This is a genomic window from Streptomyces sp. WAC03905 (assembly GCF_057371075.1).
Genome location: NZ_JBXYDZ010000003.1, coordinates 1705901 through 1763571, shown reverse-complemented (window position 1 = coordinate 1763571; position 57671 = coordinate 1705901). Strand labels below are relative to the sequence as shown.

41 protein-coding genes and 2 pseudogenes (2 of these 43 running past the window's edge) are annotated in these 57671 nt (G+C 75.4%); 27 read left to right on the top strand and 16 right to left on the bottom strand.

Features of this window, described 5'->3' with window-relative positions:
• On the top strand, positions 1-1125 hold the 3' portion of the coding sequence (locus AC2RP6_RS10570; RefSeq protein ID WP_486445997.1) for a precorrin-2 C(20)-methyltransferase. 378 nt of this gene lie to the left of the window's left edge; the window shows 1125 of its 1503 coding nt (coding positions 379-1503); its start codon lies off the left edge, out of view; it ends in the stop codon at positions 1123-1125.
• Positions 1126-1193: 68 nt separating this feature from the next.
• On the opposite strand, the gene AC2RP6_RS10565 is transcribed toward AC2RP6_RS10570, so the two are convergent.
• From AC2RP6_RS10565 to cbiE, 3 genes are read right to left on the bottom strand one after another with little or no spacing between them, the layout of a single operon-like run.
• Entirely contained in the window at positions 1194-1988 is a 795-nt protein-coding gene (locus AC2RP6_RS10565) for a cobalt-precorrin-6A reductase (RefSeq protein ID WP_486445996.1), read from the bottom strand.
• Positions 1978-2727, bottom strand: coding sequence for a precorrin-4 C(11)-methyltransferase (cobM, locus tag AC2RP6_RS10560; protein WP_486445995.1), 750 nt, complete (start codon positions 2725-2727; stop codon positions 1978-1980). Before cobM ends, AC2RP6_RS10565 begins: the two co-directional genes overlap by 11 nt.
• A complete protein-coding gene (cbiE, locus tag AC2RP6_RS10555) occupies positions 2724-4010 on the bottom strand; it encodes a precorrin-6y C5,15-methyltransferase (decarboxylating) subunit CbiE (RefSeq protein ID WP_486445994.1) in 1287 nt (428 codons plus the stop codon). The genes cobM and cbiE overlap by 4 nt, the downstream gene beginning before the upstream one ends.
• Positions 4011-4219: 209 nt before the next feature.
• Here cbiE and AC2RP6_RS10550 point away from each other — a divergent pair, with 209 nt between their 5' ends.
• On the top strand, positions 4220-5185 hold the full coding sequence (locus tag AC2RP6_RS10550) for an oxidoreductase (protein WP_486445993.1): 966 nt from the start codon (positions 4220-4222) through the stop codon (positions 5183-5185).
• A 23-nt stretch (positions 5186-5208) separates the two neighbouring features.
• Here the strand turns inward: AC2RP6_RS10550 and AC2RP6_RS10545 are convergent, their stop codons facing one another.
• From AC2RP6_RS10545 to AC2RP6_RS10535, 3 genes are all read right to left on the bottom strand, one after another.
• The gene (locus tag AC2RP6_RS10545; RefSeq protein ID WP_486445992.1) at positions 5209-5979 is read right to left on the bottom strand and encodes a hypothetical protein; all 771 of its coding nucleotides are present in this window, start codon (positions 5977-5979) and stop codon (positions 5209-5211) included.
• Positions 5951-7174 carry a hypothetical protein gene (locus AC2RP6_RS10540; RefSeq protein WP_486450282.1) on the bottom strand — a complete coding sequence of 408 codons (1224 nt, stop codon included), beginning with the start codon at positions 7172-7174 and terminating at the stop codon, positions 5951-5953. The genes AC2RP6_RS10545 and AC2RP6_RS10540 overlap by 29 nt, the downstream gene beginning before the upstream one ends.
• A gap of 180 nt (positions 7175-7354) precedes the next feature.
• Positions 7355-8314 carry a trypsin-like serine peptidase gene (locus AC2RP6_RS10535; RefSeq protein WP_486445991.1) on the bottom strand — a complete coding sequence of 320 codons (960 nt, stop codon included), beginning with the start codon at positions 8312-8314 and terminating at the stop codon, positions 7355-7357.
• Between the two features lie 260 nt (positions 8315-8574).
• Between AC2RP6_RS10535 and AC2RP6_RS10530 the strand changes: the two are divergent.
• The 5 genes and pseudogenes from AC2RP6_RS10530 to AC2RP6_RS10510 all read left to right on the top strand — a co-directional run bounded on the left by AC2RP6_RS10530 (position 8575) and on the right by AC2RP6_RS10510 (position 18021).
• Positions 8575-9758: pseudogene (locus AC2RP6_RS10530) on the top strand (GDSL-type esterase/lipase family protein).
• Between the two features lie 150 nt (positions 9759-9908).
• On the top strand, positions 9909-11222 hold the full coding sequence (locus tag AC2RP6_RS10525; RefSeq protein ID WP_486445990.1) for a hypothetical protein: 1314 nt from the start codon (positions 9909-9911) through the stop codon (positions 11220-11222).
• Positions 11219-13291 carry a VMAP-C domain-containing protein gene (locus AC2RP6_RS10520; RefSeq protein WP_486445989.1) on the top strand — a complete coding sequence of 691 codons (2073 nt, stop codon included), beginning with the start codon at positions 11219-11221 and terminating at the stop codon, positions 13289-13291. The genes AC2RP6_RS10525 and AC2RP6_RS10520 overlap by 4 nt, the downstream gene beginning before the upstream one ends.
• A 30-nt stretch (positions 13292-13321) precedes the next feature.
• Positions 13322-14431, top strand: coding sequence for an AAA family ATPase (locus AC2RP6_RS10515; protein ID WP_486445988.1), 1110 nt, complete (start codon positions 13322-13324; stop codon positions 14429-14431).
• Complete coding sequence (locus tag AC2RP6_RS10510; protein ID WP_486445987.1) at positions 14428-18021, top strand: SAV_2336 N-terminal domain-related protein; 3594 nt, start codon at positions 14428-14430, stop codon at positions 18019-18021. The genes AC2RP6_RS10515 and AC2RP6_RS10510 overlap by 4 nt, the downstream gene beginning before the upstream one ends.
• Before the next feature lie 22 nt (positions 18022-18043).
• Here the strand turns inward: AC2RP6_RS10510 and AC2RP6_RS10505 are convergent, their stop codons facing one another.
• From AC2RP6_RS10505 to AC2RP6_RS10490, 4 genes are all read right to left on the bottom strand, one after another.
• Positions 18044-18955 carry an ion transporter gene (locus AC2RP6_RS10505; protein ID WP_486445986.1) on the bottom strand — a complete coding sequence of 304 codons (912 nt, stop codon included), beginning with the start codon at positions 18953-18955 and terminating at the stop codon, positions 18044-18046.
• Between the two features lie 167 nt (positions 18956-19122).
• Positions 19123-19893 (bottom strand): thioesterase II family protein, encoded by a 771-nt coding sequence (locus AC2RP6_RS10500; RefSeq protein ID WP_486445985.1) that lies wholly within the window; start codon positions 19891-19893, stop codon positions 19123-19125.
• 36 nt (positions 19894-19929) lie between these two features.
• Positions 19930-20121, bottom strand: coding sequence for an acyl-CoA carboxylase epsilon subunit (locus AC2RP6_RS10495; RefSeq protein WP_486445984.1), 192 nt, complete (start codon positions 20119-20121; stop codon positions 19930-19932).
• A 2-nt stretch (positions 20122-20123) separates the two neighbouring features.
• Positions 20124-21683 (bottom strand): acyl-CoA carboxylase subunit beta, encoded by a 1560-nt coding sequence (locus AC2RP6_RS10490; RefSeq protein WP_486445983.1) that lies wholly within the window; start codon positions 21681-21683, stop codon positions 20124-20126.
• A gap of 314 nt (positions 21684-21997) precedes the next feature.
• Between AC2RP6_RS10490 and AC2RP6_RS10485 the strand changes: the two genes are divergently transcribed.
• The 8 genes from AC2RP6_RS10485 to AC2RP6_RS10450 are packed head-to-tail and all read left to right on the top strand — an operon-like array spanning position 21998 to position 32914.
• Entirely contained in the window at positions 21998-23809 is a 1812-nt protein-coding gene (locus AC2RP6_RS10485) for a fatty acyl-AMP ligase (RefSeq protein WP_486445982.1), read from the top strand.
• Complete coding sequence (locus AC2RP6_RS10480) at positions 23803-25563, top strand: acyl-CoA dehydrogenase family protein (protein WP_486445981.1); 1761 nt, start codon at positions 23803-23805, stop codon at positions 25561-25563. Before AC2RP6_RS10485 ends, AC2RP6_RS10480 begins: the two co-directional genes overlap by 7 nt.
• Before the next feature lie 52 nt (positions 25564-25615).
• Positions 25616-25915 (top strand): acyl carrier protein, encoded by a 300-nt coding sequence (locus AC2RP6_RS10475; protein ID WP_486445980.1) that lies wholly within the window; start codon positions 25616-25618, stop codon positions 25913-25915.
• A complete protein-coding gene (locus tag AC2RP6_RS10470; RefSeq protein ID WP_486445979.1) occupies positions 25915-28863 on the top strand; it encodes a type I polyketide synthase in 2949 nt (982 codons plus the stop codon). Before AC2RP6_RS10475 ends, AC2RP6_RS10470 begins: the two co-directional genes overlap by 1 nt.
• Positions 28860-29915, top strand: a complete 1056-nt coding sequence (locus AC2RP6_RS10465; protein ID WP_486445978.1) for a 3-oxoacyl-ACP synthase III family protein — start codon at positions 28860-28862, stop codon at positions 29913-29915. Before AC2RP6_RS10470 ends, AC2RP6_RS10465 begins: the two co-directional genes overlap by 4 nt.
• 8 nt (positions 29916-29923) lie before the next feature.
• Entirely contained in the window at positions 29924-31837 is a 1914-nt protein-coding gene (locus AC2RP6_RS10460; protein ID WP_486445977.1) for an HAD-IIIC family phosphatase, read from the top strand.
• Entirely contained in the window at positions 31794-32030 is a 237-nt protein-coding gene (locus AC2RP6_RS10455) for a phosphopantetheine-binding protein (protein ID WP_486445976.1), read from the top strand. Before AC2RP6_RS10460 ends, AC2RP6_RS10455 begins: the two co-directional genes overlap by 44 nt.
• Positions 32027-32914: a 4'-phosphopantetheinyl transferase family protein gene (locus AC2RP6_RS10450; protein ID WP_486445975.1), complete on the top strand. Its 888-nt coding sequence runs from the start codon at positions 32027-32029 to the stop codon at positions 32912-32914. The genes AC2RP6_RS10455 and AC2RP6_RS10450 overlap by 4 nt, the downstream gene beginning before the upstream one ends.
• 9 nt (positions 32915-32923) lie before the next feature.
• Here the strand turns inward: AC2RP6_RS10450 and AC2RP6_RS10445 are convergent, their stop codons facing one another.
• On the bottom strand, positions 32924-33955 hold the full coding sequence (locus tag AC2RP6_RS10445) for a LuxR C-terminal-related transcriptional regulator (RefSeq protein ID WP_486445974.1): 1032 nt from the start codon (positions 33953-33955) through the stop codon (positions 32924-32926).
• A 394-nt stretch (positions 33956-34349) separates the two neighbouring features.
• On the bottom strand, positions 34350-35078 hold the full coding sequence (locus tag AC2RP6_RS10440) for a 4'-phosphopantetheinyl transferase family protein (protein WP_486445973.1): 729 nt from the start codon (positions 35076-35078) through the stop codon (positions 34350-34352).
• A gap of 310 nt (positions 35079-35388) precedes the next feature.
• Here AC2RP6_RS10440 and AC2RP6_RS10435 point away from each other — a divergent pair, with 310 nt between their 5' ends.
• From AC2RP6_RS10435 to AC2RP6_RS10425, 3 genes are all read left to right on the top strand, one after another.
• Positions 35389-36216, top strand: a complete 828-nt coding sequence (locus AC2RP6_RS10435; RefSeq protein WP_486445972.1) for a metallophosphoesterase family protein — start codon at positions 35389-35391, stop codon at positions 36214-36216.
• Between the two features lie 226 nt (positions 36217-36442).
• Positions 36443-39262, top strand: a complete 2820-nt coding sequence (locus AC2RP6_RS10430) for a helix-turn-helix transcriptional regulator (protein ID WP_486445971.1) — start codon at positions 36443-36445, stop codon at positions 39260-39262.
• Between the two features lie 216 nt (positions 39263-39478).
• Positions 39479-40426, top strand: coding sequence for a polyprenyl synthetase family protein (locus tag AC2RP6_RS10425; RefSeq protein ID WP_486445970.1), 948 nt, complete (start codon positions 39479-39481; stop codon positions 40424-40426).
• A 428-nt stretch (positions 40427-40854) separates the two neighbouring features.
• Here AC2RP6_RS10425 and AC2RP6_RS10420 read toward each other — a convergent pair.
• The 4 genes and pseudogenes from AC2RP6_RS10420 to AC2RP6_RS10405 form a co-directional block, all read right to left on the bottom strand.
• Positions 40855-42297 (bottom strand): annotated as a pseudogene (locus AC2RP6_RS10420) (AMP-binding protein); the annotation flags it as partial.
• On the bottom strand, positions 42288-44564 hold the full coding sequence (locus AC2RP6_RS10415; protein WP_486445969.1) for an ATP-binding protein: 2277 nt from the start codon (positions 44562-44564) through the stop codon (positions 42288-42290). The gene AC2RP6_RS10415 and the pseudogene AC2RP6_RS10420, both read right to left, overlap by 10 nt.
• 41 nt (positions 44565-44605) lie before the next feature.
• A complete protein-coding gene (locus AC2RP6_RS10410) occupies positions 44606-47287 on the bottom strand; it encodes an AfsR/SARP family transcriptional regulator (protein WP_486445968.1) in 2682 nt (893 codons plus the stop codon).
• Between the two features lie 5 nt (positions 47288-47292).
• Complete coding sequence (locus AC2RP6_RS10405; protein WP_486445967.1) at positions 47293-48297, bottom strand: AfsA-related hotdog domain-containing protein; 1005 nt, start codon at positions 48295-48297, stop codon at positions 47293-47295.
• A 337-nt stretch (positions 48298-48634) separates the two neighbouring features.
• Here AC2RP6_RS10405 and AC2RP6_RS10400 point away from each other — a divergent pair, with 337 nt between their 5' ends.
• The 9 genes from AC2RP6_RS10400 to AC2RP6_RS10360 form a co-directional block, all read left to right on the top strand.
• On the top strand, positions 48635-50104 hold the full coding sequence (locus AC2RP6_RS10400; RefSeq protein ID WP_486445966.1) for an MFS transporter: 1470 nt from the start codon (positions 48635-48637) through the stop codon (positions 50102-50104).
• 89 nt (positions 50105-50193) lie between these two features.
• Positions 50194-51141 (top strand): AIR synthase-related protein, encoded by a 948-nt coding sequence (locus tag AC2RP6_RS10395; RefSeq protein WP_486445965.1) that lies wholly within the window; start codon positions 50194-50196, stop codon positions 51139-51141.
• A 241-nt stretch (positions 51142-51382) separates the two neighbouring features.
• Positions 51383-51982, top strand: a complete 600-nt coding sequence (locus tag AC2RP6_RS10390; RefSeq protein ID WP_486445964.1) for an acyltransferase — start codon at positions 51383-51385, stop codon at positions 51980-51982.
• 431 nt (positions 51983-52413) lie between these two features.
• The gene (locus AC2RP6_RS10385) at positions 52414-53583 is read left to right on the top strand and encodes a hypothetical protein (RefSeq protein ID WP_486445963.1); all 1170 of its coding nucleotides are present in this window, start codon (positions 52414-52416) and stop codon (positions 53581-53583) included.
• Positions 53580-54350, top strand: a complete 771-nt coding sequence (locus AC2RP6_RS10380; RefSeq protein ID WP_486445962.1) for a WecB/TagA/CpsF family glycosyltransferase — start codon at positions 53580-53582, stop codon at positions 54348-54350. Before AC2RP6_RS10385 ends, AC2RP6_RS10380 begins: the two co-directional genes overlap by 4 nt.
• Positions 54350-55606, top strand: a complete 1257-nt coding sequence (locus AC2RP6_RS10375; protein ID WP_486445961.1) for a nucleotide sugar dehydrogenase — start codon at positions 54350-54352, stop codon at positions 55604-55606. Before AC2RP6_RS10380 ends, AC2RP6_RS10375 begins: the two co-directional genes overlap by 1 nt.
• Before the next feature lie 4 nt (positions 55607-55610).
• Positions 55611-56741, top strand: coding sequence for a non-hydrolyzing UDP-N-acetylglucosamine 2-epimerase (gene wecB, locus AC2RP6_RS10370; protein WP_486445960.1), 1131 nt, complete (start codon positions 55611-55613; stop codon positions 56739-56741).
• Positions 56742-56771: 30 nt separating this feature from the next.
• On the top strand, positions 56772-57539 hold the full coding sequence (locus AC2RP6_RS10365) for a YveK family protein (RefSeq protein WP_486445959.1): 768 nt from the start codon (positions 56772-56774) through the stop codon (positions 57537-57539).
• Positions 57536-57671 carry the 5' end (the start) of an oligosaccharide flippase family protein gene (locus AC2RP6_RS10360; protein ID WP_486445958.1) on the top strand. The gene runs 1313 nt beyond the window's last position, so only the first 136 of its 1449 coding nucleotides appear in the window; its start codon is at positions 57536-57538; its stop codon lies beyond the right edge, outside the window. Before AC2RP6_RS10365 ends, AC2RP6_RS10360 begins: the two co-directional genes overlap by 4 nt.

The window sequence follows — 57671 nt, the reverse complement described above, 5'->3', positions numbered from 1 at the left end:
CGGCTCGCGGACCGCTACGACACCGAGGTCGTCCCCGGAGTCACCTCGGTCAGCGCCGCCGCCGCCCGGCTCGGCACCCCGCTCGTGGAGGGCGAGGAGGTCCTGACCATCCTGCCCGGCACGCTGCCGGAGGAGGAGCTGACCGCGCGCCTCGCCGCCACCGACTCGGCGGTCGTGATGAAGCTCGGCCGGACCTTCCCCGCCGTGCGCGCCGCGATGGAGAACAGCGGCCGGCTCGCCGAGGCCCGCTACGTCGAGCGCGCCACGATGGAGGGCGAGCGCACGGGCGTCCTCGCCGACACCGACGCCGACAGCGTGCCGTACTTCGCCGTCGCCGTGGTGCCGAGCCGGATCGGCAACCCGGGCAGCGTGCCCTCCGGACCCGGCGAGGTCGTCGTCGTCGGCACCGGCCCGGCCGGCCCGCTGTGGCTCACCCCGCAGACCCGGCGCGCCCTCGCCGACGCCGAGGTCCTGGTCGGGTACACGACGTACCTGGACCGGGTGCCCGTCAGGCCCGGGCAGGTCCGGCACGGGTCCGACAACAAGGTCGAGTCGGAGCGCGCCGAGTTCGCCCTGGACCTGGCCCGCCGCGGCAAGCGGGTGGCCGTCGTCTCCGGCGGCGACCCGGGCGTCTTCGCCATGGCCACGGCCGTGCTGGAGGTCGCCGGGCAGGCGGAGTACAAGGACGTGCCCGTACGGGTGCTGCCGGGGGTGACCGCGGCCAACGCGGCGGCCGCCGCGGCCGGAGCCCCGCTCGGCCACGACTACGCGACGATCTCGCTGTCCGACCGGCTCAAGCCCTGGGAGGTCATCGCGGAGCGGCTGCGCGCGGCCGCCACCGCCGACCTGGTGCTCGCCCTCTACAACCCCGGCTCCCGCAGCCGGACGTGGCAGGTGGCCCGGGCCCGCGAGCTGCTGCTGGAGCTGCGCCCGCCGCAGACCCCGGTGGTCGTCGCCCGGGACGTGGGCGGCCCGGAGCAGTCGGTGCGGATCGTCACGCTCGCCGAACTGGAGCCGTCCGAGGTCGACATGCGCACGATCCTGCTGGTCGGCTCCTCGCAGACGCAGATCACCGAGCGCGCCGACGGCTCACGGATCACGTGGACGCCGCGCCGCTACCCGTGACCGGCTGAGGGGGCGGAACCCCGTGGCGAAGGCCCGGTGCGCGACGCGTCGCGCACCGGGCCTTCGGCCTACTCCGGGGCCGGGATCCGGTCCGGGCCGGGGGTCGTGACCAGCCAGTCCAGGACGGCTTCGACCGAGTCGGCCTGCGCCACGCCCTCCGGGGCCGCCGGGCGGCGTACGACGAGGACCGGGATGCCCGCCTCCCGGGCCGCCGCGAGCTTGGGGGCGGTGGCCGCGCCGCCGCTGTCCTTCGTCACCAGGACGTCGATGCGGTGCCGGGCGATCAGCTCCCGCTCGTCGTCCAGGGTGAACGGGCCCCGGGCGAGCAGGACTTCGAGGCGGGGCGGCACCGGCGCCCGAGGGGGGTCCACCGAACGCACCAGGAACCAGGTGTCGGTGAGGCCCGCGAAGGCGTGCAGGCCCATCCGGCCCGTGGTCAGGAACGCGCGCGTGCCGAGCGCGGGCAGTCGGCCGGCCGCCTCGTCGAGGGAGTCCACGAAGGACCAGTCGTCGCCCGGCCGCGGCGTCCAGCCGGGCCGTCGCAGCGCCACCAGAGGGACCCCGGTGAGCGCCTGCGCCGCGGCCGCGTTGAAGCTCATCCGCTCCGCGAAGGGATGGGTGGCGTCGACGACCCGGGTGACGTCTTGGGCGGTGATCCACGCCGCGAGCCCCTCCACCCCGCCGAAGCCGCCGATCCGGGTGTCGCCCGGCGGGAGCACGGGCGAGGTGACCCGGCCCGCGAGCGAGGTGGTGACGCGGCAGGTGGGGTCGTCGGCCAGCGCCTCCGCGAGACGCCGGGCCTCCGTGGTGCCGCCCAGGACCAGGACGTGGTGGGCCGGAAGGGAGGCCGGTTCAGCAGACATGCCGGTCGCGTTCGGGCGAGTACAGGTGGCTGTCGCGGAACTGCTCCGCGCCGAGCGTGCGGCCCACCACGATGACCGCGGTGCGCACCAGGCCGTGGGCCTTCACCTGCTCGGCGATGTCGGTGAGGGTGCCGCGCAGGATCAGCTCGTCGGGGCGGCTGGCCATCGCCACCACCGCCACCGGGCACTCGGCCCCGTAGTGCGGCAGCAGCTCGTCGACGACCCGGTCGACGTAGCGGGTGGCCAGGTGCAGGACGAGCAGCGCGCCGCTGCGCCCGAGCGTGGCCAGGTCCTCGCCGGGCGGCATCGGGGTGGCCTGCTGGGCGATCCGGGTGAGGATCACGGTCTGGCCGACGGTGGGGACGGTCAGCTCCCGCTTGAGGGCGGCCGCCGCGGCGGCGAAGGCCGGCACGCCCGGTACGACCTCGTAGGGGATGCCGGCCGCGTCCAGCCGCCGCATCTGCTCCGCGACGGCGCTGAAGATCGACGGGTCGCCGGAGTGCAGCCGCGCGACGTCCTGGCCCGCCGCGTGGGCCCGTACGCACTCGGCGACGATCTCGTCGAGGTTCAGCTGCGAGGTGTCGACGAGGCGGGCGTCCGCCGGGCACTCGGCGAGCAGCTCGCGCGGCACGAGGCTGCCCGCGTACAGGCAGACCGGGGCGGCGGCGAGGGTCCGGGCACCGCGCACCGTGATCAGGTCGGCGGCGCCGGGGCCCGCACCGATGAAGTACACGGTCATGTCTGATCCTTCTCCTTGGGGTGCGTGTCCGCGTCCGTGTCCCGGTCCGCCGGCTTCGTCACCGACCACTGGGTGACCGGCATGGCCTGCCGCCAGCCGGTGAAACCGCCGACCGGCACGGCGTGCGCGACGGCCAGTTTCACCAGGTCGCCGCCGTGCCGCCGGTAGCGGTCGGTGAGGACCGCCTCCGACTCCAGCGTGACCGTGTTGACCACCAGCCGGCCGCCGGGGGCCAGTGCGGCCCACGCGGCGTCCAGCAGGCCCGGCGCGGTCAGCCCGCCGCCGATGAACACCGCGTCCGGGGCCGGGAGCCCGGCCAGCGCCCCGGGTGCGGCGCCGACGACCACACGCAGGCCGGGCACGCCGAGGGCCGCCGCGTTGCGGGTGATCCGCTCGGCCCGCTCCGGGACGCGTTCCACGGCCACCGCCCGGCAGGAGGGGTGCGTGCGCATCCACTCGATCCCGATGGAGCCGGAGCCGCCGCCGATGTCCCACAGCAGCTCGCCGGGGGCCGGGGCGAGCGCGCACAGGGTCGCGGCGCGGACGTGGCGCTTGGTGAGCTGGCCGTCGTGCTCGAAGGCGGCGTCCGGCAGGCCGGGGGTCGCGCCCAGCCGCGGCGCGCCGTGGGCCGGGTCCCGGCGGCAGTCCACGGCCACCACGTTCAGCGGGTCGCCCGGCGGGTGGTCCCAGGTGCCGGCCGTGCCCTCGTACGCGTCCTCGCGCTCGGAGCCGAGCTGTTCCAGGACCCGCATCCGGCTCGGGCCGAAGCCCCGCTCCCGGAGCAGAGCGGCGATCTCGGCCGGTGACGCGGCGCCCGCGCTGAGCACGAGCACCCGGCGCCCGTCGTACAGCGCGGCGGCGAGCCGGGCCACGGGGCGGCCCACGACGGTGACCACCTCGGTGTCCTCCACCGGCCAGCCCAGGCGGGCGCAGGCGTAGGAGACGGACGAGGGGTGCGGGTGGACCAGCAGGGACCCGGGCCCGAGCTCTTCGGCGAGGGCGCGGCCGATCCCGTAGAACATCGGATCGCCGCTGGCCAGCACCGCGATCCGGCGCCCGGCGTGCTCGGCCGTCAGCTTCGGTACGGCCGGACGGAGCGGGCTCGGCCACGCCACCCGCTGCCCGGGGCACTCGGCGGCGGGCAGCAGGGCCAGCTGGCGCGGCCCGCCGATCAGGACCTCCGCCGAGGCCAGCGACGACCGCGCGGCGGCGGTGAGCCCGGCCCACCCGTCGGCGCCGAGGCCGACGACCGTCACGGGTATGGGGGGCGGTGCGGGACTCACTGCGCTGTACCTCGGGGGCGGGAAGGGAAAGAGGGCGGACCCGCAGCCTACTGGCCTGCGGCGCGGGCGCCCCGCCCGGCCTCGCGGACCCGCCGGACCGCCGGACCACCGGACTGCCGGGCTGCCGGGCTGCCGGGCTGCCGGACCACCGGGCGGCCGGGCCGCCCCAGGGTCTACGCTCGGGGACCACCGCGACCGAGGGAGCTGCCATGCCCGGCTGGAACGCCACGCACATTCCCGACCAGAGCGGCCGGACCGCCGTCGTGACCGGAGCCAACAGCGGCATCGGTTACGTCACGGCCCGCGAGCTCGCGCGGCGCGGTGCCTCCGTCGTGCTGGCCTGCCGCAGCGCGGCCCGCGGGCGGGCCGCCGTGGTCCGGCTGCGGGCGGAAGTCCCGGGCGCGCAGGTGGAGTTCATGGCGCTGGACCTCGCCGACCTGGCCTCCGTACGGGAGTTCGCCGGCGTCTGCGCACAGCGGCACCCCTCGCTGGACCTGCTGGTCAACAACGCCGGTGTGATGGCGCTGCCGTACGGAAGGACCGCCGACGGGTTCGAGACCCAGTTCGGGGTCAACCACCTCGGGCACTTCGCCCTGACCGGGCTGCTCCTGCCGCGGCTGCGGGCCGCCGCGGCCGGGGCCCGGATCGTCAACGTCTCCAGTGGGTTCCACGTCCTGGGGAAGATCACCTCCGGCGCGGACGGCCCCGCGGAGACGGGCGGCTTCGGCGGCCCCGGCAGTGAGCACGGTTACCGCCGCTGGGCCGCCTACGGCCGCTCCAAGACCGCCAACCTGCTCTTCACCCACGAGCTGGGCCGCCGCTTCACCGCCGCCGGCTCCACGATCACCGCGGCCGCGGCCCATCCGGGCTACGCCTCCAGCAACCTCCACGCCGGGGCGGCCACCCTGGAGGGCCCCACCCTGCTCTCGCGTGCTGCGGCCCTCGGCGATGCGGTCCTCGCGCAGCCGACCGCTTCGGGCGCACTGCCCACCCTGTACGCGGCCACCGCGCCCGGGATCGGGCAGGACGCGTTCATCGGCCCGCGGTTCGGCTGGCGCGGCGCGCCGGCGCCGTCCTGGCGGGCGCGGTGGACCCTCGACGACACCGCGGGGGAACGGCTCTGGGACGCCTCCGAGAAGCTGACGGGCGTCAGTTACGCGTCCCTGCCGCGCTGAGCGGGCCCCCGCCGCCGGGCGGGTCAGACCGGTGGGACCAGATCGCTCTCGCTGACGGTGTACGTCAACGGGGGGTAGTCGAAGTCCGTCTCCTGGTTCTCCCGGCGCCGCAGCCCGTAGAACGCGCGGCTCTGCTCCTCGTCCGCCGCCGTGAGGCGCGCACCCCGGGGGAGGCGCGGCTGTCCGTCGTGGAACCGGACGAAGGTCTTCGACGTACGGAACGTCACCCCCAGCCAGTCGTTGCCGGCAGGCTTGCCGGACGTGTCCAGGACGATCTTGTGCCTGAGCCGCCGGTTCGTGGCGAGGGAGAACGCGACGACGCCGTGGTGGACGAGGGGGATCTCGGCCCTCTCGCCGCCCGGCTCCTTCGTTTCGAAGACCAGCTTCCTCGGCTGGCCCGCTTCCGGGTTCCGGTAGCAGGAGAAGACGGCGATGAACGACTCGTCGGCCAGATCGAGGGCCTGGTCGCTGTGGCTGCCCATGGTGGTGCAGGCGTTCGTGTAGGTCTCGACGAGGGCGTTGTTGAAGCCGACGGGGAGGCCGGCACCTTCCCGTACCCGGCGTGCCAGCCGTTCGTGGACGGAGCGGAAACGCTGCGCCGGGCCGCCGAAGCGGGTGGTGGTGCGCACGAGGGGCACCCCGCCCGCGTCGTCGGTCCGTACGAGCGTGGCGCCGCGCCGGCCCCTGCCCACGTCCTCCCAGCGCACCGACGCCGACAGCTCGGCGAAGAGGTCCTCGTCGGCGGGCAGGCGGTACGTGAGGACCTCATCCAGGATCGTGGGCCGTGGGGGCAAGGTAGTCTCCCGTGTTCATGCTGAAGCGGAATGCGTCGCCGTAGTCGATGCGGGACGAGGTCCTGTTCTCCTCGGCGTACAGCCGGCGCAGCTCGTCCATCCCCGCCGGTGTGGGCTGTTCCAGCTCCGCCGGACCTCCGGCCGTCTTGAGGAACGTACGGCCGTCCCGGTGCACGGCTTCGGCGTTCGAGCAGCGCACCACGTATCCCAGGCGGGTCGGGAGCAGCTCGGCGTCCAGTGACGACGGCCGGATCTCGTGCGTGTAGAGGCGGTTGGTCGACAACGGCACGAGGAGGACGGAACCGGGGTGCAGGGTCAGGGTGAACTGCGCGGGCAGCGCGGGCCCGTCGTGGTGCGCGGTCGGCTCCTTGAGGCGGAAGTGAAGCCTGGTCAGCCCGCTGGCTCCCTTCATTCCGAAGTCGAAGGCGTCTTCGGCCAGGGGCCGCAGCCTGTCGAGCCCGTCGTAGAAGGTGCAGAAGGCCATGATGCCGTTGGCGGGCATGTCCTTGGTCTTGTCGGCGTGGGCCGAGATCCTGGCCTTGGACTGCTTGTGCCCTTCCGTGGCACGGCTGTTGTGGTAGATCTGGGCGAGCACGTGGTTGAGCGGTGCGTGGTCGCGGAAGAGGGTGGCGGCCTCGCGGTTCAGGGCCTCGACGACGGCCGTGTCGGTCGGGCGGAAGTCCTCGGTCGGCCCCGAGAGGTTCGTGGAGCAGCGGAGCAGCCGGAAGTGCAGCGCGTCACCGTGCCGCGTGACGGGCGTCAGGTAGATCCCGCTGCGCCGGGCCTTTCCGGGCTTGTCGGACTCCGTCAGGGACTGGAACACGTGCTCGGTGGCGATCCGTTGGAAGTGACCGGCCTCGGGCTCGAAGAAGCGGCGGTAGTACACGCCGACGCCGTGCACGCGCTGCGGAACGCGGCCGAGGCCGACGACGGTCCACCGCTCGCCGCGGGCGTCCCCGCCGTGGCCGTCCCCGCCGCGGCCGTCCTCGTCGTGGCCGTGCGACAGCTCCCGGACCACGTGCACCCGGGCCGCGGCAGCCAGCACGTCGCGGCGGATCCCGGAGAGGTCGCCGCAGAGGTGGACGGTCCTGCCCGTGAGGTCGTACGCGCCGGAGGCGAGCTCGTCGGGCGTGATCACGGACCCGAAGAAGTCCCGGACCGCTTCGTGGTCCCGCAGGGCGGCCGGAGCCACCATGACGTGGCCCGCGTCCTCGACGCGGGCCTCCGCCCCCTCGTCCGGTTCTGCCGTGCGCACCAAGAAGCACCTGTCGTTCGCGTGTCGGTCGGGCCGCTCCGAACAGTAACCGCTCGCCTTCCGGCACGGCACGGCACGGCACGGCACGGCACGGCCCGGCCCGGCACGGCACGGCCCGGTTCAGGAGCGGGTGGAGCGCTCGTAGAGGGCGCGGACGCCGTCGCCGAAGCGGATGCTGTACGAGGTCTCGTCGTCACCGCCCCCGTCGCGGCCGCCGATCACCCCGATCAGCGTGCGCCCGTCGGTGAGCACCGGGCCGCCGCTGGTGCCGTTGGGTACGTCCGCGCAGTCCAGCCGCAGCTGCGTCGGCCCGGCCGGGTGGGCGGTGGTCCGGCAGTCCAGCGGCTGCTCCGAGAGGTTCGGATAGCCCACGAGCCGTGCGGGCAGAGGCAGTTCACGCCCGAACGCGATGGTCTCCGCGCCGGTGACGTCCTCCAGCCGCTGGCCGGGGTACCCGGGCCGGCGCAGCCGCAGGAACGCGATGTCGTGGTCCGGGTCCTGGGCCGCGGTCCAGCGCGGGTCCACGTCGATCCGGGTGGGCACCCACACGCCGTACGGTGCGATGCCGTCCCGATAGCCGGGCGCGAAGGCGAGGTTGGTGCGGAAGCCGCCCCCGTACACGCAGTGGGCGGCCGTGGCGATGAGGTCGCCGGCAGGGGAGTGGACCACGACGCCCGAGCAGTGGTGATCGGGGTCGCCGTCGTTGCCGGGGGAGAACAGTGCGCCGATCGCCGGTTCGGCCGGGGCGGGTCTCGCCTCCAGCGGGTCGGAGGGCTCCCAGCCGCCGGAGCGCCAGTTCACCGTGGCGTCGGCGGCGAAGGCCTTGCCGTCGGTCGGGGGGTCCGGCTCCTCGCGGACGACGCCGTCGAGCACGGCCGCCGCCGTCCGGTCGGCCCGCTCGGGATCCTGCTGGTAGACGCCCTGGGCCGGGTCGCCGTCCGCACGGGTGGCGGCGATGCCGCGCAGCTCCCAGGCGACGTACCCGGCTCCCGCGAGCACGAGGGTGCACAGCAGGCCGACCGTGACGGTGCCGCGCACGGCGGTCCGTCCCCGCTCCCGCCCCTGAACCCTGCTGGACATGTGGCCCCTCCCGCCCCGCGTACGCGTCCGACGCCCGGTTCGATGGGGTGGGCGCGGCCCGGGTTCCGGGGTCGGCACGTGTCCGTTCTCACAACCGGGCCTACCGGCGTGTGCATGTCATGCATGGGGGCCCTCGGGTCGTCCATCGACGACCCTGCGTGCCGGCCGACGTGCGCCGCCTGCGGGGCGGGCCGCCCGTCACGGGCCGGCGGGGCACGAAACCGGATGCGGGAACCGCGTCCGGTTGAAAGGGTGACGCAATGGACGACCTCGAACACCCCACGGCCCACGGCACCGCGCACGGCTGGACCACCACCCCCGTCGGCCCGGAACTCCTGCGCGGCGCGCTGGAGGCGGAGCGCACCGAGCGCGGCATCCTGCCGCACCGGCTGCCCGCCCGGGCCCGCCGCCAGGCACCCGGCGATCTCGCGGACGTCGAGGCCCAGCCCGCCGGAGTGCGACTGGCCTTCCGCACCCGCGCCACCGCCGTCGAACTCGACGTCCACGCGACCACGACCGTCTACCGGGGAGCGCCGACGCCCCCGGACGCCGTCTACGACCTCCTGGTCGACGGCCGCCCGGCCGGCCGGGCCACCGCCGACGGCGGCGACGTCCGTACCGTCGACACCGCCACCTGGGCCGCGGTCCTCACCCCCGGCCCGCCCGGCACCGTCCGGTTCGCCGGGCTGGCCGAGGGCACCAAGGACATCGAGATCTGGCTGCCGTACCGGGGCGTCCACGAACTCATCGCCCTGCGCACCGACGCCCCCGTGGAGCGGCCCCCGCGACCGGCCGGCGCGTCTGGCTGCACCACGGCAGTTCGATCAGCCACGGCTCGACCGCCGACGGCCCGACCGGGACCTGGCCGGCGCTGGCCGCCGCCCGCGCCGGCGTGGACCTGGTCAATCTCGGCTTCAGCGGCAACGCCCTGCTCGACCCCTTCACCGCACGGACCATGCGCGACACCCCCGCCGACCTGATCAGCCTCAAGATCGGCATCAACCTCGTCAACCACGACGTGATGCGCCTGCGTGCCTTCACCGCCGCCGTCCACGGCTTCCTGGACACCCTCCGCGACGGCCACCCCACCACCCCCGTCCTGGTCGTCTCGCCGCTCCACTGCCCGATCCACGAGGACACCCCGGGCCCCGCCGCGGCCGACCTCACCGACGGCCGGCTGCGCTTCCGCGCCCTCGGCGATCCGGCGGAGGCCGCCCTCGGCCGGCTGACCCTGCGCGTCGTCCGCGACGAACTCGCCCGCATCACCGCGGCGCGCGCCGCCGACGACCCCCACCTGCACCACCTCGACGGCCGCGCCCTCTACGGAGAGGCCGACTTCGCGGAGTTCCCCCTGCCCGACGACCTCCACCCGGACGCCGCCGGCCACGCCCGCATCGGCGAGCGCTTCGCCGAGCACGCCTTCGGCTCCGCCTGGGCCCGGTGACCCACGGGGCAACCCCGAACCGGGCGTTCCCTACCCCCCGCCGAACGCCCGGCGCTATCGTGCCGGGGCCGGGTCCTGTCGGCGAGGGGACGAGGCGCTCCCCACGGCGACGGGACCCGGGGACGACGGCGCGAGGGGGGCGGGGCGGCGATGCGGTTTCTCTTTGTCCACGGCACGGGCGTACGGCGCGAGCGGCACGACCGGCTCTTCGCCCTGGTCCGTGACCGGCTGACGGCGCGGTTCCCCGAATCCGCCGTCGACTCCTGCTACTGGGGCGACCGGTTCGGCGCGACCCTCGGCGCCGGCGGCCGGTCCGTGCCCGGGCTGCGCCCCGCGGCCGGCGCCGCACCCGACCCGGCCGACGCCGAGGCGGCGGAATGGACCCTGCTGCTCGCCGACCCGCTGTGCGAACTCCGGGTCCTGGCCGAGGCCGGCTGGGCCGACGGCGGCCAGGCCACGTACGGACCCCGCGGCCGGGAAGACGACCCCTGCGCGGCACCTTCCGACGACCCCTGCGCGGCCTCCTCCGACGACCCCTTCGCGATGCCCGGCGTACAGCCCGCCGGAGCCCGCGTGCTCGCGCTCCTGGCCGGCTTACCGCCCGCGCCGCCCCACCCCGGGGACGAACTCGGCGCCCTCCTGCACGGCACCGGGCTCGCCGCGGGCTTCCCCGCCGCCCTGGCCGCCACCGCCGACTCCGCCGAGGCGGCCCGCGCCGCGGACCGGGCCGCCGGCGAACCGCAGGCACGGGAGCTGGCCACCGCCCTCGCCCGGGCCGTGACCGCCGGCGCCCTCGCCGCCGCCGGTACCGACGCCGACTGCACCGGCGCCGAACGGGACCGGCTCGTCGAACTGCTCACCACCCGCCTCGGCGGCGACGCCCGCGTCCCCGGCGCCCGCGCGGCCGCCGTCCTCGGCCGGCTCGCGCTGCGCCTCACCACCCAGCCCCTGCTCAACGCCTGGCGCGGCTCCCTCACCACCGGCGCCACCCCCGCACTCGGCGACATCCTGCGCTACCAGGCCCGCGGCCACGACCTGCGCGCCTTCCTGCAGGCCCGGATCACCGCCGTCCCGGGGCCGACCGTCCTCGTCGGCCACAGCCTCGGCGGGGTCGCGCTCGTGGACCTCCTCGCCCTGGCGGCCGCGCGCGGCGAGGCCCTCCCGGGCGCGGAACTGCTCGTCACCGTCGGCTCCCAGGCCCCCTTCTTCCACGAGCTGGGCGCCCTGACCGCCCTCGAACCGGGCGCCAGGCTCCCGTACGGCTTCCCGCGCTGGCTCAACGTCTACGACCGCCAGGACGTGCTGTCCTACCTCGCGGGCCCCGTCTTCCCCGGCGACCCCCGCATCACCGACCACGAGATCGGCAGCCGCCAGCCCTTCCCGGCCTGCCACAGCGCCTACTGGAAACAGGACGCCCTCTACGAACGGATCGAACAGGCGGTGACCGAAGCGGAGATCGGGTGATCCCCACCGACTTCCTGCCCCCGGCCCTCGGCCCGCAGCGCACCTTCGCGCTCGTCGCCGGCGTCGAGCGCTACGACATCAGCCACCGCTGGAACCTGCGCGGCCCGGCCCGCGACGCCCTGCGCTTCGCCCACTGGCTGACCGGCCCCGCCCAGGTGCCGCCCGGCAACCTCAGGCTCCTGCTGTCCCCGCTCGACGAACCCGCCGCCCTGGACTGGCCGGACTCCCCGGCCATGGCCGCCCTGCGCACGGCCCACCGGCCGGCGACCGAGGCGAACGTGAAGGCGGCGCTGCTGGACGAACTCCCGCAGTGCGACGGCGACCTGCTGTGGATCTTCTGGGCCGGACACGGCTACCTCGGCCCCCGCCAGGAACTCATGCTGCCCTGCGCCGACGCCCGCCCCAGCCAGATCCGCCACCTCAACCTCGACTCGGCGCTCCGCTGGTGGCGCACCGACCTGGTCAAACACCGCAGTTTTCCGCTTCAGGCCGCACTCGTCGACGCCTGCCGCGTCGACGCGCCCCGCGACGCCCGCTGGAACTTCGGCAGCACCGACTACGGCGGCGGCAGCACGGTGCCGGGCCGCCGCCAGTTCCGGCTCTACGCCTCCCGGGAGGGCGAGGCCGCGCAGAACGACGCCGAGCGCGGCGCCGGACGCTTCACCGAAGCCCTCCTCACCGAACTCGGCGGACGCTCCGTGCGCGAGAGCGTCGGCGAACTCCCCGGCGCGGCCCGCAGCATCCACCGCACCTTCCGGGAGCTGCGCGAACGCGGAGACGGCTGGCAGCTCCCGCAGTTCCTCGTGGACCGGGACTGGGACGCCTGCTCCTTCCTCGACGACGACCCGGCCGCCATGGCGCTGCCCCGGGCGGCCCGGCTCGACCAGCAGGCCTGGGACGGACTCGGCGCGCTCTTCGAGGGCCGCGAACTGCCCCGCTGCGCCTACGAGGCCTACGCCTGGGCGTTCAGGACGGCCGGCTGCACCACCCCCGTCGGCGGCGGCCTGCCCGGCGACGGCCTCCTGGACGTGGTCCAGGACCTCGACGAACGCCAGGGCGGCCGCGACGGGATGCCCCTGGCCGTGCCCTTCGTACGGTTTCTCGCCGACCGGGCCCGCGCCGCGGGTGACGCGGTGTGGGCGGGGCGGCTGACGGACTGGGTGGACACCACCCGCGAGCGGCTCGCCCTGCCGGTGCTGCCCCCGCCGCCGCCCCCCGCGCGCACGACCGTCGTCCACGTGGCACTGGAGCCGCCGCCGGACGGCGGGCCCGGCTTCCGGGCCCGGATGTGGCTGCGCGGCGAACGCACCGAACACGTCTGGGAGTCGCAGGGCGCGCCCGTCGGGCTGGGCGCCGTACGGGAGGAACTCCTGCGGCAACTGGCCCTCATCGGCGCGGCGCCGGCGGACGGCGGGGCCGGACCGCAGGCCCCGGACGGCGTCGACCGCATCGAGTTCCACGTGCCGTACGAGCTGCTCGACACCGACTTCGACCAGTGGCCCGTGCCGCGCGGCCCGGCCGGCCTGCAGCGCGCTCTCGGCCTGCTCCACCAGGTCGTGGTGCGCTGCCCGCAGGAGCGCGCGGACACCCGCCCCGAGTGGCGGGCCAGCTGGCGCTGGCTGCGCACCCGGGGCGGCCGGCACCCCGAGGCCGTCCGGGTGGTCGAGGAGGCCGACCTCACGGACGCGCTGGGGATGGAACTGGCCGAACGCCCGTCGCCCGCCTGCGTCCTGGCGGCCACCGCCTCCGCCCCGCACGCCGGGCTGCTGGAAGCCGTGCTCGAAGGCGGTGTCCCGGTCGCGGTGTGGCGGCGCGGCGGCGGAGCACCGGCGCCCCCGCTCCTCGACCTGCTCGCACCGGCCGGCCCCGACGGCCGCCCGGACCCCGGCGCACTGGACGTACTCGCCCTGCCCGCACGCGTCCGGCACATGCGCCGGGCGGCCGCCGGCGCGGCCGCGGCAGCCGCGCGCGCCGCCGCGGACGGCAGCCAACAACCTCCAGGGGCAGACCAGTTGGTGCTGCTGTGGGACGATCCGGACGACGTACCGGGCTCCCGGTCCCTGGCCTGACCCCGACCACTGACAGACGGCGGCACGACGATGGAGGCAGAGGCAGTGGTGAAGGACTGGTGGCTGTACCACGGGACCGGTGAGGGCGCCGACCGGCGCGCCCGCCTGGAGACCGGATCCCCGCCGCCCTGGCGGGACTTCACCGGCAGCCCCGACCCGGGGTACGCACCCCCCGGGTGCGAGGGGTCCGCCTGGGAGCGCACCCGCCGGCGCGGTGAGGGCTACGTCCCCGACGAGCAGGAGACGGACGTCGTGAACACGGCCCTGCACCTGCGCAGGCCGCTGCTGATCACCGGGAAGCCCGGCGTCGGGAAGTCCACCCTGGCCTACAGCATCGCCTCGGACCTGGGCCTGGGACCCGTCCTGCACTGGCCCATCACCAGCCGGACCGTGTTGCGCGACGGGCTGTACCTGTACGACGCCATCGGCCGTCTCCAGGAGGCCGGCCTGGAGCAACTGCGCAGGCCCGCACGGCCGGCGGCGCCGGCGACCCCGGCCGCCGACGCGACCACCCCGGCGCCCGAACCCGAACCCGAACCCGCGCCCGCGCCGTCGATCTCCCGCTACCTGCGCCTCGGGCCGCTCGGCACCGCCCTGCTGCCGCAGGACCGGCCCCGCGTCCTGCTCGTCGACGAGATCGACAAGAGCGACATCGACCTCCCCGGCGACCTCCTGACCGTCTTCGAGGACGGCGGCTTCGTCATCCCCGAGCTGGCCCGCCTCGCCCAGGAGGACCCCACCGTCGCCATCGGCACCGACGACGACCCCGGCGCCCGCGTGCACCTCACCCAAGGCCGCGTGCAGTGCCGGTACTTCCCCGTCGTCGTCCTCACCAGCAACGGCGAACGCGACTTCCCGCCCGCCTTCCTGCGCCGCTGCGTCCGCCTGCACCTGGAGCCGCCCGGCGAGGAGAAGCTGGCCCTCATCGTGCGCCGCCGGCTCGGCATCGACGTCGAGGCCGGCGGGGAGTACCAGGAGCTCGTCCGGGACTTCATCGACCGCTCCGGGGACGGAGACCTCGCCACCGACCAGCTCCTCAACGCCATCCAGCTGCGTCTGGCCGGAGCCTGGTCCGCCCCGGGCGACCGCGACCGCTTCCTCAAGACCGTCATGCAGCACCTGACCGGGCCCACGGCGTGATCGAGGAGCTGCTCGCCGCCCTGGCCGGCGGCGCCGACGACACGGGCCCGCGCCCCGGCATCGGGGCGGAGGAGATCGCCGACATCCTGTGGCTGGCCGCCCGCGTGGATCCCGCCGGGCCCCGCGCGCCCGCGGTGACGCCCGGCGACTTCGCCGGCCTGCCGCCACCGGCCGCCGACCCGCCGGCCCCGGAGACCGCACCGGTCCCCGACGGCCCGGCCGACGGGCAGCCGGCCGTCACGATGTTCCCCGCCTCCGTACCCGACCCGGCCGGAAAGCCGGCCGACGACGGCGCGGGCCGCCGGGGTTCCCCCGTACGGCTGCCCCGAGCCGCCTCCCTCGACGACCCCCTCGCCCTGATGCGGGCCCTGCGCCCCGTCGGCCGGCGCTCCATCGGCGGCCCCGGGGAGGAACTGGACGAGCAGCTCACCGTCGAGCGCAGCATCGAGCGGAGGGTGCCGACCCCCGTCCTGCGGCCCGCCGAAAGCCGCTGGCTGGACCTGGCGCTGGTCGTCGACACGCACCATTCGATGCTGCTGTGGGCGGACCTCGTGGACGAACTGCGCCGCGTGCTGACCCGCAGCGGCGTGTTCCGCGACGTACGCACCTGGCAGCTGACGGGCACCGGATCCGGCGCCACCCCGATGCTCGCCCGCGGCCGGTCCGGCGCCCCGCGCAACCCGCTCGAACTGGCCGACCCCGCAGGCCGCAGGCTGATCCTGGTGCTCTCCGACACCGTGGCGGACGGCTGGCGCGAAGCCTCCGTGCAGGGCGTGCTGCGGCACTGGTGCACGCACAACGCCGTGGCCGTGCTCAACGTCCTGCCCGAGCGGCTGTGGACGCGCGGCGCCGTCCGGCCCGTCCCCTTCGCCGTCCGCGCCGACCGTCCGGCCGCCGCCACCCGCTCCTGGCAGCGGGCCGCGACCGCCCGCCGTTCCCGCCCCCGCGCCGGACTCCTGCGCGACGCCGAGATCGTCCCCGTCGTCGGCATCGCCCCGGGCAGCCTGGCCCGGCTGGTGCGGGTCGTCTCCGGGGACGGCCGGTGGCGACGCCTGGCTTGTCTGCGGCTGGACGCGGAGCCGGGCGGCACCCGCGCCCGCGAAGCCGCCGCCGACGGCGTCCGCAGCGCGCTGGACGTGGTGGAACGCTTCCGCGCCGGGGCCTCCCCGACGGCCCAGCAGCTCGCCGCCCACCTCGCCGCGGTCCCGCTGACCCTCCCCGTCATGAACCTGGTCCGGCGCTCCCTGCTGCGGGACTCCGAGCACGGACACCTCGCGGAGGTCGCCCTCGGCGGGCTGTTCGCACCCTGGGACCACGAACGGGACCCCGAGGAGGTGGAGTTCGCCTTTCTGCCCGGCGTACGGGAGGCCCTGCTCGGCTCCCAGCTGCGCGGGGAGGTGGCCGCGGTACGGGAGCTGGTCCGGCGGCGCGTGTGGGAGTACATGTCCCGCCATCGAGGCACCGGGCCGGACTTCTCCGCGACCCGGGTCACCGACGGCCGGGAGGGCCGCCGCCGGGTGGCCGAGGGATCCCTGCCCTTCGCGACCCGGCCGCCCCGGGACCCGGGCCTGGCGGACCGTGTCGTACGCGTCCGCCACCACGGGACGCCGGAGCCGCTGGAGGTCGGCACCCTGCTGACGCCCCGGCTGGTCCTCACGGTCGGGGACGTCGCCCCGGGGGCGTTCGGCTGGGTGCGGGCCGGCGAGCGGGAGGTCTCCTGCCGTGCGGTGTGGTGGGACGACGCGCTGCCCCGGGTGTTCCTGCTCCTGGCCGACGAGGACCTGACCGGCCCGCGGCCGCCGCTCGGAACGCTGGCGTGGCTGACGGCGGACCAGCCGCACGGCCGCGTCCGGGTCGACGGCCGCACCGACCAGGGCGACGCCGTCGCTCTGACGGGGGAGGTGGTCCCGTACGAGGGCGTCCGCAACGGTGAGCTGGTACGGCTCTCCGCGGAACCGGAGGCCTGGACCCACTACCGCGGCGGCCCGGTCTCCCGCGAGGGTGCGCTGCTCGGTGTCGTCCACGGCGTCTGGCCGGACCGCATGGTGTTCCTGTCGGGCGACGCCCTGCTGGAACAGCCGGACTTCCGGGCGGCGATGGCCGACCACGTCCGCACCGGGACGCCGCCGGGGGAGCCCGCGGTGTGCCTGGCGGTACGGCCCGGTGACGACGTGGTGCACCCGACCGGCAGCTCGCCCGAAGCGGAGGTGGTGGACCTCCTGACCCGGCTCATGGCGGACACGGACGTCACGGGAAGGCTGTCCGGGGGCGCGCCCGGCGAGCCGGTGCTCGTACTGCTGGAGGACCCGGGCGCCCTCGGCAGGGCGGGCCGCCTGCTGTCCGAACTCGCGCGTACGGCAGAGCTGTTCGAGGATCGCAGGACGGACGGCGGGCCCTTCTCGCCGGACGTCGCCGTGGCCGGGGCACCGGGCGGGCCCGCCGGGCAGGCCACGTCCGAGGCCGTCCGGCTCCTGCGGCACCACGGCACGGTGAACCGCGGCCGCTCGTCGCCCGCCGGGCCCGCCGTGGCCCTGGCGCACCCCGTGTACGAGGAACTCGGCGCGCTGGTCGGCCCCACGGCGCTGCGCACGCTCGTACCGCTCGGCGGCGGGACGGACGGCTGGTTGTGCACCGGGGACTGCGCCGAGCTGGGCCTGGCTCTCGCGGAGGCCGACGAACTCCGGGGCACGGCCGTCGACTGGCCGGCCTGCGGCCACCGTTCCCCGCAGACCCCGCCCGCCTCGCAGGCCCCGCCGGCCCCGCCCGCCCCGTGCACGGGGATCCGGCTGCCCGGGTACGACGTGTGCCTCGCCCATCTCCGGCCCGACGAGGAGCACGCGTACCTGCGCACCCTCAGGCCCGGCTCCCCGGTCGACTTCCGGGGCACCACCTTCGGGGAGGGGCTGCTCCAGCGGTTGCTGGCCGCGCTGCGGGCTTCGCGTTCGCAGCCCGTCACGCTGGGCGCGGCCGCCTTCGACCACGCCCACTTCGTCGACGACTGGAACGAGGGCGGCATCGAGTTCCTGGCCCGTGCCTCGTTCGCCCGGGCCGTGTTCACCGGGCGGGCCAGGCTCGCGTCGTCGGCCTTCGCCGGGCCGGTCTCCTTCGCCGGGGCGGTGTTCCTCGGCGTCGGCGACTTCGACCGCAGCAGGTTCCACGGAACGGCGGACTTCCGCCGCGCGCAGTTCCGTGGGCTGGCGGGCTTCTCGGACAGCAGCTTCCTCGACGAGGTCTCCTTCGCCCGGGCGGTGCTGGAACTCTCGGCGGACCTGAACGGGATGCGGGCGACCGGGAGGGCGGACTTCTCCCGCACCCTGTTCTGCGGCCTGGCCGGGCTGAGCGGGGCCCGCTTCGAGTCCGGGGCGTCCTTCGCGAACACGACGTGGGAGCAGGGGCTGGTCTCGACCGGGGCCGTGTTCGGCGGACCGGTGGACTTCCGCGGCGCCGCCTTCGGGGGCCGGGTCCGCTTCGAGGGCCTCAGCCTCCGGGGGGCACCCTCCTCCGTCTTCGCGGCGCCCGGTTCCTGGGACGTCCGCCGGCGCCCCGACGACACCTGGGACGTCCGGCTGCGCGTCGCCGGGGCGCCCTGACCGGGCCGGGCCGCCCGGCCGGTCAGGAACCGCTCGGGGAGGTCTCCAGATGGCGAGCGGGGCGGCCTTCGGGGGCGGGGAGGCTCGCCTCCAGTTCGTCCAGGGCGCGGCGGGCCGTCGCGATGCGGTCGCGGACGTCCCCGTCGGGGCCCGCGGCGGCAGGCGGTGGCCCCGGCCGCTTGCGGTCGCGGTTGGCCGCGTCCTCGATCTCGCGGGCCTCGTCGAGGGAGTTGAGCACCACCCCGATGAGGACGTTGACCAGTACGAAGGAGGCGAGCAGCGCGTAGGAGGCGTAGTAGACGATGCTCAGGCGGGAGATCTCCAGTCCCGCGCGGACGGCGTCGGTCAGCCCGTCCAGGGTGGTCAGCAGGAACAGCGTGAGCATCGCGCGGCCCACGGAGCCGTAGTGCCCCGGATCCGACTCGGCGAAGCAGACCCAGCCGACCATCGCGTACACGTACAGCACCAGTCCGCCGACGAACAGGAAGCTGGCGGTACCCGGCAGGCTGCGGCCGACCGCGATCAGCAGGATGCGCAGGTGCGGGAGGAAGCGGGCCGTGCGCAGCACCCGGGCCAGCCGCAGCAGGCGCAGCAGGGTGGTGTTCTCGCGGACGAACGGGACGAAGGCGGAGGCGACGACCGCCAGGTCGAAGATGTTCCACGGGTCGCGGAAGAATGCTTTCGGCCGGTCCGCGAAGGCGCCGACGCGCAGCAGCATCTCCAGGCTGAACAGGGCCAGGCAGCCCTGCTCCGCGGCGCGCAGCAGCAGCTGGTGGTCCGCGGCCAGCCCGCTGTACGTCTCGACGCCCATCAGCGCGGCGTTGAGCAGGATGACGCAGAAGACGACCATCCCGAAGGCGGGGGCCTCGGTGGCCACCCGGCAGCGGGCCGCCAGCTTCATCCGGCCGCGTCCGGCGGGCCTGGGGTCTGTCATCGTGCTCCTCGTACTCTCGCGTGCACCACGGGCGAACGGCGGCCCGCCTTGCCTAACGCCGCAAAGCCGATCGGGTTTCACCACCCCGCGCGCCCCAACGCGCCGAGGCGTGCGCCCCCACCGCCCGGACGGCGGTGGGGGCGGGCCGCCCGGGCCGCACCGGCCTCCTACGCCAGCTGCCGCCGCACCAGGTCGGTCACCGCGGCGGCGTGCTGGTTGAGGTAGAAGTGCCCGCCGGTGAAGCGGTGGAGGGCGAAGGGCCCCTGCGTGTGGTCGGCCCAGCCCGCGGCCTCCTCCGCCGTCACCGCCGGGTCGGCGTCCCCGGTGAGGACCGTGACCGGACAGGCCAGGGCGGGCCCCGGCCGGTAGCGGTAGGTCTCCGCGGCCTTGTAGTCCGCGCGGAGCGCCGGCAGCACCGACCGCAGCAGCTCGTCGTCGGCCAGGACCGCCGGGTCCGTGCCGCTGAGCGACGTGATCTCGGCGAGCAGTCGCTCGTCGGGGGCGAGGTGGACCCGCTGGTCCGCGCGGTGGTGCGACGGCGCCCTGCGCCCCGAGACGAACAGGGCCGCGGGAGCCGGCTCGCCGGCCTCCCGCAGCCGCAGCGCCACCTCGAAGGCCAGGGACGCGCCCAGGCTGTGCCCGAACAGCGCCACCGGCCGGTCGCACCAGGGCAACAGCTCGCGGGTGACCAGGTCCGCGAGTTCCATCAGGTCGTCGACGCACCGCTCGCCCCGGCGGTCCTGGCGGCCCGGGTACTGCACGGACACCACGTCGGCGTCCGGGGACAGGGCGCGGGACATCGGGAAGTAGTAGCTCGCCGCGCCGCCCGCGTGCGGGAAGCAGAACAGCCGTACGGGGGCGTCGTCGGCGGGGTGGAACCGGCGCAGCCAGTCGCCGGTCGCCGGCAGGGCCGGGGCGGCCGTGCTCGTCGGGGTCATCGTCGGTCGGTTTCCTTTCGGTGGGGACCGGCCCGCTCAGGGGCCGGTCCAGGAGCCCGGCGGCCGCCAGTCGTGGGCGGGACGCCAGGGGGCCCGGGGCGGCGCGGCCTCGTCGCAGGGCTCGTCCCGCTGCCCGGCGAGGGTGAGCAGGGCGAGGAGGACGGCGGCCAGTTCCGTGCTGTCCGGGGCGCCGCGCACGATCTTCAGGGGCGGGGGAGCGGGGGTCACGGTCAGAACGGCGGGTTGCCGTGCTTGCGTTCGGGCAGCGCCACGTGTTTGGCCCGCAGCACCTCCAGCGCGTCCACCAGTACCTGCCTGGTCGCGGCCGGGTCGATGACGTCGTCCACCAGGCCGCGTTCGGCGGCGTAGTAAGGGTGCATGAGTTCTTGGCGGTACTGCTTGACGCGTTGCGCCCGCGCCGCCTCCGGGTCGTCCGAGGCGGCGATCTCCCGGCGGAAGACCACGTTCGCCGCGCCCTCGGCACCCATGACGGCGATCTCGTTGGTGGGCCACGCGAAGGACAGGTCCGCGCCGATCGAGCGGGAGTCCATCACGATGTAGGCACCGCCGTATGCCTTGCGCAGGATCACTTGCACCCGGGGCACGGTGGCCGCGCAGTACGCGTACAGCAGTTTCGCGCCGTGCCGGATGACGCCATCGTGCTCCTGGCCGCTGCCCGGCAGGAAACCCGGCACGTCCACCAGCGTCACCAGAGGGATGCTGAAGGCGTCGCAGGTCTGCACGAACCGGGCCGCCTTCTCCGAGGCTTTGATGTCCAGCACCCCCGCCAGGGACGCGGGCTGGTTCGCGACGATCCCGACCACGTGGCCGTCCAGCCGGCCCAGACCGCAGATGATGTTGGTCGCCCAGTGGGCGTGCACCTCGAACAGGTCCCCGTCGTCGACGAGTTCCTCGATCACGGCGCGCATGTCGTACGAGCGGGCCGGGTCGGCGGGGACCAGTTCGGCCAGCGCCGCGGTGCGCCGCCCGGCCGGGTCGGAGGGGACGACCGCGGGCGGCAGCTCGCGGTTGTTGGACGGCAGGAGCGACAACAGGTGCCGGACCTCCTCCAGGCACTCCTCCTCGGTGTCGTACAGGAAGGCGCTGGCGCCCGAGACGCAGGAGTGGACCCGCGCGCCGCCCAGGTCGTCATGGCTGATCCGCTCACCGGTCACCGCCTGCACCACGTCGGGGCCGGTGACGTACATCTGCGCGATGCCGCGCACCATGAAGACGTAGTCCGTCAGGGCGGGCGAGTACGCCGCACCGCCGGCGCACGGTCCGAGCATCACGCTGATCTGCGGGATCACCCCGGACGCCGCGACGTTGCGGCGGAAGATGCCGCCGTAGCCGGCGAGCGCGGTGACCCCCTCCTGGATCCGGGCGCCCGCGCCGTCGCTGAGCGAGACCAGCGGGGCCCCCGCCGCGAGCGCGAGGTCCATCACCTTGTGGATCTTCTGGGCGTGGGCTTCGCCGAGCGAACCGCCGAAGATCCGGAAGTCGTGCGCGTACACGAACACCCGGCGGCCCCCGACCTTGCCCCAGCCGGTCACCACCCCGTCCGTGTGCGGCCTGCGGTCCTCCAGGCCGAAACCCGTGGCCCGGTGCCGGCGCAACTGCTCGATCTCCCGGAACGTCCCCGGGTCGAAGAGCAGGTCCAGTCGCTCGCGCACGGTCAGCTTGCCGCGGGCGTGCTGCGCCTCGGACGCGCCGGGCGAGGGTCCCAGCCCGACGGACTCCTTGATCGCTCTCAGTTCGGCCACTCGGACACCGACATCGGCACCTGTCATGCTCCACCCGTTTCCTCGGCCGTCGGCGGGCGCCCGCGGCGGCCCTGGACAGTGCCTGCCATTGAAGGCACCGACGGCGCGCGCCGAGAACAGCGACCACCCCCTGACCGGCGATAGGGGTCGGGGATGGTCGCCGTTCCCGCCCGCAGGCCGTGCCGGGCGCCGAGCGAGGCCGCGAACGTCGGCCCGCGGACGTCGGCCCGCGGACGTCGGCCCGCGGACGGGCGCAAGCGCCCCTTAAGCAGACGCCCGCATGATCCGGGGAATCGAGGTCCGCCACTCCACGGGCCCGCAGACCCGAGGGGACGCCGCGGATGTCAGAGCCACGCTTCGCCACCTTCACCGAACTCCTCCGGGCCAGGGCGGCCGAACTCGCCGACGAGGACGTGCACGTCTTCCTCCGCGACACGGCGGGCGGCGTGGAGGCCGAGCACCTCACCTACGGGGCACTGGACCGCGAGGCGAGACGGATCGCCGCCCGCCTCCAGCAGTACGGGGCGGCCGGCCGGCCCGTACTGCTGGCCTACACCTCGACCGTCGCGTTCCTGAAGGCCTTCGCCGGCTGCCTCTACGCCGGAGCCGTCGCCGTCCCCGTACCGCTGCCCGGCGAGGCCGGGCGCGACCAGCGGCTGGGCCGCACCACCGCCGTCCTCGCCGACACCGGCGCGAACCTCGTGCTCACCGAGACGGCCGCCGCCCCCGACGTCGCCCTGTGGCTCGCCCGCAACACCCGGCCCGACGCGGCGTGCCTGGTCACCGACGCGCCCGAGGTGGGCGACGCCGACGCCTGGCAGCCCGTCACCGCGCGCCCGGACGACCTGGTGTTCCTCCAGTACACCTCCGGATCCGTCAGCGAACCGCGCGGCGTGACCGTCTCCCACCGCAACCTCCTCGCCAACCAGGCCGCCCTGCAGAAGGTGCTGCGCACCACCCGGGAGGACCGCTTCGGCAGCTGGCTGCCCCACTTCCACGACATGGGACTCGTCGCCCACCTGCTGCACCCGGTCTGGCTCGGCAGCCACTGCGTCCAGGTCACCCCGCTGTCCTTCGTCAAGCACCCGCTGCGCTGGCTCCAGGCCCTCGACCGCTACGGCGTCACCGTCGGCGGCGGCCCCAACTTCGGCTACGACCTATGCGTGCGCCGCGTCACGGACGAACAGATCGCCCGGCTCGACCTCTCCCGCTGGCGCCTGGCCCTCAACGGCGCCGAGCCCGTACGCCCCGAGAGCCTCGACGAGTTCGCCCGCCGCTTCGCCCCCGCCGGCTTCCGCCCCGAGGCCCTCTACCCCTGCTACGGACTGGCCGAGGCCACCCTGGTGGTCTCCGGCGGCGTCCCCGGCACCCCGCACGTCCGCAAGGACTTCGACCGGATCGCCATGGAACGCGACCGGGTGCTCCGTGCCGCGGCGGACGGCCGCGCCCAGACCCTGGTCGGTTGCGGCACCCCGGTCGACGTGGAGGTCCGCGTCGTCGATCCGCTGACCCACCACGAACTCCCGCCCGGCGCCGTCGGCGAGATCTGGCTGCGCGGCCACGGCGTGGCCCGCGGCTACTGGCGCCGCCCCACCGAGACCGCCCGGACCTTCCACGCCAGCCTCAACGACGAGGAGAGCAACTTCCTGCGCACGGGCGACCTGGGCATGCTGGAGGACGGCGAGCTGTTCGTGACCGGCCGGCTCAAGGAAGTCGTCATCGTCAACGGCCGCAACGTCTACCCGCAGGACGTCGAATGGGCCGCCCGCACCGTCAGCCCCGCGCTGACCTTCGGCGCGGGCGCCGCGTTCTCCGTGGACGCCGGGGGCGAGCAGCTCGTCCTCGTCCAGGAGGTACGCGGCGCGGGCGGCGCCGAGCTGCGGACGGTCGCCCAGCGGATCCAGACCCTGATCGGCAAGGAGTTCGAGATCCCCGCCGGCAACGTGCTGCTCGTCCGCCCCGGCACCGTCCGCCGCACCAGCAGCGGAAAGGTCCAGCGCACCCTGATGCGGGACCTGTTCCTCGACGGCGTGCTGCGCGGCGACTACGAGGTCCTCACCCCGGACGTACGGGCGCTGGCGCGGCCGCAGGACGCACTGTTCGGCGAGGACCTGCTGCGCCCGGAGGGAGCCGACGGAGGAAGACGGTGGTGACGCCTCTCCTCGGCGAGCCGGCTGCCGAGGCCGCGCAGCGGCGCGAGCACACCGTACGGGCCCGGGTGGCCGCGCTGGAGGCACGCTTCGGCGACCCCACGGACCCGGCCAACCCCGTCGGCTACACCGCCCTGCTGGAGGCCGACCGGGCCGCGGTGCCCTTCGCCGCCGGCGAGGCCCTGCTCGACGACTTCGGTATCGCCGACGAATACGTGCCGTCCGCCCTCGGCGGACGCCTGGACGGCATGGACACCCTGGTCAGGATCATGCGTCCGGTCTTCCGCCGGGACGTGGGACTGGCCATGGGCCATGGCATGACCACCTTCATGGCGGCCTCCGACGTCTGGGCCGCCGGCAACTCCCGGCAGCGCCACTGGCTCGCCGGGCTGCTGCGCGCCGGCGGCAAGGCGGCCATCGCCCAGCACGAGACCGCCCACAGCAACGACTTCGTCCGCAGCCAGGTCACCGCCCGCCGCAGCGGCGACGGCTACCTGATCAGCGGCGGCAAGCCGATGGTCAACAACCTGGAGCGGGCGGGCGCGCTGGTCCTGTTCTGCCGCACCGACCCCGCCCCCGGCAGCGCCAGCCATTCGGTACTGCTGCTGGAACCCGGACAGCTGACCGGTGCACGGGCGGCGGTGACACCCCGCCGGACCCCGGTCGGGCTGCGCGGATGCCGCTTCGCCGGGGTGGAGTTCGACGACTGCCCGGTGCCCGGCGCGGCCCTGCTGGGCCCGGAGGGCAGCGGGATCACGACCGCCCTGCGGTCGTTCCAGATCAGCCGGACCGTGATCGCCGCGACGGCCGTCGCAGCGCTCGACACCAGTCTGCGCACCGCCGTCCGCTTCGACCGGGAGCGCTCCGGCGGCTGGCAGGCCGGCGGCCGGGACGGCGGCCGCACCGGCGCGGCGCTCACCAACGCCTTCGTCAACCTCCTGCTGTACGACGCCCTCGCCGTCGTCGCCACCCGGGCCCTGCACCTGCTGCCCGCCGAGACCAGCGTGTACTCGGCGGCGCTCAAGTACCTGCTGCCCCGCGTGCTGACGGAGACCATGTACGACCTGTCCATCGTGCTGGGCTCCGGCGTCTACACCCGCGAGGGCACCCTGGGCATCTTCCAGAAGCACGTCCGGGACGTGCCCGTGCTCAGCCTCGGCCACGCCGGCACGGTCGCCTGCCAGGCCACGGTCATCCCGCAGATGCCACGCCTGGCGCGGTCCTCCTGGTTCGTGGAGGACGAGGCGCCCGCGGGGCTGTTCCGGCTGAACGGCGACCTGCCGCCGCTGCGGACCGAACGCCTCAGCCTCGCCTGCGGACGCGACTCCCTCAGCGCGACCATGCTCGCCGTCGCCGCGGGCATCGACGCCACCGGCCCCGCCGAGCGGGCCCTGGGCGCGCTCACCGACCGGCTCGTCGGCGAGCTGCGCGACGTACGCCGCCGGGTGCTCGCACTGGAGGCGGCGGGCGGGGCGGGCACCGCCCGACCCGCGCGGTTCGCCCTCATGGACCGGTACGCGCTGCTCCTGGCCGCCGCCGCCGTGCTCGGCGTGTGGGACCAGGCCCGCTCCGGCCCCGACCCCTTCCTCGCCGACCCGTCCTGGGCGGCCGCCGCACTGCACCGCATCGCCCGCCGGCTGGGCACGCGCGTCGCCGACCTGCCGGCGGAGTGCGAGACCCGGATCCGGCACGAGGTCCAGCTCCGCTTCAGCACGCAGATCAGCTACGACCTCTACTCCACGCCCCTCCCCGGCTGACCGGCACCGGCCCGGCCGGCGGATGCGCCGTACGCACTGAAGGAGCCCCACGATGACCGTTCACCCCGGCCGGCCCGCCACCGCCGACGGCGTCCTGCCGCACGAGTGGCTGTACGCCCGGCTCTCGATGTACCTGCGGCGCGCACCCGAGACCATCGACCCCACCGTGCCCTTCGCCGAGTACGGCATGGACTCGGTGGCCGCCCTGAGCCTGTGCGGCGACCTGGAGGACGAGTTCGGCCTGGAGGTCGAACCGACCCTGCTGTGGGACCACCCCACGGTCGAGCGCCTCGTCACCCACCTCGCCGCGGTGCTCACGGACGCCCCGGCGGACCCGCGGGAGCGGCACTGATGGGGGACGTCGCCATCGTCGGGATCGACTGCGCGTTCCCCGGAGCGGCGGGCGTCGGGGCGTACTGGGACCTGCTCATGCGCGGCGGGAACGGCATCGGCCCGGTCCCCGCGCAGCGCTGGGACGCCCGGGACTTCCCCGCCGCCGGCGGCAGCGGCGGCTTCGTCGAGGACGCCGACGTCTTCGACAGCGACTTCTTCTCGGTCACGCCCCGCGAGGCCGCCGCGATGGACCCGCACCACCGTCTCCTGCTGCCCTGCGCCTGGCGGGCCCTGGAGGACTCGGGCCGGGCTCCCGGCGGCCTCGCGGGCACCGGGACCGGCGTCTTCGTCGGGGTGATGGGCGGCGAGTGGGGGCGCCTGACGATGAGCGACCCCGCACGCGTCACCCCGCTGCTCGGCTCCGGCAGCAGCGCGGGCATGGCGGCCAACCGGATCTCCTACCACTTCGACTTCACCGGACCGAGCCTCGCCGTCGACACGGCCTGCTCGTCCTCGCTCGTCGCCGTCCACCTCGCGGCGAACTCCCTGCTGGCCGAGGAGTGCGACACCGCCCTCGCCGGCGGGGTCAACATCGTGCTCTCACCCGCCCTGGGCACGGTCTACGGACAGCTCGGCCTGGCCGCCGCCGACGGACGCTGCAAGCCCTTCAGCGCGGACGCCGACGGCATCGGCCGCAGCGACGGCGTCGGCCTGGTCGTGCTGCGCCGACTGGCCGACGCCCTCGCAGACGGCCAGCGGATCTACGCCGTGCTGCGCGGCAGCGCCGTCAACCAGGACGGCCGCAGCAACGGCGTCATCGCCCCCAACCGGTGGTCGCAGCAACGCGTTCTGAGCGCCGCCTACCGGCGCGCCGGGACCGCCCCCGACCGGGTCGCGTTCGTCGAGGCGCACGGCACCGGGACCGTACTGGGTGACGCCATCGAGTGCGCCGCGCTCGGCGCGCTCCACGGCGTCCCCCGCGACACCCCCTGCGCCATCGGCTCCGTCAAGGGCAACCTCGGCCACACCGAGGGCGCGGCCGGCATCGCCGGCCTCATCAAGACCGCACTGGCCCTGCACCACCGCATCGTCCCCGCCAGCCTCTTCGCCGACCGGGAGAACCCGCAGCTGCGGCTCGGCGAGCGCGGCCTGCGGCTGCTGAAGTCGCCGATGCGGCTGCCCCGCGGGGAGACCCTCGCCGGTGTCAGCAGCTTCGGCATGGGCGGGACGAACGCCCACGCGGTCCTCGGCTCCGCGCCGCGGACCCCGCGCACCGCAGGCGCCGAAGGCGCCCGTACGGCTGCCGCGCGCGACGCCGTCGGCGTCTTCACGGTCAGCGCCGACACCCCCGAGGCCCTGCGCCGCAACCTCGCCGCCCAGGCCGACACCCTCGCCGCACGGCCGCGCGGCGCGGCCGCCGCCCTCTGCCGCAGCAGCAACCTCGTCAAGACCGGCCTGCCGCACCGCTTCGCGGCCGCCGTGCGCGACACCGGCGAACTCGTCGACGCCCTGCGCCGGGCGGCGGCGCCGGCGGACCCGGCCGAAGGGCAGGGCCGGCCCTGGGGCAGGCCCGTCGTGGCGTTCCTCTTCACCGGCCAGGGCAGCGAGTACCCCGGGATGACCGCGAGCCTGCACCGCGAGTCCCCGCTCTACCGCCACCACCTCGCGGAGGCCGACCGGGCGCTCGCCCCGCACCTGGGCACATCGGTGCGCGACCTCGTCCTCGGCGGCGACGAGCGGGTGCACCGGCCCCGCTTCGCCCAGCCCGCCCTGTTCGCCGTCGGCCACGCCCTGGCCCGCACGCTCACCTCGCTCGGCGTCACCCCCGCCGCCGTCCTCGGACACAGCCTGGGCGAGTACGCCGCCGCCGTCACCGCCGGCGCCCTCGGCCTGGACGAGGCCGCCCGGCTCGTCGCCCGGCGGGGCGCGCTGACGGACGAACTGCCGCCCGGCGGCGGCATGATCGCCACCGGCGCCGGCCCCGCCGACCTGACCCCCCTCCTGGCGGCCGAGCCCGGCACGGCCCTCGCCGCCCTCAACGGCCCCTCGGACACCGTCGTCTCCGGCCCCGTGGACGCCCTGCGGCGGATCGGGGAGCAGCTCGCGGCCCGCGGCGTACGGGTCGCGGCGCTGCCCGTCACCCACGCCTTCCACTCGCCCCTGATGGCCCCCGCGGCGGCGGGCCTGCGCACCGAGACGGTGCGGTGCGCCGCGCCCGCCGTGCCGCTCGCCTCCACCCGGCTCGGCCGGATGCTGCGCCACGACCCGCTGGACGCCGGCTACTGGGCCGGCCAGATCGAGGAGCCGGTCCTCATGGACACCGCGCTGGCAGCGCTCGTCGCCGACGCCGCCCCCACCCACCTGATCGAGATCGGGCCGCGCGGCGTGCTGTTGCGGATCGCCGCCCGGGGCGGGCGCGCGCCCGGCGTGGAACACCTCCACCCGGCCCCGGGGCCCACGGCCACCGGCCTCGAACTCGCCGAGACGGTCGCCGCCCTGTACCGGGGCGGGCTCGACCCGCTGTGGGAGGGGCTGTACGCGCCCGGGCACCGCGGCGTCGAGCCCCTGGCGCCGTACGTCTTCTCCGCGGCGCGGCGCTCCTGGGACCGGGAGTCCTTCGTCCAGCCTGCCCGGCCGGTCCGGCCGGCCGCCGTCACCGTCCCCGACGCCCCGCATCCCGCCCGTAGCGCCGGGGACGGCCCCGACACCGACGACCCGGTGCTGCACGCGGTGGTCCGGGCCGTCGCCGAGGTGGGCGGCCACCCCCCGGAGCGCGTGGTGCCCGAGGCCCGCTTCTACGAGGACCTCGGCTTCGACTCGGTGATGATCATGCAGCTCAAGAACCGGGTGGAGGCACGACTGCCGCGCGCCGGCGAGGTGTCCGTCCAGGAGATGCTGCCCGCACTGCGCTCCGTCGGCGCGCTGGCCGACTTCCTCTCGGACGTCCTCATGGCGAGGTCCTCGTGACACGGCCGCCCGACGCGGGGGACCGCGCCACGGGGGACCGCGCCACCGTGTACCTCGCCTCGACCGGTACGGCGCTGCCCGGCGACCCCGTGGACAACGCCGCGCTCGGCCGGCTCCTCGGCGTCGGCGAGGAGTGGATCGACCTCTTCGTCGGCACCCGGACCCGGCACTTCGGCTGGGACCCCGTCACGGGCGAGGTCCGCGGCTCACTCGCCGACCTGTGCGCCGAGGCCGGCGCCCGGGCCCTGGACGCCGCCGGACTCGGCCCCGCCGACGTGGAGTTCCTCGTCCTGGCGACCGCCACCCCCGACACGCTGCTTCCGACCACCGCGAGCGAGGTCGCCGACCGGCTCGGCCTCGACCACCTGCCCGTCTACCAGATCCAGGCCGGCTGCTCCGGCGCCGTCCAGGCCCTCGACCTCGGCCGCACCCTGGTCCTCGGCGGCCGGCGGGCCGGCCTGGTCCTCGGCGGCGACGTCACCCACCGGTTCCTGTCGCCGCGCCGGGACACCGCCCGCATGCCCGCCGGAGAACTGGTCAACCACGTCCTGTTCGGGGACGGGGCCGGCGCCGCGGTCCTCACCGACGAGCCCGAGGGCGAACGGATCGCGCTGCGCTCCGTCCTCAACTCCTGGGCCGGCCGCGGCCGTCCACCCGGCCAGCTCCTGGACTGGTACGGCACCACGGACCGCGACTCGCCGCGGCCGATGCTGGCCGAGGACTACAAGGCGATCGAGGAACACGTGCCCGCGATCTCCGTGGAGATCCTGTGGGAGCTCCTCGACGGCCTCGGGTGGAGCCTCGACGACCTCGCCTTCCTGCTGCCGCCGCAGCTGTCCGAGCGGATGACCGCCCGCATCGTCGAACGGCTCCCGGCCGGACCCGCCCGGGAGGTCTCCTGCGTCTCCGAGACCGGCAACACGGGCAACGCCCTGCCCTTCCTGCAGATCGACCGGCTGCTCCCGCAGTGCGCCACCGGCGACCGGGCGCTGGCCCTGTGCGTGGAGTCCAGCAGGTGGATCAGAGCCGGGTTCGCCCTGGAGAAGGTGTGAGGCCGCCGATGACGAAGGCACCGGACCGCCTGCGCGGACTGCGCCGGCGGGGACTGCTGGAGAAGGCCTGGGACCAGGTGCCGGCGCTGCTCGCCGAGGACGAGGACGGACCCGACGCCGCGGCCGCCGGCCGGGTGCTCGCCGCCCTCGACCACGACGCCGTACGGGACCACCACCCGCACGCCCCCGTGGTGACGGTCGCCGTCACCGGCCAGTCCACCGTCGGCCACGTCGTCGACCCCCTCCGGGGCGAACTGGCCCGTCACGGCATGCTGCTGCGCGCGGTGCTCGGCGACCACGGAACCCACCTGCGCGACCTCACCGATCCGGCCGGCGCGCTGCGGACGTCCGCACCGGACCTCACCCTGTGCCTCCTGGACGCCGAGACCCTCTTCTCCCGGGTCCCCCCGGTGTGGGGACCCGCGGACGTCGAGCGGGCGGCGCAGGAGGTGCTGCCCCGGTACGCCGCCCTCGCGGCCGAGGTCCCCGGGACCCTGGTCCTCAACACCGTCCCGCTGCCCCGCTCCTGCAGCCACCAGCTCGTCGACCACCACGCGCGGGCCCGGCTGGGCGCCGTGTGGCGGGAGTTCAACGCCGGCCTCCTGCGGCTGACCGAGTCCGCCGCCGGGCTCGTGGTCATCGACCTGGACCCGCTGATCGGCGAGGGCGGACCGGTCACCGACCCCCGGCTGGCCCGCCACGCCGGGGTGCGACTCGGCGCAGGGCTGCTCGCCGCCTACGCCCGCGAGATCGGACACCTGGCCCGAGCCTTGCGCGGCAGGGTCCGCAAGTGCCTCGTCCTCGACCTCGACGACACCCTGTGGGACGGGGTGCTCGGCGAGGCCGGGCCCGATGGCGTCGCGGCGGCCGGCACCCTGCGCGGGGAGGCGTTCGGCGCCTTCCAGAGGTGCGTCAAACAGCTCGGTTCGCAGGGCGTGCTCCTCGCCGTGAGCAGCAAGAACGACGAAGGCCCCGTACGGGAGGCGCTCGCCGCCCACCCCGACCTCGTGCTGCGCGAGCCGGACTTCGCCGCGGTCCACGCCAACTGGGAGCCCAAGGACGGCAACCTCGCCGCCATCGCCCGGGCGCTGGACCTCGCCCCCGACGCCCTCGTCTTCGCCGACGACTCCCCGGCCGAACGCGCCCAGGTCCGGCTCGGCGCGCCCGGGGTCGCCGTCGTTCCCCTCGACGGGGAACCCGCCCTGCACGTGACCCGGCTGCTCGCCGACGGCTGGTTCGACACCCTGCGGCTGACCGCCGAGGACCGGACCAGGACCGGTGAGTACCGCGGGCGGCGCGAGCGCGGGGAGCTGCGGGCGGTCTCCGGCTCGTACGAGGAGTACCTGGCGGCTCTGGACGTGAGCGTCGGCCTCGGCCCGCCCCGCCGCCACGAATTCGCCCGCGTGTCCCAATTGACCCTGCGCACCAATCAGTTCAACCTGACCGGCGAAGGCCACACGCAGGACGACCTGGCCCTGTGGGCGGCCGCTCCGGGTCGGCTCCTGCTCGTGGCGCGCAGTGCGGACCGGTTCGGTGACAACGGCCTGGTCGGCGCGGTGCTCGGGACGATCGCCGAGGGGGTGCTCCGGCTGGACGGCATGTGGCTCAGCTGCCGGGTGCTCGGCCGCGGCGTGGAGCAGACCTGCCTCGCCCTGCTGCTGGCCCGGGCGAGGGACCTCGGTCTGGGTGCGGTCAGCGCCCGGTACGTGCCCACCGCCCGCAACCACCGCGCCCGGGACTTCTACCCGTCGTGCGGCTTCACCCGGGCGGACCCCGGCGCGGCCGACGGCCCGGTGGTGTTCCACCACGACCTGGTACGGCTGCCGGAGGTCCCGGCCCACGTGCGCGTCACCGGAACACCGGGAGGAGGGCCGGCCCATGGGCCTCGACAGCCTCGACGTGTTCCTGCGGACCGTCCGTGACGACCTGGGCCTGGACCTCCCGGTCCCCGCCGGCGCGGACACGGCCCTGGGCGACCTCCCGGGCTGGGACTCGCTGAACCTGCTCCGGCTGGTGGCGCTCCTGGAGGAGTGCGGCCACCGGTTACCGGTACACCGCCTGCTGGAGGCGCGCAGTCTCCGGGAGGTCCACACCCTCGTGAAGGAGTACGGATGACTGCCCCGGGCAGCCCCTCGCTCGGCCCGCCGCTCGGTGAGCCCGTCGCCGTGGTACCGGGCGGCGACTCGTGGGACCGGGTACGGGAGGACCTGGCGACCCACGGGACCGCGCTGGTCTACGCGTGGCTGGGGGACCTGGAGCCGGTCGTGCCCACCGGGGACGGGCTGCGCGAGCTGCTCGGCCGTGACTGGACGCGCTTCCTCGACCTGACGCACGCCGACGTGCGGGGCCGCTACATCGCCTCCCGGATGCTCCTCAAGCACGCGGCGAGCGCGGTGCTCGACAGTGACCCCGCCGACCTGGAACTGGCCTACGGGCCGACCGGCCGCCCCTACCTGCGCGGCTGCGACCAGATCGACATCAGTCTCAGCCACACCGACGACCTGCTCCTGGTGGGCCTGACGACCTGCGGGCTCATCGGGGTGGACGCCGAGCGCGCCGACCGCGAGATGCACGGCAGCGGCCTCGGCCGGCACATCTGCACCCCGTACGAGTCGGTGCTGCTGTCGGGGATGCCGGAACCGCAACGCAACGACGCCCTCGTCCGGCTGTGGACGCTCAAGGAGGCCTACAGCAAGGCGATCGGGCAGGGCATGCAGTTCCGGTTCACCGAGTTCGGCTTCGGCCCCGACGGCCGGGCCGTGCGGGTCCAGCGGCCCGACGGCACCGCGGGGACCGGGGACGAGTGGATCTTCCGTACGTTCCCGGTCGCCGACGGCTACGTGGTCAGTGCCGCGGTCTACGACGCGGGCTTCGGCAGGCTGCAGGACGCCCACGTGACGACGATGCTCGACCAGGACTGCGTCGACGCCATCAACCAGGCCCTCGGCGAGGCCCCGGACCCCTGCCCGCCGGGACCCCAGGACCCGACGCCACGGTGACGACAGGACCTAGGAGGGCACCGGCCCCCCGGCGAGCATCTCCTGCCGGGCGGCGTTGTAGCCGGCCTGGAAGCGGCTGGTGGCCTCCAGCTCCTCGGTGATCTCGGCGATGTGGCGGCGGCAGGTGCGCACGGACATGCCCAGCCGCCGGGCCACCATCTCGTCCTTGTAGCCCTTGGTCATCAGCCGGATGATCGACCACTTCAACTCGTCGGAGGAGGCGGGGGAGCGCTGCGACTCCACGACGTAGGGGCTGGCCCCGTCCCACAGGTACTCGAAGACCGAGCACAGGAACGCCACCAGGGTGGGCTCGCGCACGATCGCCGCGCCGGGGACGCGGTCGCCGGCGGACCGCTCCGGCAGGAACGCCACCTCCCGGTCGTAGATGATCAGCCGGTCGATGACTTCGTCGGCGGTGCGGATCTCCGCGCCCTGCTCGCTCACTTCACGCACGTAGCTGCGGGTCGGCAGGTCGTTGCGGGCGGTGTGCTGGTAGATGGTCCGGATCGCGACCCCGCGCGAGAGGGTCGTCAGCGCGGACTCCCGGGCCTGGGCCAGCGCGTAGGCGGGACGCGCGCCGCCCGGCTGGACGGTGAGCATCTCGCTCTGGCAGCTCTGGGTGAGGTGGTTGAGCATCGACTGGATGCGGGAGACGTCGGTGATGACGTCGAAGGCCTCCAGCCGGTTGCGGACCCGGCGGCCCTCGAAGTACAGCGGGGTCAGGGACAGCAGCTTCGCCCGCACGTCCGTGACCGCCTGCTGGAGGTCGCGTATGTGCCGCTCGGCGGGCGCGACCAGGGACGCGGCCGCGACGTCGGGTGTGACGGGGGTCAGTTCGGCGGGGTTCCCCGGCATCGCCTGTAACAGGCGGACCCCGCTCAGCACCTGCTCGACCCGGGCGATCTCCTCGGGCGTCAGGGACAGCTGTTCGGCGATCCGTTCGCGCTCGAACCGGCCGTACTCGACGGCCAGACCGTATGCCGCGGCACTGACGTCGTCCAGCTCGGCGAACCCCGAATCCGAGCCCTCCCCAGTAAACATGTCAGCCCCCGCTGATTGGTGTATTTGCTGCCACGTAACTTTACGCCAACGTACCGCCCTTGGCGGGATTGATCGAGAGCCAGCACTCTGTTCCCATCAACCGGGCCGCTGAGCCGGAAGTGGCGAGCGGTTCGGGTGAGTAGATCTCGATCTTCGACTGGGGGAAGTCGTGAGAACAATTTCCGTTAAGGTCTTCTCGATTTGCTTGACTGCGGTGACGGGTGTGGTAATGGCGTTGGGGGCTCAGGTCATGTCAGGACCGGTCGTGTCCGTCGCCTCCGCCGAGTCCTCCATCACCGCCCGGCCGGCCGACACCGACAGCGGTACCGGCAGCGACGTCGGCGCCAAGCCCGAGGACGACCAGTGGACGTGAGCTGACCGCACGTCCCGCGGTTCACGAAGCGCTCCCCGCACGGCAGATGCGGGGAGCGCTTCCGCGTACCGGAGCGCCGGCGGCGGCGAGCCGGGCGACCGGCACCGCTATCGCGCTCAGCAGTACGCCCCGCTCCGCGGACCAGCGACCGTCGAAGGCGGTCGGCCCGGCCGGGGAGAGGGTCTCGGGGTCCGGCAGCAGCCGGGCGTGGAAGGTGCCCAGCCCCGGGTCCACGCTCACCAGGGCGTCGGTGAAGTCGAGTTCCTGCCCGGTCAGCGGGAACCACGTCTTGTAGACGGCCTCCTTGATGCTGAAGAGCAGCCGGTCCCACGCCACACCGGGCGCGGTCCGCTCCAGCCGGGCGACGAGTTCGAGTTCCCGGGGCAGCGCGATCGAGTCGAGGACCCCTTCCGGCATGGGGGCGTTGGGTTCCGCGTCCACCCCGACGGAGGCGTAGTCGGCGGCGCGGGCGAGCGCCGCGCCCCGGAAGCCGGCGCAGTGGGTCATGGATCCGACGACCGAGGGCGCCCACTGCGGCACACCCCGTCGGCCCGGCACCACGGGGGCCGGGGGCAGCCCCAGCTCACCCATGGCGCGGCGGGCGCACCACCTGACGGTGCCGAACTCCAGACGTCGCTTGGGTACGGCATTGCGGACGAGGTGCTCCTCCTCCGGGTAGAGGAAGACGTCGGCGGGGTCGGTGGTGGCCTCGGCGGTCGCGACGTTCGCGGGCAGGAGCTTGGTGAGCACGGTGTTCCCTCGGGTCGCCGGTGCGGTCGGACAGCTCCCACGTTCACGCCGCCGCACCACCCCGGCCAGCGTCGAAGGCGCAGGTCAACCGGATGCGGCCGGGTGCACCCCCGTTCCCTCCCAGGCCGCTGCCATCCGCCGGCCCGCCGGCGCCGCGCCTGCCGCGGTACGGGCAGTCGGCCGCCCGCGCATTGCCACCCCCCTGCCATGCGTACGAACAAGGGTTCGCCGATGGCAATTGAGGGGCGGTTAAGGGGTGTTCGGGGACGCGCCGACCGGGCACACTCGCGTAATGCCGCACGGAAACCTCATGGGTATCAGCGACCTCCATGTCGGATTCCCGGAGAACCGCCGGATCGTCGAGGACCTCTATCCCGACAGTCCCGCCGACTGGCTCATCGTGGCCGGCGACGTGAGCGAGTCGCTCGACGATCTCCGGTGGGTGCTCGACCTCCTCACCCGGCGCTACGCCACCGTGGTGTGGGCGCCCGGAAACCATGAACTGTGGACGGTCCGGGACGACCCCGAGCCCCTGCGCGGGGAGGCCCGCTACCGGCGGCTGGTGGAGATCTGCCGGTCCTTCGGCGTGCACACTCCCGAGGACCCCTACCCCGTCTGGGCGGGACCGGGCGGCCCGCTCGTCGTGGCCCCGCTCTTCCTGCTGTACGACTACAGCTTCCGCACGCCCACCGCCGCCACCAGGGAACAGGCCCTGGAACAGGCCTACGAGGCCGGGGTGGTGTGCTCCGACGAGTTCATGCTGCACCCCGACCCCTACGCCTCCCGGCAGGACTGGTGCCGGGCCCGAGTCGCCCTCACCGAGGAGCGGCTGGCCGCGTGCGGCCCCGACCTGCGCACGGTCCTCGTCAACCACTTCCCGCTGGTCCGCGCCCCGACGGACGTCCTGCGCCACCCCGAGTTCGCGCAGTGGTGCGGCACCCGGCTCACCGCCGACTGGCACGTCCGCTTCCGCGCCGCCGCCGTCGTCTACGGCCACCTGCACATCCCGCGCACCACCTGGTACGACGGCGTGCGCTTCGAGGAGGTGTCCGTCGGCTATCCCCGCGAGTGGCAGCGGCCCGGCCACCCGCGGAATATCCCCCGCCGCATCTTCCCCGCCGCCCGCCGCGGGGATTGATGCCAGGCAGCTTCCGGACACCAGCGGGTACGGATCCGGCCCCCTAGACTGAGCGGGAATTCTCGCCCGCTCCAACGCTCGAACACCCCCGTCCGGTATTCGTATTCCTCTTTCGAACGCCTCGGAACTCTCGAATGCTTCGAATGCCCCGAATACCTCGCATGCGCGGAACGGGGATCCTGGGGGATTTTCCATGATGCCTTTCCGTCCGGCCGACGAAGCGTCCGTGTTGACGGACCTGTTCGACGGCTGCGCCGAAGGAAACGCCGGACTTCTTCTCGTCGAGGGGGCGGTCGGCTGCGGAAAGAGCGAATTCCTCGAAACGGCCGCCGCGCACGCCGGGGCCCGCGGCGCCCTCGTCCTGAGGGCCGCCGGCACCGCCGCCGAACGCGGCCGCCCGCTCGGGGTCCTGCGCCGGCTGGCCGCCGACGCCCCGCCCGGCTCCCTGCCCCTGCCCGACGCGCCGGACGACGCCGAAGCCCCGCTGGCGCTGCGGGACTTCGCCGTCGCCGTCCGCGAACTGAGCGCCACCGCACCCGTGGTGATCTGCGTGGACGACCTCCACCACGTCGACGCGGCGTCCGGCCGCCACCTGCTGCACCTTGCGCGCGAGACCCGCCGCGCCCCCGTCCTGCTGGTCATGACGGCGTCCCCGCACGAACACGACAGCGACCCGCTGCTGCGCACCGAGCTGCTCCGTCTGCCCCACTTCGTGCGCCTGCGGCTCGGGCGGCTCACCCCGGACGCCGTCCACGCCCTGCTGCCCGGCATCAGCCGGGCCGAGGCCGACCTGCTGCACGGGACCAGCGGCGGCAACCCGCTGCTGCTGCGGGCCCTCCTCCAGGACCCGCAGGGCCGGCCCGGCGACGCCTACGCCCGGGCCGTCCTCACCTGCCTGCACCGCTGCGGACCCGTCACACCCCGGCTCGGTGCGGCGATCGCCGCACTCGACGGCCCGGCCACGCCCGCGCACCTCGCACGGCTCGGCGGCACCGACGAGAACACCGCCCTGCGCGCCCTCGCCGCCCTGGAGGACGCCGGCCTGCTCGCGCCCACCGCCCCGCCCGTCCCGCACGCCCCGTCCGACCTGCGCGTCCCGCGCGCCCCGTCCGACCCGCGCGCCCCGTCCGACCCGCGCGTCCCGTCCACCCCGCGCGCCCCGTCTGTCCCGCCGGTCCCGCCCGTCCCGCACGCCCTGCCGGTCCCGCACGCCCTGCCGGTCCCGCACGGCTTGCGCCACCCGGCCGCGCGGGCCGCCGTACTGGACCGGCTCGACCCCGCCGACCGGGCCGCCCTGCACACGCAGGCCGCCCTGCTGGCGCACGCGTCGGGCGCGCCCGACACCGAGGTCGCCGCCCAGCTCCTCGCCGCACGCGCCACCCACCCGGAGTGGGCCCTGCCCGTCCTGCGCTCCGCCGCGGACCGGCACGTCGCCGAGGGCGACCCCGACCGCGCCGTGGCCCTCCTGCGGCTCGCCCACGAGGCCTGCCCGGACGCCACGTCCCGCGCCGAGACGGACACCAGGCTCGCCGTCGTCCTGGGCCGCACCGACCCCGCGGCCGCCGAACACCGCCTCGCGGCCCCGCTCGCCGCCGCCGTCGCCGGACGGCTCGGTCCGCACGCCCTCGCCCCCCTGGCCCGGGCACTCGCCGCGCAGGGCCGCATCGACGAGGCCGCCGACGTACTGGAGCGGCTGACCGCGGCCGGCCCCCGGGCCGACGGCATTCCCGGCGGCGACCCCCTGGACGGCCTGTCGGCGTTCCCCCGGTGGGCCGGGCCCCGCCGGCACGCCCCCGCGGAGCCCGGCACGCCCCCCGCCCCCCGCTCCGCCCGGGCCACCCTCCACCCGGCGAGCCTGTGGGCGCTGCCCGTCGAGTCGGAGGAAAGCGGCGCCGCCCGGTCCGCCGAGCTGTTCCTGCGCGGCGCCACCCTCGCCGAGGGCAGCGTCGAACCGGTCGCCCAGGCCCTGCGCACCCTGCTGTACCTGGACGGCGCGGCCCGGGCCCTGCCCTGGTGCGAGGAGTTCGCCCACCAGGCGGTCCGGCGCGGGGCGACCGGCTGGCTCGCCGGGTTCGCCCTGCTCACCGCGGAGGCCCGGCTGCGCCTGGGCGACCTGTCGGGCGCGGCGGAGACCGCCGGGGAGGCCCTGCGGGCCGCGCCGGCCGGGGGCAACGGCCTCCTGCTGGGCGCGTTGGCGGGCACCCGGGCGCGCGCGCTCACCGCGCGGGGCCGGCTGGAGGAGGCGGCGGCACTCCTGACCCGGCCCGCCCCCGCCGGGCACACCGGCGGCGTGCACGCCCTCGCACACCTGCGCGCCCGGGGCCACCACGCCCTCGCGACCAGTCGCTTCCACGCGGCCCTGGGCGACTTCCTGGAAATCGGCCGGCACGCGAAGCGCTGGGGCCTGGACCGCCCCCGGGTGCTGCCCTGGCGCACGGACGCGGCCGAGGCCCTGCTGCGCCTCGGCGAGGCCCAGCAGGCGGAGCGCTTCCTCGCGGACCAGCTGACCACCCGCGACGCCGCCGACCCCTGGGTGCGCGGCACCTCCCTGAGGCTGCGGGCCTCCCTGCGCGAGCCCGGCGAACGCCGGCCGATGCTGGCCAGGGCCGTCGACGAGCTCCGGCGCTCGGGCGACGCGTACGAACTGGCCCGGGCCATGGCCGACTTCGGGCAGGCCCTCCGCGAAGCCGGCGAACCGGCACGGGCCGCCATGGTCCACCGCAAGGCCTGGCACCTCGCGAAGACCTGCGGCGCCGACGCCCTGTGCGAGCGGATCCTCCCCGGCCACACCGGGGACGACACCCGAGAGGAGGGCCGGACCGACTCCCCGGACGCCGCACTGGTGGCGACCCTCAGCGAGTCGGAGCGTCGGGTCGCGCTGCTCGCCGTCCACGGCCACACCAACCGGGAGATCGCCGGGAAGCTCTACATCACGGTCAGCACGGTGGAACAGCACCTCACCCGGGTCTACCGCAAACTGAACATCCCCGGCCGGCGGGCCCTCCCGGTCGACCTCGACCCGGCAGCCGCCGGGCACCCCGTCTGAGGCGGGCGGTCACAGGCCGTGGCGGGCGGCGGCCCCGGCGGACCGCCGTGGCAAGGCCATGGCAAGCCCGGCCCGCCGGGTCCTTCCGTGGCAGCCCCCTGGCACGGAACCCGCCCGCCGCACCCCCGAATACCGCCTCCGAACGCCGAACGGGTGGCTTTGGCGCGCCGCGTCCGGGAAAGTCGGTCATGAGCCGTAGCCCGCAGGGAGGGCACCATGACCACCACACACGACCGGCCGAGGCGCACCGGATCGCCCGGAGAGGTCCGCGACGCCATGCTCGACCGGGTCGAGGAGGAGCTCGCGCGGGTCCTCGCACGGGAGCACCGCGCCCGGCGCACCTCCGACCCGCGCAGCGCCGTCCTGGTGACGGGCGTGGCCGAACTGATCCAGGCCGGGGGCGAACGGGCCCGCCCCGCCATCTGCCTCACCGGGTACCTCGCCGCGGACGGCGACCCCGACGGCGGCGAAGCCGTGGCGGCCGCGGCGGCGCTCGAACTCCTCGACACCTGCTGGGTGATCCGCGCGGACGTACGGGACAACGCCCCGCTGCGCCGCGGCATTCCGACCCTGCACATCAGCCACGCCGCCGAGCACGAGCGCAACGGCTGGCGCGGCGAGCCGCGCCGGTTCGGCGAGGGCACCGCCGTGCTCGCGGGCGACCTCGCCCTCGCCTACGGCGACCGGCTCGCCGCCGGACTGCCCGAGGAGGCCCGCCAGTTGTGGGACGACCTGCGGGTCGAGCGGGCGATCGGCGCACACATGGACGCCGCCGCGGCCACCGAGTACCTCGACGACGCCTGGCCCGGCCAGTGCCTCGACGGCTGCGCCACCGGCTGCGGCGCCGGCTGGTACGGGCTGCGCCACGCACTGCTGATCGGCGCGGCGCTCGCCGGCCGCGAGGACCTGAGCGAGGCCTACGAGGAGTACGCCCGGGCCCTGCACGCCGCCTGGCGCGTCCGCGGGTTCCTCGGCGGCGGCCCGGGCTTCGACGGCGACGCCCAGTTCCTGCGCGACGTGTTCTTCGACGCGCGGGCGCGGGACCGGGCCGAGGAGACCATCGCCGCGCTCGTGGTCCGCGCCGACGAGGCCGTGGCCGGTGCCCGGATCGCCCCCGCCTGGCGGGCCGAACTCGGCGCCCTCGCCCGCGAGATCGCCGGCTGACACTGTCCTGTCGTCCGGGACGGACGCTCCGACCTCGACCCGCCGGGCACCCCCCAGGCCCTGTCGTCAAAGTGGCACCCGGCCCGCGGCGCCCGGCACCGCGCCTCGCCGCGTTGTCGCCCCTCCGCCTTGCGATGCACGGCACCGGACACCGCGGGCCTGACCGGCGCCACTGTGACGACAGGACCTAGGGAGCCGGCCGGGGGCCGCCCGGGCGCAGCCGGGCCAGCCAGCTGCGCAGGGCCTCCCGGCGCACCTCGCCGCGGTCGTCGCGCGGGAGCGCCCCGACGATCTCCAGCCGGGTGGGCAGGAAGGCCTCCGCGACCCCCAGGCGGACGAGGTGCCCGCGGAGCCGCCGGTCCCGGCGGCCCGTCCTCGGCGGCCGGGACCACCACGGCGCACGGCAACTCCCCGTGCTCCGGGTCGGTGTAGGCCACCACCGCCGCCTCCCGCACCCGGGGGTGGGCCAGCAGCCGCTCCTCCACCTCGGCGACCGGCACCATGAAGATGGCGCCGGTCCGCGTGCCCGCCCGGGACAGTACCCGGAGCCCGCCGTCCGGGTCGGCCGCCGCCAGGTCACCCGTGTCCAGCCAGCCGTCCCCCCGCTCCCACGTCGCCACCGGCGCCGGAGCGCCGTGCCGCCAGGTCGCCAGGCAGACCGACGGGCCGCGCACCTCCAGCGCCGACCCCGCGGGCCCGGCCGACACCTCCAGCCCGCCCAGCGGACGGACCCCGTCACCACCGCCGGCCGCGTCCCCGGAGAGCGCGCCCATGCCCAGCTCGGGCGCCCCCCACACGGACAGCACGGGTACCCCGAACACCTCCCGCAGCTCCTCGGCCAGCGGCGCCGGCGTACTGGTACGGCCGCCCGACAGCACCAGTCGCAGCCGCTGCGCCGCCCACGGTCGGCGGCGCCGCGCCGTCAGCAGTTCGGAGAGGTAGGCCGGCTCCGCGTAGACCTGGTCGACGCCGGCCGCGGCCATCAGGTCCAGGCAGCGCCCCGGGTCCCACACGTCCTGGCAGACCCCGGTCCCGCCGACCACCAGCGGCCAGCACACGGTGTAGATCAGCGAGGCCAGCGAGGTGAGGGGCAGGGTGCTGAGGAAGACCTCGCCCGGCCGCCGTCCGGGCCCGTCGGGAGCACTCTGCGCGGAGATGTTGGCGTACAGGGTGTTGGGGGAGTGCAGCACCGAGGTGTAGACGTCCCGCAGTCCCATGACGCTGATCAGCAGGGCCGGGCGGTCGGCCCGCCCGCCCCGCGCTCTGCCGCGCCGGCCCGCCGCCGTGCGCTCGTGCGGGGTCCGCAGGAAGTACTCGGTGAAGTCCACCGCCCCGGTCGCCGCCGCGTCGCCCACCACGACCCGGTGGCGCAGCCACGGCAGCCGGCCGCCCAGGTCCGCCAGTGCCTCGGCGTGGGCGAAGCCCTCCCAGACCTCGGGCACCACGCAGATGCGGGCCCGGGTGCCGTCCAGGATCCGGTGCAGCCCGTGGGCCCGTACGGTCGGCAGCACCGGCACCGCGACCGCGCCGACGCGCAGGCAGGCCAGGGTGAGCGCCGCGGTCTCCCACCAGTTCGGCAGCTGGTAGGCGACCGGGTCGCCGGGGACGGCCCCGAGGGACGTCAGGGCCGCCGCGAACCGGTCGACGTACGCGGCGAGCTGGGCGTAGGTGACGGTCACCAGGTGCCGGCCGGCGGGCCTGTGGGCCCGGTCGGAGACGATCGCGGGGCGCTGCGGCGCACGGGCCGCCGTCCGGTACAGATCGTCCAGGAAGGTCTCCCCGCGCCACCAGCCGGCGGCCCGGAACCGCTCCGCGACCTCGGGGGGCGGCGCCAGGTCCAGCGGCCGGGCGGGTGTGCCGGTCAGGCCCATCGGCCCACCGCCCCGGCGACCTGCACCCGGGAGGAGCATCCCAGGCGGCGCATGACCTGCCGCACGTGGTTGACCACCGTCCACTCGGATATGTCCAGCCTGACCGCGATCTGACGATTCGTCATTCCTTCGGAGATGAGCAGCGCTACCTGTACCTGGCGCGGTGTCAGCGACTGCTCCTCGGGGGCCGGCCCGGCCGACGGGCGCCGCGCCGGCGCGGGCGCCGACAGGGCCTCCGCCACCGCCTCGGACGCGGTCATCCGTACGCCTTCCGCCCAGGCCAGTGCGAAGTCCGTCCAGTCCAGGCGGGCGCCCAGGTCCGTCCGGGCCCGCTCGGCCGCCGACCGCCACGCGTCCGGCACCGCGGCGCCCGTCGCGGCGCGCAGGGCGTCGGCCGCCGCCAGCAGCCGCACCGTCCGCGGCCGCTGGGCGGGCGCCGTGCGCATCAGCAGCAGCGCGAACTCCTCCAGCGTGCCGGGTAGTTCGCTCCGCTCGCCGACGGCCCCGTAGAGCCGCAGACCCTCCCGCAGTGCCCGGTCCGCCAGGACCGGCTCGTCACCGTCCACGGCCAGCGCGGCGTCCGTGCGCAGGGCGGCCGCGAGCCCCCGCCCGTCCCGGCTCCGCCGCAGCGCCTCGACCGCCCGGTCCAGCAGCTCCCGCGCCCGGCGGCGGTCTCCCTCGGCCCGCAGGACACCGGCGAGCGAGGCGGCCGCCCCGGCGGCGCCCGCGGTGACGCCCATCGCCTCCAGCGCACTGTGCGCGGTCACCAGCACGGCCCGGGCCCCCGGCGGGTCACCGGCCGCCAGCAGGGCCGCGCCGAGGTGGGCGGAGACGAGCGCGTTCTGCCGACGGTCGCCGACGGCCCGGCCCAGGGTGAGCGCGTACCGGTGCCGGCGGACCGCCTCCTGCGGATCGCCCAGGGCGAGCGCGAACACCCCCGACATGTCGGCGAGACGGGCCCGCACGGCGTCCGGCAGCTGCGGACCGCTCTCCCCGTCGAGCTCGTCGCACCACTCCAGGCCCTCCCGCAACCGTCCCTGCGCCAGCCAGGGCAGGCGGCAGCCGAGGACCACGGCGGCGGCCGCCCCGGCGTCGCCCCGCTCGCGCAGCCGCCGCACGGCCGCGCTCACGTTGGCCCCCTCGGCGGCCAGTTCCCGCAGGAGACGGTCCTGTCCGGTTCCCCGCAGCCCGGCCCGGGCGGAACCCGCCAGGGCCCGGTAGCGCTCGGCGTGCGCGTCCCGGGCCGCGTCCTCGCCGCCCGCCTCCGCCAACGCCTCGCGCGCGGCGGAGCGTACGGGCTCGGAGACGGCCAGCCGCAGCTCACCGCGTTCCTCACCCACCACGACGAGCAGGCCGCGGTCCATCAGTGCGTCGACGGCCGGCTCCGCCTCCAGCCCCGCCGCCGCCAGGCCGAAGCCCGGCTCGTACACCGACAGCCGGCCCAGCAGGGCGCGGGCCGGGGCGTCCAGTCCGCGGCAGCTCCACCCGGCGAGGGCGGCGAGCGAGCGGTGCCGCTCCGGCGCGTGCGCCGGCCCGCCGGACAGGACCGTCGTCCGGTCCCGCAGCCGGACCGCCAGCAGGTGCGGGGGCAGCAGCCGCAGCCGGCGCGCGGCGAGTTCGACCGCGAGCGGCAGCCCGTCCAGCAGCGTGCAGATCTCCGCGACCGCCCCGGCGTTCTCCGCGGTGAGCGCGAAGGAAGGGTCGGCGGCCCGGGCCCGCCGCACGAACAGCGCCACCGACGCCACCTCCTGCAGTTCGTGCGGATCGGCCGCGGCCGCGCCGCTGCCCGCCGGACCGCGCACCGGGCCCGGGACCGCCAGCGGGTCGAGCGGCAGCAGCAGCTCCCCGTACACCCCGAGCGGCTCCACGGCCGTGGCCAGCACCACCACCCGCGGGTCACCTGCGAGCGCCTCCAGCGCCCCCGCCGCACCCGGCCGTGCCTCGTGGTCGCAGCCGTCCAGCAGCAGCAGGACCCGGCCGGCCCCCTGCTGTGCCGCCGGTGCGGCCGAAGAGGTCCACGCCGCCAGGGCCGGCGGCGTGCCCGGCGCCCCGGCGTCCAGCACCTCCACCCCGCGGAACTCCCCGCCGATCTCCCGTACGACCTCCAGGGCCAGCCGGGTCTTGCCCACCCCGGCCCGCCCGGTGACCGTCACCAGCCGGACCAGCGGGTCCCGCAGCCGCTCGCGCAGCATGGCCGCCTCGAGCTCCCGGCCGACCGGCTCCGTCACCGGGCCGAGCGCTGCCGGCAGGGTGCCCAACGTGCTCATGGTGCTCCTTCCACAGGGTTCGCGGGGCCCGGCCGGGCCGCTCACGTGGGGACGCCGGCCGGGTGGATGCGCCACAGGCCGGGGCCGATCTCCACGGCGCGCGAGGCCGGGCCGGAGCGGGTCTCCGGCGGCAGGCTCAGCGCCCGCAACGAGCGCAGCGCGTACACCTCCAGCCGCTGGTCGCGCAGCGCGCCCGCCAGTTCCAGGCACTCGCCGAACCACGCCCGGGCGCTCTCCCGCCCCTCCCGCGCCAGCGCCAGCAGCGCCCGCGCGCGGCTCGCCTCGTACCGGCCGCGGGTGCGGCCCGGAGCCGACAGCGCGGCGAGGGCGGGCTCCAGCAGCGCCGCTGCCCGCGCCGGCTCCCCGGCGTCCAGGTGCAGTTCTGCCAGGCCCACCTGGGCGCGGGCGGCCTCCTCCTCGTCACCGACCTCGCGGGCGAGTGCGAGGGCGCCCGAGAACAGCTCGTGCGCCCGCTCCACACGCCGGTACCGCCAGGCGAGTTCGCCGAGCGAGCGCCGCATCCGGGCCTGCGCCGACCGGTCGGCGCAGCGCCCCGCCGCATCCAGCGCCAGCGCGTACACGGCCTCCCCGTCGTCCGGCACCCACCCGGCCAGGGCGTCCGTAAGCCGTACGGCCAGCGACCACAGCCCCGCCCCGTACGCGGTCCGGGCCAGGCGTACGAGCCCGCGCGCCCCCGAGTCCGACAACCGGCCCGGCTCCGCCGCGGCCGCCTCCGCGTACGCGCGGCACACCCGCTCCGCCGCCGCCCGGACCGCCTCGGGCGGTTCCTCCAGCGCCAGCCGTTCCACCGCCAGCAGCCGCAGCAGCTCCGGGAGGCGGCAGCCGTCGCGGTCCACGGCGACGAGCCGCTCGTCGGCCAGCGCCTCCATAACCGCCGAGGCCCGCGCCTCGGTCAGGTCGAGGGCGGCCGCGGCCTGCCGGGCGCCGAACCGGCCGGGCGGCAGCAGGGACAGAAGCCGGAACGCCCGCCGCTGCGGGTCGGGACACGCGGCGTAGGCGTCCAGGAGACGCGCCCGGACGTCCACGTCTCCCGTGCGCAGCACGTCCAGGCGGCCGTCCTCGTCCCGCAGCCGGTCCGCCAGGACGGCGGCCGTCCAGTGCGGACGGGCGGCGAGCTGCGCCGCCGCGGTGCGCACGGCGAGCGGCAGCCGCCCGCACAGCTCGGCGATCTCGGCGACCGTGTCGGGGCCGATGCCCGGCCCCGCGTCCAGCGCGGCCGTCCCGGCGAGCGTCCCCGGGCGGGTCCCCGCGCGCCCGGTGAACAGCCCGACGAGCCGCTGTGCCTCGTCCGGGTGCCACGGACCGAGGAGCACCGAGCGCAGACCGGGGAGGCCGGCGGGCACCCGGCGCGCCACGATCAGCACCACGGCGTCCCGCAGGGCCGGCAGGAGCGGCCGCACCTGGGTCTCCGAGCCGACCCCGTCCAGGACCAGCAGCAGCCGGGGGGCCCGCGGGGCGCCGTCCGCGGGGCCGGCGCCGGACCCGGCGGGGGCGGGCAGCAGCCGTTGCAGGGCCGCCGCGTCCGACGGCAGGCCCGGACCGGCGCCGTCGCGCAGGTCCAGGTGGAGCAGGCCGTCGGGGAAGGCGTCCGCGACCCGGTGCGCCGCCTGGACGGCCAGCGCGGTCTTCCCGGCGCCCGGCATGCCCGTCACGGCGACGCAGCCGCCGGCCGGGGCACTGCGCAACATCCGCTCCAGGCGGTTCAGTTCCTCCGTGCGGCCGGTGAAGCAGGGGTCGGCGGCGGGCAGCGCGCCGAGCACCGCGGCCGGGACGGCGGCGTCCGCTCCCTCGCCCGCACCGGTCGCGGAGACGGCCGCCGGCCCGTCGTGACCGGGGGACCGGCCCGTCCCGGCCGGCCCGACCGCCGCCGGAGCGGTTCCCGCGGAGCGGCCCGGTCCGGTGGCCCCGCCCCCGGCGCGCGTCAGCGCCGGGTCGCCCTCCAGGATGCGCCGCTGGAGCCGGGTCGACGACGGGCCGGGCTCGATCCCCAGCTCCTCCACGAGGGTGCGCCGCAGCGCCGCGAACACGCGCAGGGCCTCGGCCTGCCGCCCGCACCGGTACAGCGCCACCATCAGATGCGTGTGGAACTCCTCGTGCATCCGGTGCTCGGCAACCAACTCCTGTAGTTCGGCGACCAGTTCGCGGTGCAGCCCGAGGTGCAGCTCGGCCCGGATCCGCTCGTCCAGGGCGGTGGTCCGCGCCTCGGCCAGCCGCACGGCGGCACCCTCCAGCACCGGCCCGTGCGGGGTGTCCGACAGCAGCGGCCCCCGCCACAGGGCCAGCGCCCGCCGCTGCAGATCGGCCGCGGCCGCGAAGTCCGACGCCTGCAGGGCCTGGTGACCCCGCCGGAACAGGTCCTCGAAGGCGAGCGCGTCGACGGAGTCCGCGCCGACCCGCAGCAGGTAGCCAGGGCGCCGGGTGACCAGGGCCTCGCGGCCGTTGTCCGGATCGGCGCCGTGGAGGGTCTTGCGCAGGTGGGACACGTACACCTGGAGGGTGGTCGTCGCGGTGCGCGGCGGCGCGTCCGGCCACAGCTCGTCGATGAGGCTCTCCACCGACACGACCTCGTTCGCGCGGATCAGGAGCGTGCCGAGGACGACCCGCAGCTTGGCGGCCTGCGGAGCGTACGAGGGCTCCCGGCCGGCGTCTGTGGCCGCCGCCGCGCCGGTGACCTCCAGCGGGCCCAGGATCCCGAAGCGCATGGTGCTCAGTGGTCCTGCACCACGGTGGTGCGCGCCTCGGCCACCGCGCGCCGCCGCTGGGTCAGGGTGAGCGTGACCGAGACGGAGGGCCGGCCCTCGTCGTCGCGTCCCAGCGGTCCGGCCACTGCGACGCAGCGCAGCGGAAGTTCGCGTTCCGCGGGGCCGCGGAAGTGGATCCGGCAGGCGCCGAGCGTGCTGTGCGCGGCGCCCAGCCCGTGCGCGCGGCCGGCGGCGAGCAGCGAGGTCTGGCGCAGCGCCTCCAGCAGGTGCAGGCCGGAGTACTGGCCGTCCTCGCCGGTGAAGAGGGGGCTGACGGGGGTCGGGAGCAGCCAGGTGCTCAGCCGGCCCCGCGAGACGTCGGTGGGTTCGCTGATCACGATGTTCTCGGGCGCGTAGCGGCCCGCCTCGGCGGAGTCGGCCGGGCGCAGCGGGCCGTCCGGCGCGTCGTCGATCTCCGGCGCGGCCTGCAGGGCCCGCCGGGAGTGCTCCACGTGCTTGCGGTACAGCTTCGGCATGAGGAAGACCAGTCCGGCGGTGCCCGTCGCGCACGGGCGGCCGTCGATGGTCACCCGGAGGTCGAAGTCCAGACCGCGCGGCACCTCGGCCACCACGTTCGCCGGACGGGCCCGGATGTGGGTGGCCAGGGGCACCGGGCGGGGGCCGCCCGGGTCCGTGCGCCAGGCGGAGAGGTCGGTGAAGTCGAGGGTGAAGCGGTAGAACAGGCCGGGCCGGTCGTCCGGGACGCCGAAGTAGCGGTGGCCGACGAACTCGCCGATCTCGCGGACCGTCTCGGTCGCGATCTGCAGGTCGTGGAAGCGGCCCGGGCCGTCGTTGAAGAGCGGGTGGGTGACGGGCGTCGCGCCGACGAGGGTGAAGTTCTCCTCGCCCAGGCTGGGTGCGTCGAGGGCGTAGTACGCCCGCGAGGGCGGGTGGTGGATCAGGTGCTGGGTGCCCGCGGTCGCGTGTCCATGGATGGTGGGGGGCGAGGCCGTGCCGTGGTCGACTGTCATGTCCCTCTCCTTCTCTGCAGCCATGGTGGGGCGGTCGCCGAGCGGGCGGCCAGCCGGAACCGGTGTCAGCAAAGTGCATGGCAGGAACTCGTCCGGGCCGTCCGGACGGGCCCGGAGGTCCGGGCTTTAGCGACACCCATGCCGGCTGCCGGAGTGTGGGTACCCGAGAGCCCCCGTCAAGTCCCGCGCGGTCAGTGGGACTTCACGGACCCGAGCCAAGGCCCCGCCCCCTGGGGGCATCCCCCACCCCTCGTGCGCGGGGCCTTGGCACCCCCGCCCCCTCACCCCCAGCTTCCCCCGTTCACCCCGCTCTCCCCGATCCCGGAAGGGAGCCCCGATGGCCACCACAGGGACCGCGCGCACGCGAGGCGCGGCACCGTCCGCCCCCGCCCACGTCCCCGTCCCCGCCCCCGTCCCGCCGGCCGGCCCGCCGGCCCGGACGCGGTTCGGCTACGCCTCGGGTTCCCTCGTCACCGCCACCTTCACCACGCTCCCGGGCCTGCTGCTGCTCCCGTACCTCACCGACACCCTGGGCGTGGGCGCCGCGCTGGCGGGCCTGGTCGTGTTCGTGCCCAAGGCCTGGGACGCGCTGCTCAACCCGCTCGTCGGACGCGTCAGCGACCGTACGCGCACCCGCTGGGGCGCCCGCCGCCCGTACGTCCTGTGGGGCGGGCTCGCCATGGCCGCGGGCTTCGCGCTGACGTTCGCAGGCCCGCTGCCGGGCACCGCGGGCGCCTGGTTCACCGCGTCCGGATACCTGCTCACCGCCACCGCCTTCGCCTTCTTCCAAGTGCCCTACGTGGCCATGCCCGCCGAGCTCGCCCTCCGCGACGAGGACCGCACGCGCCTGGTCGGCGGCCGGGTCGCGGTCATCGGGGTGGCCGCGCTGGTCACCGGTGCCGCCGCCCCCGCCCTGATCGACGCCGGGGGCGGCGGTGTCGCCGGGCACCGCTGGGCCGGCGTCTTCGGCGCCGCGGTCATCGCCCTCGGCGCGCTCTGGGTCTTCGCCGGCACCTCCGGAGCCGGCTCCTCGGGCTCCTCGGGCTCCTCCGGCCCCCCAAGGTCCAGCGACCCCTCCGGGCCCGGGCCCGGGTCCGGCCGTGCCCACGGCTCCGGTCCGTCCGCCCGCAGCCGGGCCGCCGCGGGGGAGGCCGGCCTGCGCCGGCAGTTCGCCACGGCCCGCGCCGACCCCTCCTTCGCGGCGCTGCTGCGGTGCGTGGTCGTCCAGTCCGTGGCCACCGGCGTCCTGCTCGCGGGCGCCCCCTACTTCGCCGACCACGTCCTGCGGGACTCCGCCGGCGTGGGCCCCCTCGTCGTCGCGTTCGTCGCCCCCAACCTGCTGACCGTCCCGCTCTGGTCGCGGCTGAGCGGACGCCATGGCTACGCCCTCGCGTCCACGCTGTTCGCCGCCGGCTGCCTGCTGCTCCTCGCGGCCCCCGTGCTGCCCGCCGCGGCGGTGCCGGCCGCCATGGTCCTCGCCGGCACCGGCCACGCCGGCCAGCTGCTGTTCCTGTACGCCATGCTGGCGCGGTGCACAGCCCGTGCCGGGCGCGGCGGGGCGGGCATCCTGTCGGGGCTGTTCACCACCGGTGAGGGGCTCGGGGTCGCCGCCGGACCCTTCGTCTTCGGACTCGTCCTGCAGCTCACCGGCTACGCCTCCTCCGGCACCGGCCGCGCCGCGGAGCAGACCGCGACCGCCGAACTGGGCGTCCTGGCGGGCTTTGCCGCCCTGCCGGCGCTCGCCACCGCGGCCGCCGTCGTCCTGCTGCGGGGGTACGTCGACCCGCAGGCCCCTACCGACCCCTGAACGCCCGCCGTACGGATGACACGGGTAGGCGGAGCCCCGCGGGCGCCGCATGATGGGGCGAACGTGGACCGGGCGCATCGGGGGACGGCGTGACGTACGCACAAGGACGGGACGCGGCCCAGGTCGGCTTCGGCCCCGCCGTGCGCGCCCTGATCGAGGAGGAACTGCTCCCGGACCGCGGCGTCGTCGTCCGTACCGGGACGTACGTGGTCGACCCGCCCTTCTTCGGCAACGGCGACATCGGCCGCGTGGCCGTCTGCGGCGCCGTCAACGAACTGGCCGTCACCGGCGCCGCACCCCGGCACGTCGCCCTCGGCATCGTGCTGGAGGCCGGGCTCCCGCTGGAACTGGTCCACCGGCTGACCCGTTCGGTGCGGGAGGCCGCCGCCGAGGCCGGGGTCTCCATCGCCGCCGTCGACACCCAGGTCGTCCGGGCCGGCGAGGCCGACCGGGTCTTCGTCACCACCACCGCGTTCGGAGTGCCGGACGGCGGCCCCGCCCTGGAACTCCACGCGGTCCGGCCGGGGGACCGCATCGTCGTGACCGGGCCGCTCGGCAGCCACGCCGCCCACCTGGTGTCGCTGCGCGACGGCCTGGGGTACGAACACCACGTACCCAGCGACTGCGCCCCCCTCGGCGGCCTGCTGCGGACGGTGCGCTCCGACGTCCGGCACGCCCGGACCGTGGTCGCGGGCGGCCTGGCCGAGGTACTGCGGCGGACCGCGGCGGGCCTCGGCCTCACCCTGCGCGTCGACGAGTCCGCGCTGCCCGTGCGCCACGCGGCCCGGGTGGCCCTCGGCGCCCGCGGACTCGCCCCGCTGGACGCGGCGTGCGCCGGCTGTCTGTGCCTCTTCGTCCCGCCCGGGCGCACCGGCCGGGTCCTCGCGGCGTTGCGCGAGCACCCCCACGGGCGGCGGGCCGCGGTCGTCGGGGAGGTCACCGCCGACCCCCTGGGCGACGTCGAGTTCCTTTCCCCCGACGGGCGCCTGCGCGGGCGCACCGTGCCCGCCGGCTCCGTTCCCGAACGCCTCCTCTGACCCACGCGGACCCCGGCGTCCCGCGGTCCCAAGTGCGTTGGATGAACAGTCGGTTGATCCGCCGGTGGAACGCCCCGTGGCCGCATATGCTCGGCGCGTACCTCCGTACACCTGACCAGGGGAACGTCAGAGCACGGGAACGTCCGACCGCCAGCACATCTGTTCATCAGTCATCCGTGCATCCGCACGTCCGCGCCCTCGCGCGTCCGTGCGCAGCACGTCTCACCAGGGGGACCGCGCCGTGAGTGTCCGCATTCAACCCACCTCGCAGGTCGACGGGAGCGCCGAGCTCGGCGAGGGGACCACCATCTGGGATCTGGCGCAGATACGGGAGGAAGCCCGGCTGGGGCGCGGGTGCATCGTGGGGCGCGGCGCGTACGTCGGGCCCGGCGTGCGGATCGGCGACCACGTCAAACTGCAGAACTACGCGCTCGTGTACGAGCCGGCGGAGCTGGGCGACGGGGTGTTCATCGGCCCGGCCGCCGTCCTCACCAACGACTTCTACCCGCGCGCGGTCGATCCCGACGGCGCCCTCAAGCGCGACGGCGACTGGGAGGCCGCCGGGGTCGTCGTGGCCGAGGGCGCCTCACTGGGGGCCCGCTCGGTCTGCGTGGCCGGAGTCCGCGTCGGGCGCTGGGCCCTCGTCGCGGCCGGGGCGGTGGTCTCCCGGGACGTACCGGACTTCGCCCTCGTGGCCGGCGTGCCGGCCCGCCGGATCGGTTGGGTGGGCCGGGCCGGGGTCCGTCTGGTGGAACGCGACGGGGAACCGGGCACCTGGGAGTGTCCGCGCACCGGAGCGCTCCACGACGAGAAGGACGGCACGCTCACCGAGCGCGACTGACGGAATGTCGGCAATTTAGGTCACCGGCATTTCCTCAAAACCACAATCAATGAACATCCGTGGGCATAACGTGTCCCTGCACACGGGATCTGAGCAGGCAACAGGCCTTGCTCAGTGGGGGGTTGTGTACGACGAGGCACCGCGGGCAGCGCCCGGCGGAGCGTGGTTCCACCGCGCCCGCGGACGCTGCCGTGCGCGCGTGTCCCGGTCCGGAGGCATCGCTGGGGGGATCCAGACGGCAGCCTTCGGACGGCTCGTGCCCGCGGCGCCGGACGCCGCGGTCACGGGCGCCGTCACGCGCAGTCCCCCTCCACGGAATGACGACCGCCAGGTCCGTCCGAGGAAAGATCAGAGGGGGTAGGTGTGTTGGAGCCGAAGAGCTCGGACATGCGGGGTGCGAGCGGCACCCGGGGAGTCGGGGTGGGGACCCGATGACCCTCACACGATTAGGAGCACTGGCCGAGGAGGACCGGGAGCTGCACGCGCTGGCGCAGCGGCTGCTCGGGCTGGCCGAGGCGGGACTGCCCGCCATGTACCTCCCCGAGGCCGAGACCTTCGCCTTCACCAGGGCCGCGACGGTCTCGCCCGGGGGCACCCGCCGCCTCGAACTGCGGGGGACCAGCACCCGGTACGCGGCCATCACCGCGCTGGGCGCCCGGTACCTGCCCGAGGACCGCCAACGCGCCCTGTTCGGCGGACGCTCCGCCGAGGAGTTCACCGGACTGCTGGTGGAACGGCTGCCCGGGGTGGTCAACCTCGGCGACGCGGCGCTCGTCGCCTGGGCCGCCGCCGAGACCGGCCACCCGAAACTGTCCGACGCGCTCGACCGGGTCGCCGCGCTCGACCTGCCCGGCCGTCCGCAGTTCACGGTCGAGGCGGCCTGGGTGCTCTCCGCCCTCACGGCCGCCCGCGCCGTGGTGGACGTCGAGGACCGCCTCGCGGCCGCCCGCACCCGCCTGCTGTCCGCCAGGACCGGAGGCGGCCCGCTGTTCCCGCACGCCACCGGGCCCGGACCGGTGCCGGGCTACCGCGCGCACGTGGCCTGCTTCGCCGACCAGACCTATCCGCTGCAGGCGCTGGCCCGGCTGCACGCGAGCGGCGACGATCCGGAGGCCCTCGCGGCCGCCGACGCCTGCGCCGCCCGCATCGTCGACCTCCAGGGCGACGGCGGCCAGTGGTGGTGGCACTACGACGCCCGCCGGGGCGGTGTGATCGAGGGCTACCCCGTCTACAGCGTCCACCAGCACGCGATGGCGCCGACCGCCCTGTTCGACCTGGCCGACGCGGGAGGCACGGACTTCGCCGCGGCGGTCCGCCGGGGACTGCGCTGGATGACGGCGGTGCCCGAACTCGCCGGGCCCGACGGCGCGCCGCGCGAGCCGATGATCCGCGAGGACCTCGGCGTCACCTGGCGCAAGGTCTTCCGGGGCGACCCGAAGAAGGCCGTCCGGGCCGCCCGCGGCCTCACCACCCGCGTCGTCCCCAACGCCCGGCTCACACCCCTGGACGCGCTCTTCCGCCCCCGCTGGGTGGACCGCGAGTGCCGCCCGTACGAGTTCGGCTGGATGCTGTTCGCCTGGCTCGGGGGGCCGCAGAGATGAGCCGGAGCACCCTCTTCGGGGTCACCCTCGACCCCCTGACCATGGACGAGACCGTGCAGCGCTGCCTGGACGCCGTACGGCGCGGGGAGCAGATCGAGATCGGCATGGTCAACGCCGCCAAGCTGGTCAACATGCGGCGCGACCCCGCCCTCGCCGAAGCGGTCGCCGGCTGCGACCTCGTCCTGGCCGACGGCCAGGCCGTGGTCTGGGCCGGCCGCGTCCTGGGCGTCCGGCTGCCCGAACGCGTCGCGGGCATCGACCTGTTCATGCGCCTGCTCGCCGCCGCCGAGGTCGCGGACATCCCCGTCTACCTCCTCGGCGCCCAGCAGCAGGTGCTGGACATGATGCTCGGACAGATCTCCGAACGCTTCCCGGAACTGCGGGTCGCGGGCAGCCGCAACGGCTACTTCGGCGACGCCGAGCAGGAGGGGATCGCCGACGCCGTCGCCGACAGCGGCGCGCGCCTGCTGTTCCTCGGCATGACCTCCCCCAAGAAGGAGATCTTCACCGCCGGCTACGGCAAGCGCACCGGCGCCCACGTCGTCCACGGCGTCGGAGGCTCCTTCGACATCCTCGCCGGCATCACCAAACGGGCTCCCCTGGCCTGGCAGCGGATGGGCCTCGAATGGTTCTACCGCACCCTCCAGGAACCGCGCCGCCTCGGCAAGCGCTACCTCACCACCAATGCCGCCTTCCTCGTCATGACGGTCCGCGAGCTCATCCACCGCACCCCGTCTGCCGGTTCCGCGAACAGGAGTCACTGCTGATGCGCGTCGTCGTCGTGGGACAGGGATACGTAGGCCTTCCACTGGCCGTCCGGGCCGCCGAGGTCGGCCACCAGGTGATCGGCTACGACGTGGACGCCCGGCGGGTCAAGAGCCTCGCCGCCGGCGAGTCCTACGTGGAGGACGTCTCCTCCGAACGCCTCGCCCGCGCCCTGGAGCGCGGCACCTACCGGCCCAGCGAACTCGCCCGGGACTGCGGCGGATTCGACGTCGCCGTCGTCACCGTGCCCACCCCCTTACAGGACGGGGCGCCCGACCTGCGCTACATCGAGGAGTCGGCCCACACCCTGGCCCGCTTCCTGCGCCCGGGTGCGACCGTGGTCCTGGAATCCACCACCTACCCGGGCACCACCGAGGAACTGTTCGCCCCGATCCTGGAGGATGGCTCCGGACTCACCGCCGGCGCCGACTTCCACCTGGGCTACAGCCCGGAACGCATCGACCCCGGCAACACCGTCTGGGGCTTCCAGCAGACGCCCAAGGTCGTCTCCGGCGTCGACGCCGCCTCCCTGAAGGCCGTCGAGGCCTTCTACGGACAGCTCGTCGACACCACCGTGCCCGTCCGCTCGCCCAAGGAGGCGGAGCTGGCGAAACTGCTGGAGAACACCTTCCGGCACGTGAACATCGCCCTCGTCAACGAGATCGCCATGTTCGCCCGCCACCTCGACATCGACGTCTGGCAGTCCATCGAGGCCGCCTCCAGCAAGCCCTTCGGCTTCATGAAGTTCACCCCCGGCCCGGGGGTCGGCGGACACTGCCTGCCGATCGACCCCTCGTACCTGAACTGGCGCGTCCAGCGCGAACTCGGCCAGAACTTCCGCTTCGTCGAACTCGCCAACGACATCAACAACCACATGCCCGAGTACGTCACGCGCCGCGTGATCGACGCCCTCAACTCCAAGCGCCGCTCCGTCAACGGCTCCCGGGTCCTGCTGCTCGGCCTCGCGTACAAGAAGAACACCGGCGACGCCCGCGAGTCGCCCGCCGTACGCATCGCCGAACTGCTCCTCGACATGGGCGCCAAGGTCCGCGCGGTCGACCCGCACGTGGTGGAGAGCGTCAAGGTCGACGCCCGTCTCGCCCGGGTCGAGGCGACCCGCAAGGAGCTGGCTGCCGCCGACGTCGTGGTCCTGCTCACCGACCACGACTCCTTCGACTACCAGATGATCACCGAGCACGCCTCCTTCGTCCTCGACACCCGCAACCGCATGACCGGCCCGAAGGTGGAGGTGCTCTGAACCCATGGCCAGGATCGTCTGCGTCGCCGGGGCGCGCCCCAACTACATGAAGATCAAACCGGTGATGGACGCACTGGAGCGCCGCGGCGCCGAGGTGGTCCTCGTCCACACCGGACAGCACTACGACCCGTCCATGAACGACGTCTTCTTCCGCGACCTCGGCATCCGGCCGCCCGACCGGTACCTGGGCGCCGGGTCGGGCAGCCACGCCCAGCAGACCGGCCGGGTGATGGCCGCCTTCGAGCCCCTCGTCGAGGAACTGGCCCCCGACGCCGTCGTGGTCGTCGGGGACATCAACTCCACCCTCGCCTGCGCCCTGGTGACCGCGAAGGCCGGCCCGCTGCTGGCCCACGTGGAAGCGGGCCTGCGCAGCCGCGACTGGAGCATGCCCGAGGAGGTCAACCGGGTCGCCACCGACCGGGTCAGCGACTACCTGCTGGCCCCCTCGCCCGACGCCGCCGAGAACCTGCGCGCCGAGGGCTACCGCGAGGACCAGATCCACGTCGTCGGCAACGTCATGATCGACACCCTCCTCGCCAACCTCGACCGCGCCCGGCAGTCCGACGTCCTGGACCGCCACGGGCTCACCCGCGGCGGATACGGACTGGTCACGCTGCACCGGCCGGCCAATGTGGACGACCCGGGCGCGCTGCGGGGCCTGCTCAAGGCCCTCGGCGAGATCGCCGGACGCTGCCCGCTGCTGCTGCCCGTGCACCCGCGGGCCGCCGAGCGGCTGGCCGCGGTCGGCGTCCCCGACGGCATCCGGCTCGTGCCGGCCGCCGGGTACCTCGACTTCATCGCCCTGCAGGACTCCGCGCGCCTGGTGCTCACCGACTCCGGGGGCGTCCAGGAGGAGACCACCGCGCTGGGCGTGCCCTGCGTGACCCTGCGCGAGAACACCGAGCGTCCCGTCACCGTGTCGGAGGGCACCAACGTCCTGGCCGGCACCGATCCCGACCGGATCGTCGCCACCGTGGACCAGGTGCTCGACGATCCGCCCGCGCCGCGCTGCCCCGCCCTGTGGGACGGCCGCGCCAGCGAGCGCATCGCCGCCGTCCTCCTCGACGGCGGGACCGCCCGTACCCGGCCCAGACCCACCGACCTCGTGCCGGCCGCCGGGCACGGACCGCAGTAACCGGGAACATCCGCAACAAGGGGGAAGACCATGGACCTCGCCGAGATAGGGCGGGTCATGCGCAGGCGCTGGTACGTGCTGCTGCCCGGCCTGCTGCTGACAGCGGCACTGACCGCCGCCGTGCACCTGCTGATCCCGGTGGAGTACCGGTCCCAGAGCACCGTGACGCTGCTCAACTCGTCGAAGGCCACCGAGGCCTTCGACGGCAACCCCTTCCTCAGCACCCAGGCCTCGCTCACCGGCATGGCCGACGGCCTCGCCCGCAACCTCAACTCGGACGGCGCCAAAGCCGACCTGAAGGCCCTCGGCGTCACCGGCAGGCACGAGGTGAAGATCGCCGACAACGCCCAGGGCCCCTTCATGTGGCTGACCGTCACCGGCACCGACCCGGCCGCCGTCCTCGCGTCCGGTGAACTCCTCTCCTCCTACGCCGACAAGAGGCTCAAGGAGTTCCAGACCCAGCAGTCCGTCGCCCCCGAGGCCATGATCCGGATGGCGACGATCGTGCCCCCGCAGAAACCGGAGGCGCAGACCAAGACCAGGCTCCAGTACATCGTCATGGTCGGCGCGCTCGGCTTCGTCCTCAGCCTGGTCGCCACCTTCTTCGTGGAGGCCCGGCGGCGCACCCCGCGCGGCGAGGACCGCCCGGCCCCCGCCGGGAAGCCCGCGGCCGCGGCCGCGGCCGCCGCACCCGCCGCGACACCCGCCGCCGCGACACCCGCCGCCGCGGCACCCGCCGCGACCGACGAGACCATGGCCCTGCGCACGGTCGGCTCCGGCGGGGCGGGGTCACCGTGACCGACACCGGAACCAGCACGCAGACCACCCCGGCGGCGCCCTCGCTGGGAAGCAAGGTCGGCTCCGCCGCCAAGTGGAGCCTGATCAACACGGTCGTCATGCGACTCGGCAACTTCGCGACCGGCATCGTCC

Excerpts from the sequence above, each read along its gene's own strand:
- AC2RP6_RS10415 (WP_486445969.1), bottom strand. The coding sequence starts at position 44,564 with ATGAGCACGTTGGGCACCCTGCCGGCAGCGCTCGGCCCGGTGACGGAG.
- AC2RP6_RS10375 (WP_486445961.1), top strand. The coding sequence starts at position 54,350 with ATGCGCGTCGTCGTCGTGGGACAGGGATACGTAGGCCTTCCACTGGCC.
- AC2RP6_RS10365 (WP_486445959.1), top strand. The coding sequence starts at position 56,772 with ATGGACCTCGCCGAGATAGGGCGGGTCATGCGCAGGCGCTGGTACGTG.
- AC2RP6_RS10405 (WP_486445967.1), bottom strand. The coding sequence starts at position 48,297 with ATGACAGTCGACCACGGCACGGCCTCGCCCCCCACCATCCATGGACAC.
- AC2RP6_RS10475 (WP_486445980.1), top strand. The coding sequence starts at position 25,616 with ATGACCGTTCACCCCGGCCGGCCCGCCACCGCCGACGGCGTCCTGCCG.
- AC2RP6_RS10550 (WP_486445993.1), top strand. The coding sequence starts at position 4,220 with ATGCCCGGCTGGAACGCCACGCACATTCCCGACCAGAGCGGCCGGACC.
- AC2RP6_RS10425 (WP_486445970.1), top strand. The coding sequence starts at position 39,479 with ATGACCACCACACACGACCGGCCGAGGCGCACCGGATCGCCCGGAGAG.
- AC2RP6_RS10400 (WP_486445966.1), top strand. The coding sequence starts at position 48,635 with ATGGCCACCACAGGGACCGCGCGCACGCGAGGCGCGGCACCGTCCGCC.
- AC2RP6_RS10470 (WP_486445979.1), top strand. The coding sequence starts at position 25,915 with ATGGGGGACGTCGCCATCGTCGGGATCGACTGCGCGTTCCCCGGAGCG.
- AC2RP6_RS10500 (WP_486445985.1), bottom strand. The coding sequence starts at position 19,893 with ATGACCCCGACGAGCACGGCCGCCCCGGCCCTGCCGGCGACCGGCGAC.
- AC2RP6_RS10515 (WP_486445988.1), top strand. The coding sequence starts at position 13,322 with ATGGAGGCAGAGGCAGTGGTGAAGGACTGGTGGCTGTACCACGGGACC.
- AC2RP6_RS10525 (WP_486445990.1), top strand. The coding sequence starts at position 9,909 with ATGCGGTTTCTCTTTGTCCACGGCACGGGCGTACGGCGCGAGCGGCAC.
- AC2RP6_RS10385 (WP_486445963.1), top strand. The coding sequence starts at position 52,414 with ATGACCCTCACACGATTAGGAGCACTGGCCGAGGAGGACCGGGAGCTG.
- AC2RP6_RS10380 (WP_486445962.1), top strand. The coding sequence starts at position 53,580 with ATGAGCCGGAGCACCCTCTTCGGGGTCACCCTCGACCCCCTGACCATG.
- AC2RP6_RS10460 (WP_486445977.1), top strand. The coding sequence starts at position 29,924 with ATGACGAAGGCACCGGACCGCCTGCGCGGACTGCGCCGGCGGGGACTG.
- cobM (WP_486445995.1), bottom strand. The coding sequence starts at position 2,727 with ATGACCGTGTACTTCATCGGTGCGGGCCCCGGCGCCGCCGACCTGATC.
- AC2RP6_RS10485 (WP_486445982.1), top strand. The coding sequence starts at position 21,998 with ATGTCAGAGCCACGCTTCGCCACCTTCACCGAACTCCTCCGGGCCAGG.
- AC2RP6_RS10455 (WP_486445976.1), top strand. The coding sequence starts at position 31,794 with ATGGGCCTCGACAGCCTCGACGTGTTCCTGCGGACCGTCCGTGACGAC.
- wecB (WP_486445960.1), top strand. The coding sequence starts at position 55,611 with ATGGCCAGGATCGTCTGCGTCGCCGGGGCGCGCCCCAACTACATGAAG.
- AC2RP6_RS10540 (WP_486450282.1), bottom strand. The coding sequence starts at position 7,174 with ATGGTGGCTCCGGCCGCCCTGCGGGACCACGAAGCGGTCCGGGACTTC.
- AC2RP6_RS10490 (WP_486445983.1), bottom strand. The coding sequence starts at position 21,683 with ATGACAGGTGCCGATGTCGGTGTCCGAGTGGCCGAACTGAGAGCGATC.
- AC2RP6_RS10435 (WP_486445972.1), top strand. The coding sequence starts at position 35,389 with ATGGGTATCAGCGACCTCCATGTCGGATTCCCGGAGAACCGCCGGATC.
- AC2RP6_RS10445 (WP_486445974.1), bottom strand. The coding sequence starts at position 33,955 with ATGTTTACTGGGGAGGGCTCGGATTCGGGGTTCGCCGAGCTGGACGAC.
- AC2RP6_RS10535 (WP_486445991.1), bottom strand. The coding sequence starts at position 8,314 with ATGTCCAGCAGGGTTCAGGGGCGGGAGCGGGGACGGACCGCCGTGCGC.
- AC2RP6_RS10410 (WP_486445968.1), bottom strand. The coding sequence starts at position 47,287 with ATGCGCTTCGGGATCCTGGGCCCGCTGGAGGTCACCGGCGCGGCGGCG.
- AC2RP6_RS10450 (WP_486445975.1), top strand. The coding sequence starts at position 32,027 with ATGACTGCCCCGGGCAGCCCCTCGCTCGGCCCGCCGCTCGGTGAGCCC.
- AC2RP6_RS10565 (WP_486445996.1), bottom strand. The coding sequence starts at position 1,988 with ATGTCTGCTGAACCGGCCTCCCTTCCGGCCCACCACGTCCTGGTCCTG.
- AC2RP6_RS10505 (WP_486445986.1), bottom strand. The coding sequence starts at position 18,955 with ATGACAGACCCCAGGCCCGCCGGACGCGGCCGGATGAAGCTGGCGGCC.